This window comes from Streptomyces sp. NPDC111802 (assembly GCF_055634335.1).
Map to the genome: position 1 here is coordinate 1 of NZ_JBVKCZ010000007.1, position 56605 is coordinate 56605.

A 56605-nucleotide genomic window follows, 5' to 3' on the forward strand; every position below is an offset into this window, starting at 1 on the left:
GTTTGAGGAGCGGGGGTCCAGGGGGCGGAGCCCCCTGGCCGGGGTCGAAGGGGCGGAGCCCCTGGGGATGGGACGGGTAGGGGCGGCGGGGGCGAAAAACGCCCGTCAGCCGCCGGCCGCCGCCCGCACCAACCCCCGCATCACCCGCACATCCGCCCCCATCTCCGGATGCCACTGCACCCCCAACACCCACCCCCCGGACGGCAGTTCCACCGCCTCCACCGTGCCGTCCGCCGCGTACGCCGACGGGACCAGACCCTCGCCGAGCCGGTCCACGGCCTGGTGGTGATACGTCGGCACGGACGTCTCCTCCGGCACGAGACCGCCGTAAAGACTCCCCGGCACCGGCTTGACGGTGTGGCTGCCGAAGACGCCCACGACCTCCGCGTGACCGTCGAGGTGCTGGACGAGCGTCCCGCCGAGGGCGACGTTCAGCAGCTGCATACCCCGGCAGATGCCCAGCAGCGGGACGCCCGCCGTCACCGCCGCGTCGATCAGGGCCAGCTCCCACGCGTCCCGCTCGTGCGCGGGCGGCCCGGTGCGGGGCTCGCGCTGCGCGCCGTACCTGCCCGGTTCCACATCCGGCCCGCCCGCGATGACCAGCCCGTCCAGCCGGGCCACGGCGGCCGCCGCCTGCTCAGGGTCGTCCGGCGGGAGCATCGCCGCCAGGCCCCCCGCCCGCTGTACCAGCCGCGGATAGCCGACCGGCAGCAGTGCCGCCTCCAGCTCCCACACGCCCCAGCGCGCACCGGACTCCAGATAGGTGCTGACCCCGATCAGCGGCCTGGCCACAGCAACTCCTCGAACTCGAACATTCAGTCCCGTGCCAACTCTGCCTCGGCCGCCGCCAGCGCCGCGAACTCCTCCTCCGGAGCGGTCGCCACCAGACGCTTACGGCTGTACAGGCCGAAGTAACCGAGGGCCACGACGTACACCACCAGCGCGATCACCGCCGCTGTCACGTCCACCAGGAACGTCGCCACCAGCGCCGCGCACGCCAGCACCAGGGCGACCGACGACGTCAGCACCCCGCCGGGCGTGCGATACGGCCGTGCCAGCTCCGGCTCCCGGCGGCGCAGCACGATGTGCGACAGGGACATCAGCGCGTAGGAGATGGTCGCGCCGAAGACCGCGATGTTCAGCATCCGCGCGCCGTCGCCCGTCACCGCCGCCAGCAGGAAGCCGACCGTGCCGGGCACCAGCAGACCCAGGTACGGCGCCTTGCGGCGGCTGGTGAGGGACAGGAAGCGGGGGAGGTAGCCCGCGCGCGACAGGGCGAACAGCTGGCGCGAGCCCGCGTAGATCAGGGAGAAGAAGGACGCCACCAGGCCCGCGAGCCCGGCGTAGTTCACGATCCGGCTCAGGGTCGTGGCCTTCCCGTCCGGCTGGAGCGCTTCGACCAGCGGGTTGCCCGCCTCCTGGACCGCCGCCGAGCCGCGTGCGCCGGCCGCCGCGAAGAAGGTCACCACGGCCAGGACGACGAGGATGGCCATCGACCAGCGGATCGCCTTCGGCAGCGTACGGGCCGGGTCCTTGGTCTCCTCGGCGGCCAGCGGCACCCCCTCGACGCCCAGGAAGAACCACATGCCGAACGGGAACGCCGCCCAGATGCCGAGCAGGCCGAAGGGCAGCCAGGAGCTCGACCCCGCCGCCGAGGTGTCGACCGGGATGTCGTCGAGCGATCCGAGGGAGAAGTCCGGCAGCGCCGCCAGCGCGAACACGATCAGGGCCACCACCGCGATGCCGGTGACCACGAAGCTGAAGCGCAGGGCCTCGCCGACGCCCCACAGATGGATGCCGAGGAAGATCGCGAAGCAGACCAGGTACATCGGCCAGCCGGACTCCAGCCCGAACAGGCCCAGCGACTCGACGTAGTCGCCGATGAAGATGACGATGGCGGCGGGCGCGAGGACGTACTCGATGAGAATCGCCGTACCGGTCAGGAAGCCGCCCCAGGGGCCCAGGGCCCGGCGGGCGAAGCCGTAGCCGCCGCCGGCCGTCGGCAGGATCGAGGACAGTTCGGCGAGGGCGAAGACCATGCAGGCGTACATCGTGCCCATGAGCACCATGGCGATCGCCAGGCCGCCGAAGCCCCCCTCGGCCAGGCCGAAGTTCCAGCCGGAGTAGTCGCCGGAGACGACGTAGGCGACACCGAGTCCGGTCAGCAGCACCCAGCCGGCGCTGCCGCGGCGCAGGGCTCTGCGCTCCAGATAGTCGTCCGCCTCGGCGGCGGCGGGTGTGCTTGTGGATTCGAGGGACATGGACCAACTCCCCACGTGCGGTGGACACCGGGCATTTCCGGGCACGGTGGGGTCGACCGGGCTCCGGTTCAATGGAATGGATCCATACCTTTGCGGTGTCGGTCGCTCGAACGCAATACCCCTGCGTTAATCGGTGGTAAATCCACGCTCACGGGGGGCTGTGTGCCGCGCTCAGCCGAGGAAGCCCCGCAGCAGCGCCGCCGTGCCCCCGCAGTGCTCGCGCATGATCTCCCGCGCCTCCTCGGCGTCGCCCTCGATCACGGCCTCCACCAGGGCCGTGTGCTGGCGCTGGGAGTGCTCCAGGTTGCGGACCAGCAGCGGGATGCAGTCGAGCAGGTCGTTCACGTTGGCGCGTACGGCCGCGTACTGGGCGGTGAGCGTGGGGGAGCCGGACAGTTCGGCGAGGGTGAGGTGCAGCAGCGTGTCCAGGCGGCGGTACTCGGCCAGCGGGGCGTCATGCGTGTGCGCCAGGGCCTCGCGGAGGCGGTTCGTCTGCTCCTCGTCCAGCCCGTGCGCCGCGCACAGCCCGGCCGCGCCCACCTCCAGGACCTCGCGGAAGCGCAGCGTGTCCTCGACGTCGACGTGCTTCAGACGGCGGCGCAGCTCCTCCTCGCCGGGCGTCACGGGGCGCGGCAGCACGAACGTTCCGCCGTAGCGTCCGCGCCGCGACTCCACCAGGCCCTGGTCCTGGAGGACCTTCAGCACCTCGCGCAGCGTCACCCGGCTGATCCCCAGCCGGTCCGCCAACTCCCGCTCGGCGGGCAGCCGTTCGCCGCCCGGCACCAGACCGAGCCGGACCACCTGGAGGATCTGCTCCAGGGCCTCCTCGAAGCCGTTGCCGGCCCGCACCGGCCGCAGCACCGAGGTCAGCCGGTCGTCGGCTCCGGGCGCCCCGTGCTCCGTTTCCGCCTGCGACATATGGCCGGACCCCCTTCCCAATCAATGGTCCTGCGCAATACCTTATGGCTCCCGGCCGACCGAAGCAGCCGTATGGAGGCTCTCCCGTGGCAGACCGCACACCCCCGCTGAGCGTCGAGGAGCTGCACGCCCTCGTCGCGAGCGGTGAGATCGACACTGTCGTACTGGCCTTCCCCGATATGCAAGGGCGGCTCCAGGGCAAGCGGTTCGCCGCCCGCTTCTTCCTCGACGAGGTACTCCAGCACGGCACCGAGGGCTGCAACTACCTCCTCGCCGTCGACACCGAGATGAACACCGTCGACGGCTACGCCATGTCGTCCTGGGACCGCGGCTACGGCGACTTCGCCATGCACCCCGACCTGGCCACGCTGCGCCGCGTGCCCTGGAACGCGGGTACGGCCATGCTGATCGCCGACCTGGCCTGGAACGACGGCTCGCCCGTGGTCGCCGCGCCCCGCCAGATCCTGCGCCGCCAGCTGGAGCGCCTCGCCGAGCACGGGTACACCGCGAACGTCGGCACCGAGCTGGAGTTCATCGTCTTCAAGGACACCTACGAGCAGGCGTGGGACGCGAACTACCGTGGGCTCACCCCCGCCAACCAGTACAACATCGACTACTCGGTGCTCGGCACCGGGCGGATCGAACCGCTGCTGCGGCGCATCCGCAACGAGATGGCGGGCGCCGGGCTCACCGTCGAGTCCGCCAAGGGCGAGTGCAACCCCGGCCAGCACGAGATCGCCTTCAGGTACGACGACGCCCTGGTCACCTGCGACCAGCACGCGATCTACAAGACCGGCACCAAGGAGATCGCCGCCCAGGAGGGCGTCTCGATCACCTTCATGGCCAAGTACAACGAGCGCGAGGGCAACTCCTGCCACATCCACCTCTCGCTCGCGGACGCGGCCGGCGACAACGCCATGGCGGGGGACGGCGAAGGAGGCATGTCCGACGTCATGCGGCACTTCCTCGCCGGTCAGCTGGCCGCGCTGCGCGACTTCTCCCTCCTCTACGCCCCCAACATCAACTCCTACAAGCGGTTCCAGCCGGGCTCCTTCGCCCCGACCGCCGTCGCCTGGGGGTACGACAACCGCACCTGCGCCCTGCGCGTCGTCGGCCACGGCCGCTCGATGCGCTTCGAGAACCGCCTCCCCGGCGGCGACGTCAACCCGCACCTCGCGGTGGCAGGGCTGGTGGCCGCCGGTCTGTACGGCATCGAGCAGAAACTGGAGCTGCCCGAGCCCTGTCCCGGCAACGCCTACGCCGCCGACTTCGAGCACGTCCCCACGACCCTGCGCGAGGCCGCCGAGCTCTGGGAGAACAGCCCGATCGCCAAGGCCGCCTTCGGCGACGAGGTCGTCGCCCACTACCGCAACATGGCGCGCGTCGAGCTGGACGACTTCGACGCCGCGGTCACCGACTGGGAGCTGCGCCGCTCCTTCGAACGCATGTGAGGCCCTCCTTGTCCGACCAGCTCCAGGTACTCAATCCGGCCACCGAAGAGGTCGTCGCCACCGTCCCGGCCGCCACCGCGGCCGACGTGGACGCGGCGGTCGTACGGGCCACCAGGGCGCAGTCCGTGTGGTCCGCCCTCGCGCCCGGCGAACGCGCCCGGCTGCTGCGCCGGTTCGCCGCCGCCGTCGACGAACACGTGGAGGAACTCGCCCAGTTGGAGGTCCGCGAGGCCGGGCACACCGTCGGCAACGCCCGCTGGGAGGCGGGCAACGTCCGGGATCTGCTCGACTACGCGGCCGGGGGAGTGGAACGGCTCACCGGCCGTCAGATCCCGGTCCCCGGCGGCCTGGACGTGACGATCCTCGAACCGCTGGGTGTCGTCGGCGTCATCGCCCCCTGGAACTTCCCGATGCCGATCGCGGCCTGGGGCACCGCCCCGGCGCTCGCGGCGGGCAACGCCGTCATCCTCAAGCCCGCCGAGACGACCCCGCTGACGGCTCTGCGACTGGCGGAACTCGCCCTGGAAGCGGGACTTCCCGAGGGACTGTTCCAAGTCCTGCCCGGTCACGGCCCGGTCGCGGGCAACGCCCTCGTCGAGCACCCCGGCGTCGCGAAGATCGTCTTCACCGGGTCAACGACCGTGGGCAAACAGGTGTTGGCGAAGGGCTCGGCACTCCTCAAGCGCGTCACCCTCGAACTCGGCGGCAAGAGCCCCAACATCGTCTTCGCCGACGCCGACCTCGAAGCCGCCGCGGCCGCCACGCCCATGTCGTTCCTCGACAACTCCGGCCAGGACTGCTGCGCCCGCACCCGCATCCTCGTCCAGCGCTCCGCATACGACCGCTTCATGGAGCTGCTGAGCCCCGCGATCGAAGCCGTGACCGTCGGCGACCCGGCCGACGACGGGACCGACATGGGCCCGCTCATCTCCAAGGCCCAGCTGGACCGGGTCCGTTCGTACGTCACCGACGACCTCGACGGCATCCGCGGCAAGGCCCCCGAGGGCCCCGGCTTCTGGTTCCCGCCCACCGTCCTCACCGGCGTCGACCCGCACGCCCGCGTGGCCGTCGAGGAGGTCTTCGGCCCCGTCGCCGTCGTCCTCCCCTTCGAGGACGAGGCGGCGGCCGTCGCCCTCGCCAACGCCACCGACTACGGCCTCTCCGGCTCCATCTGGACCCGTGACGTCGGCCGCGCCCTGCGCGTCTCCCAGGCGGTCCGGGCCGGCAACCTGTCCGTCAACTCCCACTCCAGCGTGCGCTACTGGACCCCCTTCGGCGGCTTCAAGCAGTCCGGCATCGGCCGCGAGCTGGGCCCGGACGCCCTGACCGCCTTCACCGAAACCAAGAACGTCTTCATCAGCACGGAAGGCCCCGCACAGTGACCGAAGAAAACGTGTGCCGCCGACTGGTCGGCCGTACCGCCGTCATCACCGGCGCCGGCAGCGGCATCGGCCTCGCCACCGCCCGCCGGCTCGCCTCCGAGGGCGCCCACGTCGTCTGCGGCGACATCGACGAGCAGCGCGGCAAGGCGGCCGCCGAGGAGCTCGGCGGGATCTTCGTGAAGGTCGACGTCACCGACCCCGAGCAGGTCGAGGCGCTGTTCAAGGCGGCGTACGACACCTACGGCAGCGTCGACATCGCCTTCAACAACGCCGGCATCTCGCCGCCCGACGACGACTCCATCCTGGAGACCGGCCTGGAGGCCTGGAAGCGCGTCCAGGAGGTCAACCTCACCTCCGTCTACCTCTGCTGCAAGGCCGCCATCCCCTACATGCGGCAGCAGGGCAAGGGCTCCATCATCAACACGGCGTCCTTCGTGGCCCGGATGGGCGCGGCGACCTCGCAGATCTCGTACACGGCCTCCAAGGGCGGCGTCCTGGCGATGTCGCGCGAACTCGGTGTGCAGTTCGCCCGCGACGGCATCCGGGTCAACGCCCTGTGCCCGGGCCCGGTCAACACCCCGCTCCTCCAGGAGCTGTTCGCCAAGGACCCGGAGCGCGCCGCACGCCGGCTCGTGCACATCCCGGTCGGCCGTTTCGCCGAGGCCGAGGAGATCGCCGCCGCGGTCGCGTTCCTGGCCAGCGACGACTCCTCCTTCGTGAACGCCACCGACTTCCTGGTCGACGGCGGAATCTCGGGGGCGTACGTCACGCCGCTGTAGGCCGCCCTACAGTTGCCGGAATGAGCATCACGCCCCCGCCCGGCTGGTACCGCGACCCCTCCGCCCCGCATGTGGAGCGCTGGTGGGACGGAACGGCCTGGACCGAGCACCGGCGCGCCCCCGAGGCGACGGCACCGCCGTCCCCGACGCCGCCGGTGCCCGGTCCGCAGGGGTACGCGCCGCATACGACCGTGCCGATGACACCCGGGCGGCCCACCGCCGGCGGTGCCTCCGGGCGGGCACCCAAGGTCGTCGCCCTCGTCGCCGCGGGGGCCGTCCTGCTCACGGCGATCGTCACGGGCGTGATCGTCCTCGGCGAGGACGACGGGGACGCGAGCGTGGACACGGCGCCCACGCTCGGGACCTCGGCGCCGGTGGACCGCGAGCCGGCCTCCGACACCCCCACCCCGTCGGACTCCGCCTCCGAGCCCGCCGCCGACGAGGCGGCCGTGGTGACGGACCAGCTCAACGGGATCACCCTGCCGTTGCTCGCCGGCTGGGTCAGGCCCCGCAACCTCACCGAGGCGGACGTCCTGATGACCACGGACGGCACCTACGAGTGCCCCGCCGACTTCGGCTACTGCCGGCACGGCAAGGTCAGCTCGCGCACGGCGACCGCCGACGACGGGACCTCCCCGGAGGCCATCGCCAAGGCGGACATCCAGGACGCGGCCGGCGACGCCTATGACCGCGACTTCGTCGGCCGGCGCCCCTTCGGCGGCATCGAGTCCCACCAGGTGTTGGGATCCGGCCCGGTCACGGTGTCGGGGCGGGCCGGTTACTTCGTGCGCTGGCGGGTCACGACGGCCGAGGGACCGGGCGGCTACGTCCAGTCGCTGGCCTTCCCGTCCCGCGTCGGCACCGAGTCGCCGGTCGTCGTGCGCTATGTCTTCGACGCGGGCGAGGACGGGCCGCCGCTGGCCGACATGGACCGCTTCACCCAGGGCATCCGGTCCACGGCCAACTGAGCTACAGGAACGTGTGCCCCTCACCCCGGTAGGTCGGCACGGTCGCCGTCACCGCGTTGCCCTCGACGAGGTGCAGCGCGTCGAACCGCTCGCACATCTCACCGGCCTTGGCGTGCCGGAACCACACCTTGTCGCCGATCAGCAGATCGTCGGCGGGGGAGCCCAGCAGCGGTGTCTGCACCTCGCCGGGCCCCTCCTGGGGGTCGTAGCGCAGCCCTTCCGGCAGATAAGGCACCGGCAACCGGTCCTGCCCCGCCACGCCCGAGGCCGGATACCCGCCCCCGAGGACGGTCACCACGCCGACCCCCGGCCGGCGCACGACCGGCTGGGCGAACAGCGCGGCCGGACGACCGCTGAACGACGTGTAGTTGTCGAACAGCCTCGGTACGTACAGCCCCGACCCGGCACCGATCTCGGTCACGGCGTCCTCGGCGGCCGTGAACTGCACACTGCCGGTCCCGCCGCCGTTGACGAACTCGAGCCCCGGCACCACGGCCCGCACCGCCCGCACCACCTCGGCCCGGCGCTCGGCGAGCTCCCGGCGGGCGGCGGCCTGCATCAGCCGTACGGCACGCGACCTGAGCGGCCGCCCCGCCACGGAGTCACCGACGCCCGCGATGTGGCCCTCGTACGCCATGATCCCGACGACCTCGAACCCCGGGCGCCGCGAGACGGCCCGGGCCATGTCGGCGACCTGCGCGGGGGAGTGCAGCGGGGAGCGCCGGGCGCCGACCCGCACTCGTCCCCCCAGCAGCTTCAGCGAGGTGTCCAACTCCAGGCAGACCCGCACCACTTCGCGGCCGCCGTTGCGTGCCCCGTCGATCAGCCGCAGCTGTGCCGGGTCGTCGATCATCACGGTGACGGCGGACGCGAGCTTGGGATCGCTCGTCAGCTCGGCGAAACCGGCGCGGTCGGCCGACGGGTAGGCGAGCAGGACGTCGTCGAACCCGGAGCGCGCGAGCCACAGGGACTCGGCGAGGGTGAAGGACATCAGGCCCGCGAAGCCGTCCTTCGCGAGCACGCGTTCCAGCAGGGCCCGGCAGCGTACGGACTTGCTGGCGACGCGGATCGGCTTTCCGCCGGCCCGGCGGCGCATGTCGTCCGCGTTGGCGTCGAAGGCGTCCAGGTCCACGATCGCGAGTGGGGCTTCGAGATGGGCGGTGGCCCGTTCGTAACGGGCCCGGTCAGCGGCGCGCGCAGTCATGAACGCAGCCTGCCAGACGGGATTACCGCAGGGTAGGGGGACGTTCCGGGCAGATGTGCACGGGGTCGTGGACTGGTTCCCGTTCGCGCAGGTTCAACCCGTAGAGTGACGCGCACGCACGTGGGAACGTCCCCGGCCGCACGTCCGCGCCGGGATGACGCTCCCTCGGTGCGGGTATGCGTGCCTGGTCGGAGGAGTCCGTGCCGGGTGGGGCAGACGGAACAACGCAGCGGCGGCCCGCGCACGAGGGCGGGCCCGGGTACGAGGAAACGGGGGGTGCATGAGCACGGAAGCGCGTCGCGCCTCCATCCCCCCACGCCCGGCTACACCGCCCCCGCCCGCCGTCCCGCCCCGCCCTGCGGCCCCGCCCAGACCCGCGGACCCGCCGAGGGCCGGCGACCAGCGGGACGAGAAGACGGACGAACCGGGCACGGCGACCCCACGACCGACCGGCGAGGGCGCGCGAACGGAGGGATCGGTGCCAGGCGGTGTCGGCGTGCGGCGGGACTCTCCCGGCGACCCTTCGGACGGACCTGACAGACGTACGGCAGGCGTGAGACGGGATGCTCCCGGCGGTGCGCCGGCCGGATTCACGGCCGCGACGGGCGGCCCGTCGAGTTCCCGCACACCGACGGCGCCCACGTCCGGAAACGGCCCGGGCATGCCCGCCCCACGCCGTCACACCGGCGGAGCCGCGACGTCCGGTGCGCAGCCTCAGCCGTCCCCGCGCATCCCGGCCCCCGGCCCCGGCACCCCCACGGCCCCGCCCCCGCCCCGGGCCTCGGCCCGCTTCCCGGACGCCCCGCCGACGACCGCCCACACGGACCCCGGTGACCCACCACGCGCCGAGGCCCCGGGCCAGCCGGCACCCGGAGCCACGTCGCCGCGCCCTGCTTCGCCGAGTCAGGAAGGCGCTGGCCGGTCGGTGCCGGGGGCTGTTCCGCCCCGTTCCGCTTCGCCGCGCTCTGAAAGCACTGGGCAGTCGGCGTCGCGAGCCATGCCGCCCCGCTCCGACTCGCCGCGCCCCGAAGGCACCGGTCAGTCGGCGCCCCGAGCCCCTCAGCCGCGTGCCGCCGAGCGGCCCTCGGCGCCACGCCGCGCCGGCGCCCCCGCCGAGACGGCGGCGGAGACCACGTTCCGCCTTCGCCCGATCCCGGCGGATCCGTCACGCGGCTCCGGCAACCGGCCCGCCACCGACCGCAATTCCGGCGCGCGCGGCGCCGCTGCCGGGCGGGGTTCCGCCGGAGCGCCTTCCCGGCCGGGCTCCGCCCCCGGCGTATCCGCCCCTCTGCCTCCGATGCGCCCCGCGCACGAGCCCCCTTCCGGCGGTGCGGCCGGGTCCGGTTACGCGGGCTCGGCGCCTGCCGGCCCTCCCCGGGACATGCCGCCCTCCGCCGCCTTCTCGCCCGACCCCTCCCACTCCTGGAGTGCCCCGATGTCGCCGGGTTCCGGGCGGCCCTTCGTGTCGTTCGGGGAGCCCGAGGGGTACGACCAGCAGGCTCGGCCTCGATCCCTCGGGGTGCGCATCCGGCCCCGGATCGCGGCGGCCGCCGCCTGTGTCGTGCTCGGCGTAGGGCTCATCGGCGGTGCCCTGACCGGCAGTTGGCTGGTCGGGGACAGCGGTGACGACGGTGCGCAGGACACCTTCGCCGAGGCCGGGAGCCTCTGGCACAGCGTCCCCGTGAACCAGCTGTTCCCGCCCACCGTGAGCGGCAAGGGCGCCGGTCCCGGCGGCGCCGACCGCACCTGGACGCGGATCGCCGTCGCACCGGACACCGGCTGCGCGGACGCCTTCGACCCGCTGCTGCGCAAGGCTCTCGCCCCCGTCGGCTGCGAACGCCTCCTGCGGGCCACCTACATCGACGCCACCCAGAGCTACGTCACCACCGTCGGTCTGCTCTTCACCACGGCCGACGCCACCGCGATGCGCTCGCTCGACTCCCGCTTCACCAAGGAGGGCCTCGACCGCCGTACGGACCTGATGCCCCGCCCGTACGCCGCCAAGGGCACCCCGGCCGCCGGATTCGGCGACGAGCAGCGCGCCTCCTGGACCGTCTCGGTACTCACCGACGCCCCCGTCGTCGTGTTCGCCGTCTCCGGCTGGGCCGACGACCGCACCGTCGACGACCCCCAGCCCGCCGAGGAGGCCATGGAGTCCGGCGCCACCACGGCCATCGCCCAGGCAGGCCTCGGCCATGAGGCGCGGGGCCTCGCCGACCGCGTCGAACGCGCCCTGCGCAAGAACGTCGGCCCGTCCACGGAGCAGTCGTCATGACCACCGGCCCGAACACCGGCACGAACACCGGCATGAACAGCGCGGCGGCCGACGCCGTGACTCGTGCTGTGAAGAACCTCGTGACCCGCCGCACCGGCCCCCTCGCCGTCCTCCTCGGCGCCGGCCTCGCCCTGCTGCCGCCCACCGCGGCGCACGCCGACTCCATACGCGCCCAGCAGTGGGCCCTGGAGGCCATGCACACCCAGGAGGCCTGGCAGACCACCAAGGGCGAGGGCGTCACCGTGGCCGTCCTCGACACCGGCGTGGAGGCCGACCACCCCGACCTCGCCGGCAACATCCTCCAGGGCAAGGACATGGTCGGCTTCGGAGCCGAGCGTGGCGACCGCGCCTGGGCCCGGCACGGCACCGCGATGGCCGGCATCATCGCCGGCCACGGACACGGCGCCGGGAACGGCGACGGTGTCCTCGGCATCGCCCCCGAGGCCAAGATCCTCCCCGTCCGCGTCATCCTCGAGGACGGCGACCCCGCCCGCGCCAAGGCCCGCAGCACCCGCGGCAACGCCCTCGCCGAGGGCATCCGCTGGGCCGCCGACCACGGCGCCGACGTCATCAACCTCTCCCTCGGCGACGACTCCAGGTCCGCCCACCCCGAGGCCGGTGAGGACGAGGCCGTCCAGTACGCCCTGAAGAAGGGCGCCGTCGTCGTCGCCTCGGCCGGCAACGGCGGGGAGAAGGGCGACCACATCTCCTACCCGGCCGCCTACCCGGGCGTGATCGCCGCGACCGCCGTCGACCGCTACGGCACCCGCGCCTCCTTCTCCACCCGCCGCTGGTACGCCACGGTCAGCGCCCCCGGCGTCAACGTCGTCATCGCGGACCCCGACCGCAAGTACTACGAGGGCTGGGGCACGAGCGCCGCGGCCGCCTTCGTCTCCGGCGCGGTGGCCCTGGTCAAGGCAGCCCACCCCGGCCTGACCCCGGCCCAGATCAAGAAGCTCCTGGAGGACACGGCCCGCAACGCCCCCGCCGACGGCCGCGACGACTCCCGCGGCTACGGCTTCATCGATCCGGCCGCCGCCATCAAGAAGGCCGCCGGCCTGAAGCCGGGAAGCCTGAAGCCGGCGGCGTACGGCGAGCAGTACTTCGGCTCGGGCCCCGACGCCGCCTCCTCGGACGAGGACGCGACGAGCTGGACCGCCTGGCTCGCGGGCGGCGTCGGCGGGACGCTCCTGGTGTCGGCGGTCGTCGTGTGGCGGGGCCGCCGCGGACGCTTCGGTTCCTAGAAGGCGGCTCGGAGCTACGACGAGGCCGTGGCGGACACCGGCGGCGCGGAAGCCGACGCGTCCTGATCGGCGAACACCGACACCGCCGCCACCGCCGCCGTCTCGACCAGCGAAATCCCTTTCGCCTGTGTCGTGTTGCCGTTCGACAGCGCGGCCACCAGACAGTCACGGCCGTCGACCGTCACCCGCCCGATGCTGTTGATGTCCCACAGCCCGGTCGCCGTACGCGGCAGCCAGCCGTTCTTCAGCGCCCACGCGGAACCGTCGGCCGCCGCCGACACCCCCCACCGCTGATCCGCGGCGATCTGCCCCATCAGGCCGCGCAGATACCTCCGCGAGGCCTCGCTCAGCTCCGAGTCCTCCCCGAACACCTGCCGCAGCAGCCGGAGTTGATCGGCGGCGGTGGTCTGGGTCAGCCCCCACAGCATCCCGTCGCCGCCCTCGGTCCCGGTGAGCCCGAAGCGCTCGTTCGCGGCGTCGAGTCCCTCGGCCTCGCCGATCGTGCGCCACAGCTGCGACGCGGAGGCGTTGTCGCTGTTCTCGATCATCGCGGTCGCGTACGACTTCTCCGCCGCCGTCAGCTGCCGCCCCGCGTCCTGCGCCTGGAGCAGCAGCGCGGCCAGGATGTCGACCTTGACGATGCTCGCGGTGTCGAAGCTGCCGTCTCCGTACGTGGCACTCGCACCGGACTCCAGGTCCAGCACCGCCACCGTCACCTCGGCGCCGTCCTCGACGGTCACCGACTCCATGGCCTCGGCCAGCAGTGCGTCGTGGTCCACGGTCGGCTCCGCCACCGGCTCCACAGATTCCTCCCCACCCGCCCGGACCGACACCGACGCCGAGGGCGTCGCCGCCGACGATACGGCGCTCCCGCCCGAGTGCGCCTGAGCCTTCACATACACGGTCCCCACGGTGGCACCGCTGACGACGAGGACGAAGGCGAGCGCGGTGTAGGGCAGGGGCCGGTGACGCGGGCGGACTCTGGAGGACTCCATCCCGCGATCGTCGGGGCGGCGGCTGTGCGGGCCGTTAGACGGACGTTAGATGTGTGTCAGGGAAATCTGAGATTCCGGTGAGGGTGTCACCGCCAGGTTTCCGGGGCCGCACAAGCCCAGCAGTATCCCCCCGATAGGGTCGGTGACCGTGGCGAACAAGAACATTCCCGACTCCCTCTTCTCCGACGACGACGGCTCCGCCGACCCCCGGCTGAGCGCCGCGCTCGCGGCCTGGGCCGAGGACCGCACCGCCGAGGGCCCGGTCCTGGAGGCGCTCAAGAGCGCCCGGCTGCTCGTGCCGGTCGTCGCGGTGCTCGGCGAGGTCGAGGAGGACGAGAACGGACTGCGCCGCGAGAAGACCAGCGACATGGCGGTGCCCACCCTGAAGGCCGGCGGCCGCACCGCCCTGCCCGCCTTCACCTCCACCGAGTCCCTCGCCCGCTGGGACCCGGCCGCGCGCCCCGTCGCCGTACCCCTGCACCAGGCCCTGCAGGCCGCGGCGCACGAGAAGGCGGACACGATCGTCCTCGACATGGCCGGGCCGGTGCCCTACGAGCTGACGGGGCGCGCGCTGCTCGCACTCGCCGAGGGGCGTACGACCACGGATCCGCTGGCCGACCCCGCCGTGCGGGCGGCGGTGCGGGCCGCGGTGGCCGCCGAGCCGGCCGTGCGGCGCGCCCATCTCGGCCCCGGCCAGGCCGACGGCACGCTCGCGCTCGTGCTGGACCCCTCCGCCCCGCCCGCCGAGGCCGCCCGTGCGGTCGCGGAGCGGCTCGCCGCCGACGAAACGCTGAGGGCCCGCCTGGTGCGCGGTCTCGACCTGGCACTGCTGCCGGCCGGGACGACGCCTCCGGGCGAGCCCCTGTACGTACGCGGGTGAACTAGGCCGTGTCCGCAAAGTCCCGCCTGCCCCGTGACGCCTGGCACGCTCCCCCACTGCCTTAAGGGCGTGGGAGGTGCCCCCACTCGCCGCACCGGGCGAAGCCCCGAGTACATCCAGTACAAGGGGCTCCGCCCGGCACGCCGAGAGCACGCACCATACGCCGCGGGGCCCGCCCTCCGGGCGGACGACGGGACTTTGCGGACACGACCTAGCCGTAGATCGGGCCGGTGTACTTCTCGCCCGGCCCCTGTCCCGGCTCGTCCGGGACGATCGACGCCTCGCGGAAGGCCAGCTGCAGCGACTTCAGGCCGTCGCGCAGCGGCGCCGCGTGGAACGAGCTGATCTCGGTCGCGCTCGCGTCCAGCAGCCCGGCGAGGGCGTGCACCAGCTTGCGGGCCTCGTCCAGGTCCTTGTACTTGTCGCCCTCCTCGGTCAGACCGAGCTTCACGGCGGCCGCGCTCATCAGGTTGACGGCGACCGTCACGATCACCTCGACGGCGGGGACCTCGGCGATGTCGCGGGTCATCTCGTCGAAGTGGGGGGAATCGGGGGACTCAGGAGGGGTGTCACTCATGTCCCACACGATAGGGCCCGATGCCCGCCGGTTCGCACCACCCCCGGGTAGCTGCTAACCTTGTGTGACGACCGGCTGGATACTCGAGTGTCCGGCCCACAAGTGGAGGCTCCGATCTCCCACCTGACCGTCCCACGGGGCGGCGGGTCACCCCGGTCAGGCGGCCACCATCGTTCCGTACGGACGATGGAGTCGCCCGAAAGCGCGCCCCGCGATCATCGCGGCGGTGCTCCGGTAGTGCTTTGGAGCCCCGCCTGTGATCGTCCGGGGCATTTTTTGTGCTTCGGCGCGGTTAGGTCTGTCGAAAAGAGACAAAACGCGGCCGTCCGCCAGACTGCCGTGTGGTGCTAACCGAGGAGGATCCATCAGCGCCGAGCCCCGCATCAACGACCGGATTCGCGTTCCCGAGGTGCGACTTGTCGGTCCCAGTGGCGAGCAGGTGGGCATTGTCCCGCTGGCCAAGGCACTGGAGCTTGCGCAGGAGTACGACCTGGACCTGGTCGAGGTCGCGGCGAACGCCCGTCCGCCCGTGTGCAAGCTCATGGACTACGGGAAGTTCAAGTACGAGTCGGCCATGAAGGCCCGTGAGGCGCGCAAGAACCAGGCGCACACGGTCATCAAGGAGATGAAGCTCCGGCCGAAGATCGACCCGCACGACTATGACACCAAGAAGGGTCACGTCGTCCGGTTCCTCAAGCAGGGCGACAAGGTCAAGATCACGATCATGTTCCGTGGTCGCGAGCAGTCCCGGCCCGAGCTGGGCTACCGACTGCTGCAGCGTCTCGCGGAGGACGTGGCCGACCTCGGGTTCGTGGAGTCGAACCCGAAGCAGGACGGCCGCAACATGATCATGGTTCTCGGTCCGCACAAGAAGAAGACCGAGGCGATGGCCGAGGCCCGCCAGGCGCAGGAAGCCCGCAAGGCTGAAGCGAAGGCCAACCCCGGCAAGTCGCAGAACGCCGCGGACGGCGAGATCGCCGAGGCCCCTGCCGAGGCCGAGGCCCCTGCCGAGGCTTCCGCCGAGGCGTGATCCCGGGGGACGACAGTCCCCAGGACGTAACCGATACAAGAGCGACGCTCCACCGTGCCCGGTTTCACGACCGGGCACCGGAGCGCCACCGACGAGGAGAGAACGGCGCTATGCCGAAGAACAAGTCGCACAGCGGTGCCAGCAAGCGCTTCAAGATCACCGGCTCCGGCAAGGTGCTCCGTGAGCGCGCCGGCAAGCGCCACCTGCTCGAGCACAAGTCGTCGACGCGGACGCGTCGCCTCACCGGCAACGCCGAGATGGCCCCGGGCGACGCCAAGAAGATCAAGAAGCTTCTCGGCAAGTGACGTACGCGGCGCTTTTGCTTGAGCGCCGAACGTCTGGACCGGGACCCAATCGATACCGGGCCGTGTGAGTCCAACCGCGGCCCCGCTACAAGGAGTAAAAAGTGGCACGCGTCAAGCGGGCAGTGAACGCCCACAAGAAGCGCCGGGCGATCCTCGAGCAGGCCTCCGGCTACCGCGGTCAGCGTTCGCGCCTGTACCGCAAGGCCAAGGAGCAGGTCACCCACTCGCTGGTCTACAACTACAACGACCGCAAGAAGCGCAAGGGTGACTTCCGGCAGCTGTGGATCCAGCGCATCAACGCCGCTGCCCGCGCCAACGGCATCACGTACAACCGCTTCATCCAGGGCCTGAAGGCCGCCAACGTCGAGGTCGACCGCAAGATCCTCGCCGAGCTGGCCGTCAACGACGCGAACGCGTTCGCCGCGCTCGTCGAGGTCGCGCAGAAGGCGCTGCCGAGCGACGTCAACGCCCCCAAGGCGGCGTGAAGCTCCGGCTGCCCCAGGCAGACGTGACTTGAGGGACCCGCAGGCCGAGGAGGTCTGCGGGTCCCGCTGTGTCCGTGAACCTCAGAACTCCAAGGTGAACCCATGCCTCCCGCCAGCCCCGAGCTGATCTCCCCCCGTTCCCCCCGTGTCTCCGCCGCCCGGCGGCTGGCCAAGCGGAACTTCCGGGGCAAGGAGCGGCTGTTTCTCGCGGAGGGGCCGCAGGCCGTGCGGGAGGCGGCGGCCTACGGGTCCACCCTCGTGGAGTTGTTCACGACCGTCGACGCCGCCGAGCGGTACGCCGACATCATCGGTGAGGCCCGTGCCGCCGGCGCCCGTGTGCATCTCGCCGAAGAGCAGGTGATCGCCGACATCTCCACCACCGTGACGCCGCAGGGGCTCGTCGGGATCTGCCGGTTCGTCGACACCCCGTTCGAGGAGATCCTCGCCGCCCGGCCGAAGCTCGTCGCTGTACTCGCCCATGTGCGGGACCCCGGGAACGCCGGGACCGTGCTGCGGTGTGCCGATGCCGCCGGGGCCGAGGCCGTCGTCCTCACCGACGCCTCGGTGGACCTGTACAACCCCAAGGCCGTACGGGCCTCCGTGGGCTCCCTGTTCCACCTGCCCGTCGCCGTGGGCGTGCCCGTCGAGCGGGCCGTGGCCGGGCTCAAGGACGCCGGGGTGCGGATCCTCGCCGCCGACGGCGCCGGTGACCGGGACCTCGACGACGAACTCGACAAGGGGAGCATGGGCGGGCCGACCGCCTGGGTGTTCGGCAACGAGGCATGGGGGCTCCCGGAGGAGACCCGCGCGCTGGCCGACGCCGTCGTGCGCGTCCCGATCCACGGGAAGGCCGAGAGCCTGAACCTCGCCACCGCCGCCGCCGTATGTCTCTATGCGTCGGCCCGTGCACAGCGCGCCTCCGGAGGGTGCCGCACCGTCACCGAGAGCTAAGTCCCTGCCGCCGGATTCCCGCCCGCCCTTCGGGCGGACGCCGGGAATCCGGCGGCAGGGCCTAGTAGGGTGACCAGCTCGGGGGCCCCTCAGCCGTCGTGAGAGGTGGGGTACGGGGATGACTGTCGGCACGAGCAGCGCACCGGGGGCACCGGAGGTGCGGCGGCGGTCCGCGTCCCGGTCCGGTGATCCCGACGAGCTCGCATTCGACCCCGACGACCTTCCCGACGGTCTCGTCGTCGCCGACGAGCAAGGGCACGTCATCTGCTTCAACGCCGCCGCCGAGCGCATCACCGCCGTCCGCGCCGCCGACGCCCTCGGGCAGCGCCTGGAGAAGGCCCTGCCGTTAGAGGACCTGGAGGGGCGGCGCTGGTGGCAGCTGACCGATCCCTACGGCGGGCTGGCCATCAGGCGCAGGCAGCCCGAGCGCAACCTCCTGCTGCCCGGCGGGCGGGAGGTACTCGTCTCGGCGCGCTATGCCCGCACCGAGCCGACCGGGCCCGTCCGCCGTGTGATCGTCTCCCTGCGGGACACCGAGGCCCGCCGCCGCACCGAGCGCAGTCACGCCGAGCTGATCGCGACCGTGGCCCATGAGCTGCGTTCCCCGCTCACCTCGGTCAAAGGCTTCACGGCCACGCTCCTCGCCAAGTGGGAACGCTTCACCGACGACCAGAAGCGGCTCATGCTGGAGACCGTCGACGCCGACGCCGACCGCGTCACCCGGCTCATCGCCGAGCTGCTCGACATCTCGCGGATCGACAGCGGGCGCCTCGAGGTGCGCCGCCAGCCCGTCGACATGGGCGCGGCCGTGGGGCGGCACATCCAGGCCTACGTCGCCGCCGGCCAGCCCGCCGACCGGTTCCTGCTGCGCATGGAGCAGCCGCTGCCCGACCTGTGGGCCGACCCCGACAAGATCGACCAGGTGCTCAGCAACCTGATCGAAAATGCGGTGCGGCACGGCGACGGAACGGTCACCATTGACATCACGGCCACGGCGTCCCCGCGCGACGGGGAGGACGCCGGCACGTCGGTCATCGTGAGCGACGAGGGGCCCGGCATCCCGGAGGAGTCCATGAACCGCGTCTTCACCCGCTTCTGGCGGGGCAGCAAGCGCGGCGGCACGGGCCTCGGCCTCTACATCGTCAAGGGCATCGTCGAGGCGCACGGCGGCGCCATCGAGGTCGGCCGCGCCCCCGGCGGCGGCGCGCAGTTCCGATTTACGTTGCCCGTGGCGGCACCGGCGTATCTCACCTGAGATCCGGACCGGGCCCCACGGGCGCATTCGCTTACCTCAACCCCGTTAGACTCGGCCTTTGGCACCTTTGTGTCCCAAGAACCAGGACGCTGTGTCCCAAAAACGACGACGCACTGTCCACGAGTCGGTACGGGGACCATCCGCCAGCCAATCGGAAGCACGGGAAGAGATGTCGGCACCGAATAAGTCGTACGACCCTGTAGAGGTCGAGGCCTTGAAACCGGAAGAGATCGAGCGCATGCGGGACGAGGCGCTCGCCGCCTTCGCCGCCGCGGACTCCCTCGACGCGCTCCAGGAGGCCAAGGTCGCCCACACCGGCGGCACCTCCCCGCTGGCCCTCGCCAACCGCGAGATCGGCGCCCTGCCCCCGCACGCCAAGGCCGAGGCCGGCAAGCGTGTGGGCCAGGCCAGGGGCGCCGTCAACAAGGGCCTCGCCGCCCGCCAGGCGGAGCTGGAGGCCGAGCGCGACCAGCGGGTGCTGGTCGAGGAGGCCGTGGACGTCACGCTGCCGTACGACCGCGTACCGGCCGGCGCCCGCCACCCGCTGACCACGCTCTCGGAGCGCATCGAGGACGTCTTCGTGGCCATGGGCTACGAGGTCGCCGAGGGCCCGCAGGTCGAGGCCGAGTGGTTCAACTTCGACGCCCTCAACATCGGCCCGGACCACCCCGCGCGCGGCGAGGCCGACACCTTCTTCGTGCAGGGCCCGGACGGCAGCGGTGACTCCGGTGTCGTCCTGCGCACCCACACCTCGCCCGTGCAGATCCGCTCCCTGCTCGACCGCGAGCTGCCGGTCTATGTGATCTGCCCCGGCCGCGTGTACCGCACCGACGAGCTGGACGCCACCCACACCCCGGTCTTCCACCAGGTCGAGCTGCTCGCCGTCGACGAGGGCCTCACCATGGCCGACCTCAAGGGCACCCTGGACCACATGGTCCAGTCGCTGTTCGGCGAGGGCATGAAGACCCGGCTGCGCCCGAACTTCTTCCCGTTCACCGAGCCGTCCGCCGAGATGGACATGGTGTGCTACGTCTGCCGCGGCGAGTCCGTCGGCAACCCCGACCGGCCCTGCCGTACCTGCTCCTCCGAGGGCTGGATCGAGCTGGGCGGCTGCGGGATGGTCAACCCCAAGGTGCTGACCGCCTGCGGCGTCGACCCGGAGAAGTACAGCGGATTCGCCTTCGGGTTCGGCATCGAGCGGATGCTGATGTTCCGCCACAACGTCGAAGACATGCGAGACATGGTCGAGGGTGACGTCCGGTTCACCCGGCCGTTCGGGATGGAGATCTGATGCGGGTCCCGCTTTCTTGGCTGCGGGAGTACGTCGACCTGCCGGCGACGGAGACCGGGCGCGACGTCCAGGCCAAGCTCATTTCCGCCGGTCTGGAGGTCGAGACCGTCGAGCAGCTCGGCGAGGGCCTCAAGGGCCCGCTCGTCGTCGGCCAGGTGCTGACCATCGAGGAGCTGACGGAGTTCAAGAAGCCGATCCGCTTCTGCACCGTCGACGTCGGCCAGGCCAACGGCACCGGCGAGCCCCAGGAACTCATCTGCGGCGCCCGCAACTTCCAGGTCGGCGACAAGGTCGTCGTCGTGCTCCCCGGCGCCGTGCTGCCCGGCGGCTTCGAGATCGCCGCGCGCAAGACCTACGGCCGCGTCTCGCACGGCATGATCTGCTCCACCAGCGAGCTGGGCATGGGCGACGACGGCACCCACGGCATCATCGTGCTGCCGCCGGAGACCGAGGTCGGCAAGGACGCCATCGAGCTCCTGGAACTGGTCGACGAGGTCCTGGACATCGCCGTCACCGCCAACCGCGGCGACTGTCTGTCCATCCGCGGCGTCGCCCGCGAGACCGCCATCGCCTACGGCCGCCCGCTGCGCGACCCGGCGCTGCTCGACGTGCCCGGCCCGAACGCCTTCGGCTACCCGGTGCAGGTCTCGGACCCGATCGGCTGCGACCGCTTCACCGCCCGCACGGTGACCGGCCTCAGCCCCGAGGCCCGCTCCCCGATCTGGCTGCAGCGCCGTCTGCAGAAGGTCGGCATGCGCCCGATCTCGCTCGCCGTCGACGTCACCAACTACGTGATGATGGAGCTCGGCCAGCCGCTGCACGCCTACGACCGCAAGCTGGTCCAGGGCACCATCGGCGTGCGCCGGGCCGAGGAGGGCGAGAAGCTCGTCACCCTCGACGGCGTCGAGCGGGGGCTGCACTCCGAAGACCTCGTCATCACCGACGAGCGCGGGCCGATCGGCCTCGCGGGCGTCATGGGCGGCGCCAACACGGAGATCGCCGACCACGACGACACGGAGAACGCCTCGACCGACGTCGTCATCGAGGCCGCCCACTTCGACCAGGTCTCCATCGCGCGCACGGCCCGCCGCCACAAGCTGTCCTCCGAGGCGTCCCGCCGCTTCGAGCGCGGCGTCGACCCGGCCGCGGCCGCCGCGGCCGCCCAGCGGACGGTGGACCTCCTGGTGCTCCTGGCGGGCGGTACCGCCGAGGCAGGTGTCACCGAGGTCGTCACGCCTTCCGGACCGCACACCATCACCACCCCGGCCGACCACCCGGACAAGGTGGCGGGTGTCGAGTACGGCCGCGAGACCGTCGTACGGCGGCTGCAGCAGATCGGCTGCGATGTGTACGGGCAGGACGAGCTGATCGTCACCGTCCCGTCCTGGCGGCCCGACCTCGTCGAGCCCAACGACCTGGCCGAAGAGGTCATCCGCCTGGAGGGCTACGAGAACCTGCCCTCCACGCTGCCCAAGCTGCCCTCCGGCCGTGGCCTGACCCATCGTCAGCGACTGCACCGCCGGGTCGGCCGCGCGCTGGCCGGTGCCGGTTATGTCGAGGCGCCGAACTACCCCTTCGTCGGCGAGCAGGTCTTCGACCAGCTCGGCCTGGCGGCCGACGACCCGGCCCGCCGGGTCGTCAAGCTGGTCAACCCGCTCAACGACGAGGAGCCCGCGCTGCGCACATCGCTGCTGCCCGGTCTGCTCGGCGCGCTGCGCCGCAATGACGGGCGGGGCTCGCACGACCTGGCGCTGTTCGAGACCGGGCTGGTCTTCCACCCGCGCGAGGAGCAGGGTGCCGCCGGTCATCTGCCGGTCGACCGCCGCCCGACCGACGAGGAGATCGCCGCGCTGAACTCCGTGCTGCCCGAGCAGCCGCGACACGTGGCCGTCGTCCTCGCCGGTGCGCGTGAGCAGGCCGGCTGGTGGGGCGGTGGCCGTCCGGCCGGGTGGGCCGACGCGGTCGAGGCGGCGCGTACCGTGGCGAGGGAAGCCGGGGCCGAGCTGATCGTTCGGGTCGGGCAGTACGGGCCTTGGCACCCGGGGCGGTGCGCCGAGCTGGCGATCACCGTCGATGGTGCGGAGCGGGTTGTCGGTCATGCCGGTGAGCTGCACCCGAGGGTGCTCAAGGCGCTGGGCCTTCCTGGGCGTACCTGCGCGATGGAGCTGGACCTGGACGCCTTGGAGCAGGCCGGTGACGGTGCGCCTCAGGCGCCGAGCATCTCGACGTTCCCGGTGGCCACGCAGGATGTCGCCCTCGTGGTGGACAAGCCGGTGCCGGCCGCGGAGGTCGAGGCCGCGTTGCGTGACGGGGCGGGTGAACTCCTCGAAGCCATCCGGCTGTTCGACGTGTACGTCAATGACGAGCAGCTCGGTGACGGGAAGAAGTCGCTGGCGTACGCGCTGCGGTTCCGTGCCCGCGACCGGACGCTGACCGTCGATGAGGCTTCCGCTGCCAGGGACGCGGCGGTTGCCCTCGCCGGCGAGCGTACGGGAGCTGTTCTGAGGGGCTGATCGCGCAGTTCCCGCGCCCCTGAAGGGGCGCGTTGCGGTCACCTCACTCAATAGGGTGACTTCTCGGGGTGATCTGGTACTTCCGGACCATCTGCCGACAGAATCGGACCGGCCTTTCGGGGTCGGTCCGTCTGCGTTGTCAGGGCCTATTGGGGGGCCATCGGCATGTTCCGCATCAAGGCTCGGGTTCCCCGCAAGGTGCTGGCGTTGGGGCTGCCCATCGTCTGGGGCGCGATGGCGATCACGTACAAGCTGGCCTGCCCGCTGGCCCAGGAGGACAGCTTCGGGGCTCGCGTGGTCACCAGTGTGGTCTTCTTCGCCGTGGGTACGGCGCTGATCGTGCACGTCCGACGGGCGTTGCTGCGTGAGCTTCGGCAGGTCCGCAAGGTCGCCGGCGCCGCGCAGAGCGCGCTGCTGCGGCCGTTGCCCGCGCGCATCGACGGGCTGAACGTCGCCGCCGCCCAGCTCTCCGCGGATCGCGGCGCCCTTGTGGGCGGCGACCTGTACGAGGTCATCGCCACCGAGCACGGCGTGCGGGCGGTCATGGGCGACGTACGCGGCCACGGCATCGCCGCCCTCGGCACGGTCGCCGCCGTCCTCGGCAGCTTCCGCGAGGCCGTCCACGACGAACCCGATCTGGGCCTGGTGCTGCGCAGACTGGACCGGGCCCTGGCGCGGCACCTGCGCGAGCGGGCCCGCGACGAACATCCCTCCACGGGCCGGGAACCCGACACCCCGGTCGCCGAGGAGTTCGTTACCGTCCTGTTGCTGGAGATCGGGCGGGACGGCGAGACCACCGCCCTCAACTGCGGTCATCCCTGGCCGTATCTGCTGAGCGGCACAGGCGTCGAACCCCTGGCGCGCGCCGACCCGCTGCCGCCCCTCGGTCCGTTCCCGCTCCCCGCCGAACTGACCCCCTTGCCCTGCGGCTCCCTGCTGCCCGGCGACTCCCTGGTCCTGTACACGGACGGCGTCGAGGACGCGAGGGACGCGAGAGGCCGGTTCTTTTCGCTGCAGACGGCGCTCATCGGCGTCGTACGCGACGCCCCGATCACTCCCCAGGCGATCCTGCGCACCCTCTTCACGGCCCTCCTCCGCCACACAAGAGGACGGCCCGCGGACGACATGGCGCTACTGGTCCTACGGAACGACCGAACTCCGGTCCAGTGCACGCCCTCAGGGGCGCGGGGAACTGCGCGACCAGCCACAACGAACCCGTAGCCGACCAACCACCTTTAGTGCAACGGCGATCAGTCGCCCGGCGTAGCCGGCGCAGCGTCGGCGCGGCGACGCCGTCCGCCCCGCCACGGAGTGTCGGGCAGGCAGCTGGGCGGACGGCGGATGCGGGCCGCCGCACTGTACGAGGGGGAGCCGGCGGCCCGGCCGGCCTCTTGCGAGGCATTTCAGTCAACCGGTTGGAAACTCTCCGCAACAGCGCGCGCACCCTACGGATTCGGACACTCCGTTCACACCCCGTGTGAACCGGTTCGCACTACTCTGACGGCACCGAGCCACCCGGGGGGCATACATGCAGCCCAACACTCTGCTCGACGCGATCCTGGACGAGGCCGGGATCTCGCACGCGGGGCTGGCAGCACACGTGAACCAGGCGGGGCGGGCGCGTGGCCTCGCGCTGAGATACGAACACACCGCCGTCGCACGGTGGTTGAAGGGACAGCGGCCACGCGGCCAGGTGCCCGACCTGATCTGCGAGGTGCTCGCCGCCCGGCTGCACCGTACGGTCACGCTCGACGACATCGGCCTCGGCGTACCCGGTGAACCGGCCTCCGTGCACACCACCTCGCTGTCCGGCTTCGTGGAGCGGGCCACCGCCCTGTGGCGCTCCGACGAGCAGCAGCGGCCCCACATCCTGGGCGCACCCGCGGTCACGGGCACGCCCGCCGTGATGCCGGTGTGGGAGTGGGAGAACCCGCCCGAGGACGTCGACGTCTCACGCGGGGGCCGGCACCGGGTCACCCCCGCCGACCTCGAGATGCTGCGCGCCGCCCGCAGCCACTACGAGCAGATGTACCGCAAGGCGGGCGGCATAGCGACCCGTACCCGGATAGTCGGTTTCCTCAACGCCGAGGCGGCCCCGCTGCTGCGCGGCAGCTACACCGACGCCACCGGGCGTCAACTGCACCGGGCCACGGGCGGGTTGGTGGCCATCGCCGGGATCTGCGCGTACGACTCCGACGCGCACGGGCTCGCGCAGCGGTACTTCCATCAGGCGCTGCGGCTGGCGAAGGCCAGCGGGGACCGTGGGCTGGGTGCGTATGTGATCGCCCTGCTCGTCAACCAGGCGCTGTTCATGCGGGAGTTCCGGCAGGCCGTCGCCTTCGCGGAGGCCGCGCTGCGGGCGGCCGGCAAGCACATCACCCCCGCGCTCGCCTCCGACCTGTACGCGATGCAGGCGAAGGCGTACGCCCACCTCGGCGACGGCACGAGCGCGCTGTCCTGCATTCGGCGTGCCGAGCAGGCCGCCGATCGTATCCACCGCGGATATGAACCCGACGAAACGGGCTATGTCCAGCCCGGACTTGTCAACGTCCAGGTGGCGGAGGCGCTGCTGAGTCTCGGGGAGCTGGCGGCCGCGGGGGAGCATGCCGCTGCCGCCGTCGACAATCCCGCCCATGACCGGGGCCGGGTGCACCGGTTGGCCATGCTCAGCACGATCGAGCTGCGTCAGGGCAACGCCGACAAGGCGGTGGCCACGGCGGTGCAGATGGCCGAGCAGGCGCGGGGAATGGAGTCCCAGCGCCTGCGCGACAGACTCCGTGCGGTGCGCGAACACCTGGTGCGCAGCGGCAGCGCGGGCACCTCCGCGGCCGCCGAACTCATCGACGGAGCGCTGCGCGTGCCGCTGTAGTCCGGTGCAGGCGGGTACGCGAACACCGACACCTCATAGTCCCTGCTGCGATATTGCCACTTACTCGACGGAAGGTGGCAGAACCGTGCAGTGGACGAAACAGAACGAACAAACTGTGTATGAAAACCGCTGGTTCACCGTCAACCTGGCAGATGTGGAGCTGCCCGACGGCCGGCACCTGGATCACTTCCTCATCCGGCTGCGGCCGGTCGCCGTGGCCACGGTGGTCAACGAGGCCAACGAAGTCCTCCTCCTGTGGCGCCACCGCTTCATCACTGACAGCTGGGGGTGGGAGCTCGCGGCGGGCGTCGTCGAGGACGGCGAGGACATCGCCCGCGCGGCCGCCAGGGAACTCGAGGAGGAGACCGGCTGGCGGCCGGGACCCCTGCACCACCTGATGAGCGTGGAGCCCTCCAACGGGCTCACCGACGCCCGGCACCACATCTACTGGTCCGACGAGGGCGAGTACATCGGTCACCCCGTGGACGACTTCGAGTCGGACCGCCGGGAATGGGTCCCGCTCAAGCTCGTCCCCGACATGGTCGCCCGTGGGGAGGTCCCGGCCGCCAACATGGCGGCCGCGTTACTGATGCTGCACCATCTGAGGCTCTAGTGCCCGACCGCCTGCCAGATCGCCACGACGAGAGCACCCACGGCGGTGATGGCGGCGACCGCGGGCAGCGGCCAGCGCGCGTGTTCCAGTGTGTTGATCCGGGTGTTCAGCTCGTCGAGTTCCTTGGCGCTCTCCTCGGTGCGGTGGCTGAGCAGAGCCAGCCCGCCCTCCACGCGGGCGTAGGCGACGTCGAGGCGACGTCGTAACTCTGCGAGTTCCCCTTGTACGACGGGATGCTCGGGATCGGCGGTCACTTGTCCGCTCCTTTCCGTAGTCGTCTCACATCCCTTGCATGCGCAGGGAAAGTGAACTCGCCTGGTGGGCGCGTGGGGAGCGTGTGCGAGGGGCATATGCGGGCCCGGGGCGCACACGGTGTGTGAATGACACGGGCCCGGCACCATCTCGGTGCCGGGCCCGTGTACTTGGCCGGAATCTGACCGACGGTAATCAGCCGTGGAGGTGATCGGCCCTGGAGTGATCAGCCGTAGGTGTAGAAGCCGGAGCCGGTCTTACGGCCCAGCCGGCCCGCGTCCACCATGCGCTGGAGCAGCGGGGGAGCGGCGTACAGCGGCTCCTTGAACTCGTCGTACATGCTCTGCGCCACCGAGGCGACCGTGTCCAGGCCGATGAGGTCGGAGAGCTTCAGCGGGCCCATCGGGTGGGCGCAGCCGAGCTCCATGCCGTTGTCGATGTCCTCGCGGCTGGCGATACCCGTCTCGAACATCCGGATCGCGGAGAGGAGGTAGGGGATCAGCAGCGCGTTCACGACGAACCCGGAGCGGTCCTGGGCGCGGATGGCGTGCTTGCCCAGCAGCTTCTCGGCGAAGCCCTCGGCGCGGGCGATCGTGCCCTCGGAGGTGGTGAGGGCCGGGATCAGCTCGACCAGCTTCTGCACCGGGGCCGGGTTGAAGAAGTGGATGCCGATGACCTGGTCGGGGCGCGAGGTGGCGACCGCCAGCTTCACCAGCGGGATCGAGGAGGTGTTGGAGGCCAGGATCGCGTCCGGCCGGGTCACGACCTGGTCGAGCACCTGGAAGATCTCGGTCTTCACCTGCTCGTTCTCGACGACGGCCTCGATCACCAGGTCACGGTCGGCGAACTCGCCGAGATCGGTGGTGAACGACAGCCGTGCCAGCGTGGCGTCCCGCTCCTTCTCGCTGATCTTGCCGCGCTCGGCGGCCTTGGCCAGGGAGTTGTACAGCCGGGTGCGGCCGATCTCCAGGGCCTCGCCGGTGGTCTCGGCGACCTTCACGTCCAGCCCGGCGCGGGCGCACACCTCGGCGATGCCCGCTCCCATCTGGCCGCAGCCCACCACACCGACGCGTGCAATATCTCCGGAGATGCCGGTCACATCGACCCCTTCGCTGATCCACGAATGCGGCAGGTCCGCCGTTGTTCGGCGCCTGCTCCAAACCTGCACGTTACCTTCGGCGAAGCTTGATCGATCGTTCGGGTGCCGCATGAAAGGCTGACGCCGGGTCAGTCCGGTACGCACGGATCTGTCCCACGGTGGGGGCCCTTGACCACGGCACACGGAGGTACGAAGACGATGCTGCACCGGAAGTCACGGATGTCACGACGAGCGTTCTCGCTGACCGCCCTGTCGGCGGTCGTGGCGGCGAGCGGGGCGATGGCGGCCGGTGCCGCCACGGCGGGCGCGACGAGCAGGAACCGTCGGTACGGGGACCGCGAGATGCGCGGCGTGTGGGTGGCGACCGTGGCGAACCGGGACTGGCCCGCCAAGCAGGGGCTGCCCCCGGACGAGCAGCGCGCCCAGCTGATCTCCCACCTGGACACGGCCGTGCGATGCGGGCTGAACACGGTGGTCCTCCAGGTACGGCCCACCGCCGACGCGCTGTGGCCCTCGCCGTACGAGCCGTGGTCGCAGGTCCTCACCGGTACCCAGGGCAAGCACCCCGGCTGGGACCCGCTCGGCACGGCCGTCGCCGAGGCCCACGACCGTGGTCTTCAGCTGCACGCCTGGTTCAACCCGTACCGCATCGCCAACCACACGGACCTCGACCGGCTGGCCGACACCCACCCGGCCCGTGAGCACCCGGGCTGGGTGGTGACGTACGGGGGCAAGCTCTACTACAACCCGGGGCTGCCCGAGGTCCGTGCCTTCGTGCAGCGGGCCATGCTCGACGCGGTGGAGAAGTACCCGGTCGACGCCGTTCACTTCGACGACTACTTCTACCCCTACCCGGTGGCGGGCCAGAGCTTCGACGACGACGAGGCCTACGACACCCACGGCGGCGGCTTCGCGGTCCGGGCCGACTGGCGGCGCGACAACATCGACAAGCTGATCCTGGAGATGGCGGCCGGTATCAGGCGGATCAGGCCCTCCACCCAGTTCGGCATCAGCCCGTTCGGCGTGTGGCGCAACGCGGCCACCGACCCGCTCGGCTCCGACACCCGGGGTGGCGTCGAGACGTACGACGACCTGTACGCGGACACCCGTAAATGGGTCCGCGAGGGCTGGATCGACTACATCTGCCCGCAGCTGTACTGGAACATCGGCTTCGCCGCCGCCGACTACGCCAAGCTCCTGCCGTGGTGGGCCGAGGTCGCGCGGGGCACCAGGACCCACCTCTACCTCGGCGAGGCCCTCTACAAGGCCGGCGATTCAGCGCAGCCCGCCGCCTGGCAGGACCCGGCCGAGCTGTCCCGGCATCTCACGCTCGCCGAGGACCACCCGGAAGCGCGCGGGCACGTCTACTTCGCCGCGAAGGACATGGCCGCCGACCGGATCGGGGCCATGGCGCGGGTGGTCGCCGACCACTACGGGCAGCCGGCGATTCCCCCGCGCTGATCCGCGTTGATCCGGGCTGATCCGGGTTGATTCGCGTTGGTCCGCCGGACTACCTCGTGGTATTCCTGTGACGGATCTCGGTGTCGGGGCCGGGGGAGCACAGACCCTCGTGCCCGTCCTCGAAGCGGACGCGGTACGGGGGGTTGCCCTCCTGACCCAGGATCTCGACGATCTCGCCGACCTTGTCGTGTTGTCCGACCACCCTGCCGTGCTGGACAAGCTGGTCGCCCACGGTTGCACGCATCTGTTGGGCCTCCTCACCAGGTGCGGGAGCAGCGGTCCGTGGCCTTGAGTCTACGGCGTGGAGCGGTGGTTGGAAGTGGGTCGTAAGGGCCCGCTCAGCCACGCGCCCGCTGGGTCACGGCGATACACACGAGCACCGCCGCGGCCGTCAGCGGGGCGGCCACTGTCAGGTGCTCGCCCAGCAGCAGCACCGACCACACCAGTGTGAGCAGGGGCTGGGACAACTGCAACTGGCTGGCCTTCGGGATGCCGATGGCCGCCATGCCCCGGTACCAGACGACCAGGCCGAGGAACTGCGAGCCCGCCGCGACCCACAGCAGTCCGGTCACACCGTGCCAGGTCGGATGGACGGGTTCGTACGACAGCGAGACCGCGGCGGCCGGGAGGGTGAGCGGCAGACACAGCACCAGTGCCCAGCCGATCACCTGCCAGCCCGGCATGACCCGGGCCAGCCGGCCGCCCTCGGTGTAGCCGGCCGCGCACACCAGCAGGGCCGCGAAGAGATACAGGTCGGCGGTGGTCAGGGCGCCGCCGCTCTGCTGCACGGTGAAGGCGCCCACCGCGGTGGCGCCCGCGAGCGCCGCCGTCCAGAAGGTGCGGGAGGGGCGGGTGCCGACGCGCAGGGCGGAGAACAGGGCGGTCGTCAGCGGGAGCAGACCGACCACGACGGCCGCGTGGGCGGTGGTGGACGTCTGGAGCGCCAGCGTGGTGAGGAGAGGGAAGCCGACGACCACTCCGGCACCGACCACCGCGAGGCCCGTCCAGTGCCGGCGGGCGGGTACCGGCACTCTCCCCACGGCGAGCAGACAGCCGCCCGCGATCAGCGCGGCCAGCACGCTGCGCACGGCGACCAGGGACCAGGGGCCGAAGCTCTCCAGACCCCAGGCGGTGGCGGGGAAGGTGAGCGAGAAGGCCGCGACACCGAGGGCGGCCTGAAGCGTGCCGAACGAGTTCCCGGGCCGACCGCTGACCGCTATCCCGGTCGGTGCGATAGCGCTACTCTGTGTTCTCATGCAAGAGCGTAGCAGCGTGGTTGACCTGGCGGAACAGTTGCGAAGGGAGCTCGACCGCTACTCTCCCGGTGGAAAGCTCCCATCGAGCCGGGCGCTCGTCGAGCGGTTCCGGGTGAGTCCGGTGACCGTCTCGCGTGCCCTCGCCCAGCTGGCCGCCGAGGGCCTGGTCGTGACCCGGCCGGGCGCCGGCGCCTTCCGCGCCCGGCCGCGCACCGAGGTCGTGGCGGCGGGGGACACCTCCTGGCAGGAGGTCGCCCTCAGCGCGGACGGTGCCGCCGATGTCGTACCGCGCACCGTGGACGCCTCCGGCGTCACCGTCTGTCTCGCCACGCCGCCGCCCGGAGTGATCGAATTCAACGGCGGCTATCCCCACCCCTCGCTCCAGCCCGAGAAGGCCATGGCTGCGGCGCTGTCCCGGGCCGGCCGCCGCCCCGGTGCCTGGGACCGGCCACCGCTGGACGGCCTGCCCGAACTGCGTGCGTGGTTCGCACGCGAGATCGGCGGCACCGTCACCGCCGCCGAGGTGCTGATCGCGGCCGGTGGCCAGTCCGCGCTGACCACCGCCCTGCGCGCGCTCGCCCCGCCCGGCGCGCCGGTGCTGGTCGAATCGCCCACCTACCCCGGCATGCTGGCCATCGCCCGCGCCGCCGGACTGCGTCCGGTGCCGGTGCCGGTGGACCCGGACGGAGTGAAACCGGCCCTGCTCGCCGACGCGTTCCGCGCCACCGGTGCCCGTGTCTTCGTGTGCCAGCCGCTCTTCCAGAACCCCACCGGCGCGGTCCTCGCCCCCGAGCGCCGCCCGGAGGTGCTGCGCATCGCGCGGGAGGCCGGTGCCTTCGTGGTGGAGGACGACTACGTACGACGGCTGGTGCACGAGGACGCGGGTCCGCTGCCGCGTCCGCTCGCCGCCGACGACTCCGACGGCGTCGTCGTCCATGTCTCCTCGCTCACCAAGGCGACCTCGCCCAGCTTCCGGGTCGGCGCACTCGCCGCGCGCGGACCGGTGCTGGAACGGCTGCGCGCCATCCAGATCGTCGACACCTTCTTCGTGCCCCGCCCGCTCCAGGAGGCGGCCCTGGAACTCGTCGGCTCGCCCGCCTGGCCGCGCCATCTGCGGGCCCTGTCGGCCGAGCTCAAGGTCCGCCGGGACGCCATGACCGCGGGCCTGCGGCTGCATCTGCCCGAACTCGCCCTCCCCGACATCCCCTCCGGCGGCTACCACCTGTGGCTCCGCCTGCCCGACGGCACCGACGAGCACGCCCTGACCTCGGCCGCCCTGCGCACGGGCGTCGCACTCACCCCCGGCCGCCCGTACTTCAGCGCGGAGCCCCCGGCCGGGCACCTGCGGCTGAGCTTCGCGGCCGTGGCGGGGGTGGGGGAGATCGCGGAGGGGGTACGACGGTTGCGGGCGGCCTGTGACGAGGTGCTCCAGTCCGGGGCAGCCGTCGCCCGCACCCACCCCTGACGCCCCCGCCCACGGGAAATCCGCTCGACGTCGGCGCCGTAGCCCTGCGAGCCTCGCCGTATGACCGACACCCCTCCCCTCGCCGAGGGTTACGAGAGCTCCGCCGACACCGACCGTATCGACCGCGAGCGCGTGCACCGGTGGCTGTCCACCGACGCGTACTGGGCGCTCGGGAGGGCGCGTGAGCGGCAGGACCGGGCGATCGAGGGGTCGCTGAACTTCGGCGTGTACGAGTCGGTTTCCGGGGAGCAGGTGGCGTACGCCCGGGTCATCACCGACCGGGCCACCTTCGCATGGCTGTGTGACGTGTACGTCGATCCGTCGGTGCGCGGCAAGGGGATCGGGACGGCGCTCGTCGCGGCCGTACGGGACCACCTGCGGTCGTACGGAGTGAAGCGGGTGCTGCTCGCCACGCACGATGCGCACGGGGTGTACGAGAAGCTCGGGTTCGCGCCGTTGGAGAAGCCGGACCAGTGGATGGCGCTCTACCTCTGAGTCGTGGTGCTTGAAACTTCCAACTGCTCGATTTCGGCGACTTGTCCGCCTGATCCTGACCCTGGGGTAAGGAATCGCCAACCCTCGGTGACACCTGCACAACGCCTCTTGACCTGCGCACTTTCGCGACACACCATCGCCGCATGTCACTTCGGGTCACGTTCGTCGCCGCCGCGCGCAGCTCCTCGCTGCTCGCGGAGCGCTTCGAGGACGACCGGCCGCTGGACCAGGCCGGCTGGGACGAGGTGCAGCGCGTCGCTCGCGACCTGCTGCCGCTGGCCGCGGCCGAACTGCGCTACTGCTCGCCGACCCCGCGCAGCCGCGCGACCGGTGACGCCCTCGGCTATGCGCCGCTGGTGCAACTGGCCCTGCGCGACTGTGGCATGGGCCGCTGGCGGGGGCTCACGCTCGGTGAGGCGATGGCCCGTGAGCCGGAGGCGGTGGACGCCTGGCTGGCGGACCCGCGCGGCACACCGCACGGCGGCGAGTCGCTGATCGCGTTCATCTCCCGGGTCGGCGGCTGGCTGGACACCCGGCCCGTGGACGACGGCGGCCGTATCGTCGCCGTGGCCGAACCGTCCGTGATCCGCGCCGCGCTCGTGTACGCGCTCAAGGCGCCGCCGTCGACGTACTGGAACATCGACGTACGTCCCCTGTCGACGACCACCGTCACCGGTCGCGCGGGCCGCTGGAACCTCCGCCTCGACGGGGTGCCGGCTCAGCCCTCGCGGGCGTAGTCGGTGGTCAGGAGCAGATCCTTGGCCGGGCCGCGCACCCGCCACACGCTCCGCCAGTGGCCGTTGTCGAGGACGGTGAACTCGCCCCGGTAGAGGTCGGCCGCGCAGGGATGGTCGGCGACATGGTGGCCGGACGTCAGATCCAGGTCATGGAACGGCCGGCCGTCCGAGAAGCGCACATCAGCCGTTCCCGGTGAGCTCCCGGGCAGGAAGCGCAGCGTCCGCTCGGCGGGGCGCGGGACGCCCTGCCAGACGAACACGCCGGACTCGTGATGCAGCAGCCCGCCGCCCTCCAGCGGGTCGAAGGCCGTCGTGCCGGTGAACTCGCCCGTCTCCTCGTTCGCGAGATCCCGCACGGACCGCTCGGCCCGCCAGCTCCCGGCCAGATACCCCAGCGCATCCGGTACTGGCCAGAACTCGCCCATCCGTTCCACCGTTCCGACCCTTTCGAAGCCGCGCGACCCGTTGACGCTCCGGAATCCCCTCCCTATCTTGCCGTTCGAAGTGCTGATCATCGTCTGATATTTCGAACATCGAGCCGCGGAGTATCCATGTCACGCACGCGCTGGAGATGCGGCACAGCCGCCGTCGCCTTCCTGATGGCAGCAGGCCTCGTCCCCACCACCGCACATGCCGAGGACGTCACCGACTACTCGATCACCGTCGACCCGGCAGCCAGGGGCGCGAAGATCGACGACACGATGTACGGCGTCTTCTTCGAGGACATCAACCGGGCCGCGGACGGCGGGCTGTACGCCGAACTCGTGCAGAACCGGTCCTTCGAGTACTCCACCGCCGACAACGGCTCCTACACACCGCTCACCTCCTGGACGGTCGACGGCACCGCGCAGGTCGTGAACGACTCCGGCCGCCTCAACGAGCGCAACCGCAACTACCTCTCCCTCGGCGCCGGTTCGTCAGTCGTGAACGCCGGCTACAACACCGGCGTCCGCGTCGAGCAGGGCAAGCGCTACGACTTCTCGGTATGGGCCCGCGCCGAGGGCGGCACCACGCTGAGCGTCACCCTCAAGGACGCCGGCGGCTCGCTGGCGACCGCCCGCCAGGTGGCCGTGAAGGGCGGCTGGGCCCAGTACAAGGCCACGTTGACCGCGACCCGCACCAGCAACCGCGGGCGTCTCGCCGTCGCCGCCGGGGACGCGGCGGCCCTCGACATGGTGTCGCTGTTCCCGCGCGACACCTACCGGAACCAGCCGAACGGCCTGCGCAAAGACCTCGCCGAGAAGATCGCCGCCCTGCACCCGGGCTTTGTGCGCTTCCCCGGCGGCTGCCTCGTCAACACCGGCTCCATGGACGACTACAGCGAGGCCTCGGGCTGGCAGCGCAAGCGCTCCTACCAGTGGAAGGACACCGTCGGCCCGGTCGAGCAGCGTGCGACAAATGCCAATGTCTGGGGCTACAACCAGTCGTACGGACTCGGCTACTACGAGTACTTCCGCTTCTCCGAGGACATCGGCGCCATGCCGTTGCCCGTCGTCCCGGCCCTGGTGACCGGCTGCGGCCAGAACAGGGCCGTCGACGACGAGGCGCTGCTGAAGCGGCACGTCCAGGACACCCTCGACCTCATCGAGTTCGCGAACGGCCCGGCGACCTCCAAGTGGGGCAAGGTGCGCGCCGGGATGGGCCACCCGAGGCCCTTCCACCTCACGCACATCGAGGTCGGCAACGAGGAGAACCTCCCGAACGAGTTCTTCACCCGCTTCCAGCAGTTCCGCGCCGCCGTCGAGGCCGAGTACCCGGACATCACGGTCGTCTCCAACTCCGGCCCGGACGACAGCGGCACGACCTTCGACACCGCCTGGAAGCTGAACCGCGAGGCGAACGTCGACATGGTCGACGAGCACTACTACAACACCCCCGACTGGTTCCTCCAGAACAACGACCGCTACGACTCCTACGACCGCGGCGGCCCCAAGGTCTTCCTCGGCGAGTACGCCTCCCAAGGCAACGCCTGGAAGAACGGCCTCTCCGAAGCCGCGTTCATGACCGGCCTGGAGCGCAACGCCGACGTCGTCAAGCTCGCCTCGTACGCCCCACTGCTCGCCAACGAGGACTACGTCCAGTGGCGGCCGGACCTGATCTGGTTCAACAACCGGGCCTCCTGGAACTCGGCCAACTACGAGGTCCAGAAGCTGTTCATGAACAACGTCGGCGACCGGGTCGTCCCGTCGAAGGCCACGACCACGCCGGACGTCAGCGGCCCGATCACCGGTGCGGTCGGCCTGTCGACATGGGCGACCAGTGCCGCGTACGACGACGTGAAGGTCACCTCGGCGGACGGCTCGACGCTGCTGAGCGACGACTTCTCCGGTGACGCCTCGAAGTGGACGCACTCGGGCGGTGGCAGCTGGAGCGTCCAGGACGGCCAGTACGTCCAGACCGACGACGCCGCCGAGAACACCATGGTCCAGGCCGGCGACCCGTCCTGGCACGACTACGACCTGCATGTGAAGGCCACCAAGAAGTCCGGCAAGGAGGGCTTCCTCGTCGCCTTCGGCGTCAAGGACACCGGCAACTACTACTGGTGGAACCTGGGCGGCTGGAACAACACCCAGTCCGCCGTCGAGCAGGCCGTGGACGGCGGCAAGGGCACGCTGATCACCAAGGCCGGGTCGATCGAGACGGGCCGCGCCTACGACATCGACATCAAGGTCCGCGGCCGCCAGGTCACCCTGTACCTGGACGGCAAGGAGTGGGGCGGCTTCACCGACGACAAGCCGGCCGAGCCGTTCCGTCAGGTCGTCACGCGCGATGCCGCGAGCGGTGACCTGATCGTCAAGGTCGTCAACGCCCAGGCCACGGCCGCCCGTACCGCCATCGACCTGGGCGGCACCAAAGTCGCCTCCAGGGCCGGGGTCACCACCCTGGCCGCCGACCAGGACGCGGTGAACACCGAGACGGACGCGCCGGTCACCCCGGCGACGTCGACCTTCTCGGGGGTGGCCGACAAGTTCACGTACACCTTCCCGGCGAACTCCGTGACCTTCCTGCGGATCAAGCAGAGGTAGGTCCCGGGCGGTTCCGGCGGTGGGCCGCCGCCTCCTCGGCGGCGGCCCAACCTGTCGGTGGCCGGCCGGTGCTCACCTCCCGGGGCGGTCGTCGGTGTCCGGCTGCTCCAGATGGGACGCCAGGACGGCGGCCTGGACGCGGCGCTGGACGCCGAGTTTTGCCAGCAGCCGGGAGATGTGGTTCTTGATGGTCTTCTCCGAGAGATACAGCTTCTTGCCGATCTCGCGGTTGGTCAGGCCCTCGCCGATCAGGGCGAGGATGTCCCGTTCACGGGGCGACAGGCTCGCCAGCTCGGGAGCGATGGTCGGCGTCTCGGCGGGGTCGGCGCGCAGCGAGCGCATCAGACGGGCCGTGGTCGCGGGGTCGAGCATGGACTGGCCCGAGGCGACCGTGCGGACCGCGGAGACCAGGTCGGAGCCCCTGATCTGCTTGAGGACGTAGCCGGAGGCCCCGGCCATGATGGCGTCGAGCAGGGCGTCCTCGTCGTCGAAGGACGTCAGCATCAGACAGGCCAGCTCCGGCATCTGATTGCGCAGCTCGCGACAGACCGTGATGCCGTCGCCGTCCGGGAGGCGTACGTCGAGCACGGCGACGTGCGGGCGCAGCGCCGGGCCGCGGACGAGGGCGTGCTCTGCGGTGCCCGCGTCGCCGACCACGGAGATGTCCGGCTCGGCGTCGAGCAGGTCGGTCAGGCCCCGTCGTACGACCTCGTGGTCGTCCAGCAGGAACACCCGGATCGGATGCTGCTCCGTGAAGCGGCCTGTCTCGGTCATGACGACCCCCATGTTTCCGGTGGCTCACGGTCCGCGGACCACGGACTGCTCGGCATTCCGATCATTGCCCGCCGGGCCCGGATGCACCAGGGCCGATCGGCCCTAGGCGTCCAGAGGCGACGCCACCGGCCCGATCGGCACGTCCAGCGCGAAGTCGACGTCCACCGTTCTCACGTCCACCGTCGGGTTTCAGACGAGGCTGCCCGCGCCGTACGGGGCGTACAGGTCCAGCAGCCTGGTCCGGGCGGAGCGCAGGCGGTGGGCGAGCACGTCACCGACCCACACGGACACGGCCTGTCCCAGGGCCGGGTCGTCCTGGCACATCGACCGGACCGCGGTGGCGTCGAACTCGTACGCCCGCACCGGGGTCGTCGCCGCGGCGCCCAGGTGCCAGGCGTGCGGGGTGAACAGCCAGGACCAGCCGACGAGTTCGTTGTGCCGGATGATCTCGATGACGGCCGCCCGCCGGCCCGGCACGCGCATGTCGAGCTCGACGGTGCCGGTCCGGATGATCCAGAACCGGTCGGCCTTGCCGCCTTCCTCGAACAGGCGCGTCCCTTCCGCGAAGGACACCTCGCGGGCGACGCGCATGAGCCGCTGCCGGTGCTCGGTGGGCAGGGCGCGCAGCATGCTGGGCGTGGGTGTGGTGATCACGGCGTGCCTCCCGACGGGGTGCGGTCACTTCCACGGCCAGCGTCCGCCCGCGGCCGGCGACGGCCCATGGGCCACTCGGTCCTTCGTCCCGGGCCACTCGGCTCCGGCGAGGAGACGTCCGGCACCCTGCGCCGGCACCACGGCCGGTGCAGGCCCGTGCGGCCGAGCAGGGCCCCCGAACGGGCCCCGTGGACAGGGCCGTTCAGCCCTATGGTCGCGGACCTTCGGCACCCGGCCATCACCCCCGGATGCGGCCAGAGTGAGCATCGGCGGACACCGACCGGGACCGTCGCCCCTCGTTGCAGGGACCACCGATTCTGGAGGTCGAACCATGATCCGCACCATCACCCTCTGCGTCACCGCAGGCCTCGACGGCTCGCCGGAGAGCCGCGCGGCGGCCGAGTGGGCGGCCCGCGAAGCGCAGTTGCTCGGGCTGCCGCTGAAGTTGGTCCACGTCTGGGAGCCCGTACCGGCACCCATGGCGCAGGCACCGCTGCTCGGCGCTGAGCCCCAGCAGTACTGGAGCGAGCGGGTCCCCCGTGAGGCGGCGGAGGGCATCCGCCTGCGCCACCCAGGCCTGGACGTGACCACCGAGCAGCTGCCGGGCCGGCCCGCCGAAGCGCTGGCCGACGAGGCGAAGGACGCCGAACTGCTGGTCCTCGGCTCCCGTGGGCTGAGCGGGATCGGCGGTTTCATGGTCGGCTCGGTCGGACTCTCGGTCGTGGCGCACTCCGAGCGGCCGGTCGTCCTGGTCCGGGCCGGCGAGCAGGCCGCCGACGAGCACGAGACGGACCCCGCCGGCATCCCGTCCGCCGCGACCGCCTACCGGCCCGTCGTCCTGGGCCTGGACATCGAGAACCCGGACGACGAGCTGATCGACTTCGCGTTCGCCGCCGCCACCCGCCGCCGCACCTCCCTGCGGGTGGTGCACGGCTGGAACGTGCCCCTGTACTACGCGTACGGCCTGTCCGTGGACCTGGAGCTCCACGAATCCCTGGCACGGGCCCAAACCGCCGCCCTGACCGAGGTCCTGAGCCCGTGGCGCAAGAAGTACCCGGACGTCGAGGTCACGGCCGAGTCCCACTACGGCACCCCCGGCAGCCACCTCGTCGACGCCTCCCGCGAGGCCTCGCTGGTGGTCGTCGGCCGCCGGGTCCGCCGCGGCCCGGTCGGCGCGCACATCGGCCCCGTCACCCACGCCGTCCTCCATCACTCCACCGCCCCGGTCGCCGTCGTCCCACACGACTGACGGAGCCCACCCGGATGCATGAGCGGCAGGCGGCGGAGGTACTGGAAGGGGCGCCGTACTACGCCTCCGCCGAACGGCGCCGTGCGGGTGGCACCCGGAATGCGCTGGTGGACGCCTCGCGTGACGCCGACCGCATGGTCGCCTGGGCCAGGCGCCGGCAGGGCACCTCGGGCTCCTGCCGACGCGGCTGCCGGCCCGCCCGGTCGCCGTAGTGCCCGACCGGCGGTAAGCGTGTGAGCAGCGACGCCCCGCGCGGCAGCGCCGCCGCGTTGTCGCCGGTCAGCCCAGTTCCACCGTCCGATGACCTGAATCGACGACTTCCGGAGTCTCCCCATGTCCAAGGTCGAACACCGCGACGCCACCGTTCTCCACGACGACGAACTGCGCACCCTGGACGCCCACTGGCGGGCCGCCAACTACCTGGCCGCCGGACAGATCTATCTGATGGCGAACCCGCTGCTGACCGAGCCGCTCAAGCCCGAGCACATCAAGCCGCGGCTGCTCGGCCACTGGGGCACCTCACCGGGGCTGAACCTCGTCTACACCCACCTCAACCGGGTCATCAAGGCGCGCGGGCTCGACGCGCTGTGCGTATGGGGCCCGGGGCACGGCGGGCCGTCGGTGCTCGCCGGTTCGTGGCTGGACGGCAGCTACAGCGAGACCTACCCGGACGTGTCCCGCGATGGGCAGGGGATGGAGCGGCTGTTCCGGCAGTTCTCCTTCCCGGGCGGGGTGCCGAGCCATGTGGCGCCGGAGGTGCCGGGGTCCATCCATGAAGGCGGCGAGCTCGGCTACTCGCTCGCTCACGCCTACGGCGCCGCCCTCGACAACCCGGACCTGCTGGTCGCCTGCGTGATCGGCGACGGCGAGGCGGAGACCGGTCCGCTGGCCGCCTCCTGGCACTCCAACAAGTTCCTCGACCCGGTCCACGACGGCGCCGTCCTGCCCATCCTGCACCTCAACGGCTACAAGATCGCCAACCCGGCCGTGCTCGCCCGTCTGCCCGAGGCCGAACTCGACCAGCTGCTGCGGGGATACGGCCACGAGCCGATCCACGTCACCGGCGACGACCCCGCAGCCGTCCACCGGGCGATGGCCCAGGCCTTCGACGAGGCGCTGAACTGCATCGCCCTGATGCAACGCTCCGCCCGCGAGGGCGGCGTGGCCGAGCGCGTGCACTGGCCGATGATCGTGCTGCGCACGCCGAAGGGCTGGACCGGCCCGGCCGAGGTCGACGGCCTGCCGGTGGAGGGCACCTGGCGTGCCCATCAGGTCCCGCTGGCCGGCGTACGGGAGAACCCGGAGCATCTGCGGCAGCTGGAGGCATGGCTGCGCTCGTACCGGCCCGAGGAGCTGTTCCACCCGGACGGCCGGCCCGTCGCCGACGTGCTCGCCTGCGTTCCCGACGGTGCCCGGCGCCTGGGCGCGACCCCGTACGCCAATGGCGGTCTGCTGGTGCGCGACCTGCCCATCCGGTCCCTGGACTCCTTCGCCGTACCCGTCGAGAAGCCGGGCACCACCCTGCACGAGCCGACCCGGATCCTCGGAGACCTCCTCGAACAGGTCATGAAGGACACCGGTGCCCGCCGGGACTTCCGTCTCGTCGGCCCGGACGAGACCGCCTCCAACCGGCTTCAGGCCGTCTTCGACGCCAGCGGCAAGGCCTGGCAGGCGGGGACCCTTCCGGTCGACGAGCACCTCGACCGGCACGGCCGGGTGATGGAGATCCTCTCCGAACACCTCTGCCAGGGCTGGCTGGAGGGCTATCTCCTCACCGGCCGGCACGGGCTGTTCTCCTGCTACGAGGCGTTCGTGCACATCGTCGACTCGATGGTCAACCAGCACATCAAGTGGCTGAAGACCTCCAGGCGACTGCCGTGGCGCGCCCCGATCGCCTCCCTGAACTACCTGCTGACCTCGCATGTGTGGCGGCAGGACCACAACGGCTTCTCCCACCAGGACCCCGGGTTCGTCGACCACGTACTCAACAAGAGCCCCGAGGTCGTACGGGTCTATCTGCCGCCGGACGCCAACACGCTGCTGTCCGTCGCCGACCACGCCCTGCGCAGCCGCGACTACGTCAATGTGATCGTGGCCGGCAAGCAGCCCTGCTTCGACTGGCTGTCCATGGACGCCGCCCGCGCCCACTGCGCCCGCGGCGCCGGCATCTGGGACTGGGCCGGCACGGAGAACGGCGCCGAACCGGACGTCGTCCTCGCCTGCGCCGGCGACGTACCCACCCAGGAGATCCTGGCCGCCGCCCAGCTGCTGCGCCGCCACCTTCCCGACCTGGCCGTGCGCGTGGTCAACGTCGTCGACATGACCCGGCTGCTGCCGCGCGAGGAGCACCCGCACGGCATGGCGGAATTCGAGTACGACGGCCTGTTCACCAAGGACAAGCCGGTGATCTTCGCCTACCACGGCTACCCGTGGCTGATCCACCGCCTCGCCTACCGCCGCACCGGCCACCCGAACCTGCACGTGCGCGGCTACAAGGAGTCCGGCACCACGACCACGCCCTTCGACATGGTCGTCCGCAACGACCTCGACCGCTACCGCCTGGTCATGGACGTCATCGACCGCGTCCCCGGCCTCGCGGTGCGCGCCGCCGCCGTACGGCAGTCGATGGCCGACGCCCGCACCCGCCACCAGGCATGGATCCGCGAACACGGCACGGACCTCCCCGAGGTCGCCGACTGGACCTGGAACGCCTGAACACCTGCGGGGGCGAGTCGCCTGCCGCCGCTGTCGTCTTCGGCCGCCCTGGCGTGGTTCAGACCTCGCCCGGGCGGCCGCCCGCTGTGAGCAGGATGCCCGTGACCAGGTCGGGCCGGATACGGATCGCCTGGTCCATGGCCTGCTCCACCCAGGGCTCCACCAACGTCCGGCAATGGGCCAGGTCGTCGGGATCGGTCACCAGCCGGGCGTATCCGGTCACCACCACACTCCAGCCGAGACGCGTCCGCGGGTCGATCGCGTCGGCCTCGTAGGCGACGACCACACCCGGGTCGCCGGTCCGCTGGGTGCGCGAGGTCAGGGCGGCGCCCTCATGGGTGCGGATCACGATGTCCCCGCCGTCCAGGGCGTGGTTGACCGGGCGCACGGTCGGCAGGGCGTGCCGGGTGAAGACGATTCTTCCCAGCGAGACGCTGCCCAGCAGCCGCAGCGCCGTGGTGCCGTCGAGCTCGATGCGGCGGCGGGGTTCCGCGGGGGTCGGCCGGCTGTCGTCGTGGACCATGAGGGGCTTCCGTCGTGGGTGCGTCGCTCATCGGCGGGTCTGCGTATGAGCGGAGCGACACCGCGGGGGATCGGTGCCGCTCCTGTCTCCACTGTCTCCCTGTCCACGCACCGTGCCAAGGGCCGATGGGCCCCGATGCGGGTCAGGACGGTCAGGACTGTCAGGACGGCCCGGACGCCCCGTACGGCCTGGGTACGCCGAGGGTTCAGCGGCTTTCGCGACCGCGCCGTCACTCCAGCGTCGAACGCGGGACGATGTTCCGGCAGGTGCCGTCCGTCCTCCAGGCAGGGCCGAACGGCCCGACCTCCGCATCGGCGGGTCGGCGCCTCGGCGGGTCCGATTCCGTACCGTCGGGTGTGACGGGCCGGTAGCGTGACCCATGTCCGGAGCGGCCGGTGCGAGACCGCCCACGGGACCGGAGGAGACGCAGGTGGGAAGCGCCGAGGAGCCTCGGGAAGCCCGGGTACGGCTGCCGCAGCTGAGGCTGGACGAGCTGCTGGAGGAGCTCCAGGCCCGGCTGGACGCGGCACGCGGCACGCGCGACCGGGTGCACAGCCTGCTGGAGGCCGTGCTTTCGGTCGGCCGGGAGCTGGACCTGGAACAGGCACTGCGCAGCATTGTCGAGGCCGCCGCGGTGCTGGTCGACGCCGAGTACGCGGCCCTGGGAGTGATCGGGCCCGACGGCAAGCGCCTGTCCGCCTTCCACACCGTCGGGGTCAGCGAGGACCAGATCGCCAGGATCGGCCACTATCCGGAGGGCCACGGCATCCTCGGCGAACTCATCCGCCACCCCGAGCCGCTGCGCCTGGCGAAGATCTCCGAGCACCCGGCCTCGTACGGCTTCCCGCCGAACCATCCGCCGATGAACACCTTCCTCGGCGTTCCCATCCGGGTGCGCGATCAGGTCTTCGGCAATCTGTATCTGACGGAGATGCGGGGCGGGGCGCAGTTCGACGAGGAGGACGAGTCCGTCCTGTCGACCCTGGCGGTGGCGGCGGGCGTCGCCATCGACAACGCCCGCCTCTACGAGGAGTCCCGGCTGCGGGAGCGCTGGCTGCGGGCGAACGCGGAGATCACCCACACCCTGATGTCCGGCGGCGACCGCGGTGAGGTGCTCGCACTGATCGCCGAGCGCGCCCGGGAGATCACGGGCGCGGGGCTCGCCGTGGTCGCGATGCCGATGCAGGACACCGACTCGCTCAGCGTGGAGCTGGCCATCGGGCCGCAGGCGCAGACGCTGCGCGGACTGGTGCTGCCCGTCGACGGAAGCCTGATCGGCGAGGCCTTCTCCACGGTCACTCCCGTCACCAGCGCGGACGTCTCCCACGATGAACGCGTCCAGGCAGGGCCCCCGCGCTTCACCGGGCTCGGCCCCGCGGTCGCCGTCCCCGTCGGAACGGCAGAGGGGGGCGTACGCGGTGTCGTCCTGCTGATCCGCGGGGCGGGGCAGACGGTGTTCACCGGCAAGGAGATCGAACCGCTGCTGGGCTTCGCGGCGCAGGCCGCCGTCGCGATGGAGCTCGCGGAACGCAGGCAGGACGCCGAGGAGGTCGCCGTGCTCAAGGACCGCGACCGCATCGCCCGCGACCTGCACGACCTCGCGATCCAGCGGCTGTTCGCCACCGGCATGACCCTGCAGAGCGCGGGCCGCTTCATCGAGCACCCCGAGGCCTCCGAGCGCGTGGTGCGGGCGGTGGACGACCTGGACGAGACCATCAAGATCATCAGGTCCACGATCTTCGGCCTGCGCTCACGCGAGGGCACCGGCGGGTCCGGGCTGAGGGCGCGTGTGGTGCGGATCGCGGGGGAGGCGGCGCCGGTGCTGGGCTTCGCGCCCAGCGTGCGCATGGAGGGCCTGGTGGACACCCAGGTGCCGCGCGAGATCGCCGACCATGTGGTCGCCGTACTCTCCGAGGCCCTCACCAACATCGCCCGCCACGCCCACGCCGACCGCGCCGACATCGCCCTCACGGCCGACGCCCACCAGATCCGCCTCACGGTCACCGACAACGGGGTCGGCATCCCGGCCGACGGCCGCCGCAGCGGGCTGCGCAACATGGCGGAGCGGGCCCGGCAGTCGGGCGGCGAGCTGGAGCTGAACAGTCCGGCCGAGGGCGGCACCAGCTTGGTGTGGTGGGTGCCGACGCCGGCCGAGTAGCGCCCGGGCCGGGCAGGGCCGACCGGACGCAGCGCGGAAGGCTTGGGCCGACCGGACCGAATGCGGAGGGTATCGGCTGAATGGGGTGAATGGGCTGGATACCGAAGCCATGGGCCGGTCGGCCCCATCACCGGCCCATTCGCCTCTCGCGATCGTCCCCCGACGGGTGCGACCGTGAGATCGGAGCCCTGGTTGTCCGACAGGGCAGCCCGACAGAAGGCGGTGAGGGCGATGACACTCCCCCTGATCGTGGGCGTCGACGGATCGGACGCGAGCCTGGTGGCCGTCGACTGGGCGGTGGACGAGGCCGCCCGCGGCGGTCTCCCGCTGCGGCTGGTGTACGCCTCCCTGTGGGAGCGCTACGAGGGGGCCGTAGCGACCACAGCACAGGAACGTCCCGCCGAGCGCGTACTCGCCGAGGACATCGTCGCCTCGGCGGCCGACCGCGCCGCACGGCGGAACCCCGGTGTGAAGGTGACCACCGCCGTGCTCCCCGAGGACCCGGTCGAGGCCCTGCTGCACGAGGGCCACAACGCCTTCGCCCTGGTGACGGGGGAGCGAGGCCGCGGTGAGCTGAAGGGACTGCTGCTCGGATCGGTGAGCCTGGGCGTGGCCGCCCGCGCGCACCGCCCGGTGATCGTGGTCCGGGGGGACGACGCCGACCTGGTCGGCATGCACGAGCGGATCCTGTTCGGGGCCGGAGATCCGGGCACCGGTGGCCGGGCGGTGCGCTTCGCCTTCCGCGAGGCCGAGGCACGCGGATGCGAGCTCGACGCCGTACGCGCCTGGCGCTGGTCCGCACACGACGGCGTGGACCATCCCGCGCAGGAGCAGGAGGCGCGGGCGGCAGCTCGGCTCGACGAACTGCTGCGCGAGGCCGGGACCGAATACCCGGGCGTCCGGGTGCGCCGTATGACCGTCGAGGGCCCGCCCCGCCGCATCCTCGTGGACCGCTCGGCCGCCGCCGACCTCGTGATCATCGGGGCACGCCGACGGCACGGCCACTTCGGCCTCCAACTCGGGTCCGTGGGCCACACGCTGCTGCATCACGCGCACTGCCCGGTCGCGGTGGTGCCGGAGCTGGCGTGAAGCGTCGCTCTGGCACACCATCGATCCTTGGTCCAGTTCACTGAGAGGAGAGGGGGTGTTGAACCGGCTGGGGCCGCGTCGGCTTGGCGGTCACCGCCCCGGTTGAGACGGCGTCGTTGGGTCTTGCCGGAGGATGCCTCGACGGGGCTGGTGCCGCACAGGGCGGCGGCTCGGTCGATGTCGTACTCCGAGAACCGAACGAATTGTCGCGCCCTTCACAGACTGCATCTCCCGGCGGCGAGTGCCGTGATCGCGCACTCCGCGGCGTGCCGTGCCGCGAGCGCGGAGGGGAAGGGCCCGCAGCCGTGGGAGGCACGGCCGGCCGGTCCGTTCGTGATCCGCCACTGCCAGGCGGTGCTCGCGGCAGGGGCCGAAGGGTGGTGCCAGACGGGCTGTGCGGCGGAGGGTGCGTTCTCCGCCTGCTGGACCACCACGTCGTGGACCACTCCGCCGATCAGGGCCGAGGCGCGCCTTGCGTCGTCGTCGGTGGTCCAGTGGAGGGGGGTCGGGGTGGACTCCGACACTTCCAGGAGGACGTCGGTGAGCTCGGCCAGAGTCCGGTACAGCGCGGCACGAACCGCGTCGGTGTGCTGACGGCCCCACCGGCAGGGGGTCCGTTCGGCGAGTTCGTCCACGATGGCCTGCGCGGCGAGTTCGTCGAGAGGGTCGGGCTGTGCGAGGCGTTCCCGCGCCAGGGTTGCGGTAGCGCCCCATGCGAGGTCGTCGCGGGTCATGCCGGTGGCGCGGGCCAGCGTCCAGAGGCCCGCTGGGCCCAGGTCGTCGACCGTGTGCTGGATGCAGCGGGCGCTCGCGTCGGCCGCGGGCGGTACGTCGGCGTTCAGGAGGCCGGCGCGTACCTCGGTGGCCGCGCTCACGTCGCCCGGTTGCAGCGCGCCCGGCGGCAGCGCGGCCGCTGTGTGGAGCACGCGCTCGTGGACGCGCCGTGCCGGATGAGCGCCTGGGGGCGGCGAGGGGCGTCCTGACAGGGAGCACAGGGCGTCCAGCAGGTCCGTCGGCACAACTCTCAGGTTGATGCACGCCTTCGACAGACGGCCGTCCATCCTGTCCTCCCCCTTTCCGCTCTCCGGGATGGCCGGCTGTTCCGGCGCGGTTCCCCTTGAACCGCGCCGGAACAGCCTTGTTCTGTGGCTGTGTCAGTCGTCCAGCACGGCCAGGGCGTCGATCTCCACGAGGAGTCCCGGCGGGAGCTGCATGTAGACGGTGGTGCGGGCGGGGAAGGGCTCGGCGACGGACGCGGCATACGCCTCGTTCAGCTCGGGCAGGTGGGCGGGGTCGGTGAGGTAGACGCGGAGCATGACGACGTCCTCCAGGCCCGCGCCGGCCGCCTTGAGCACGGCGGTGACATTGCGCAGGACCTGTGCGGTCTGCTCGGCGACGGTGGTGCCGACGACCGCGCCGGTGTCGGGGTCGAAGGGGAGCTGTCCGGAGACCTGCAGGACGGGGCCCTTGCGGATGCCCTGGGAGAGCGGGGCCGGGAGAGAGGGGGCGTTCTCGGTGGTGATGACGGTTCTGGTCACGGTGTTCCTTGAAGCGGTGGTGATCCCTGAAGGGGGTGAGCAGGCAAAACACATACGGGCGTCAGTTCCAGGCCTGGCGTTCCCGGCTGCGGGGGTCGTCGATCTGGGTCCACTCGGCGTCGATGTGCATCGTGGCCCTGCGCTCGGTGTCGTAGGGGTCCCAGCCGGGGTCGCCGGTGGCGGCGAACCGGATCCAGGTCTCGTGCATGCGGTCCGCAAGATCCGCGGGGGGCTTGTCGGGGCCGAGCAGGGCGCTGGGGCCGTTCAGCTCGGGCCGGTCTGCGAGGTCGAAGACGAAGGGCAGCTCGACCGCGTGGGTGGCGCCGAGCTCTCCGTCCAGGGCCTGGGAGCGCCAGGCGAACTCGTACGCGTAGGTGGCGGACGCCGGATGGGCGGCATGGGCGCCGGCCAGAGCGCGGCTGCCCGCACCGAACAGGGCGTCGGCCATGATGGCGGACCGCAGTTCCGCGTAGGAGGCCTCGGGGCGGGACTTACGGTAGGTCTCGACGAGCCGCGCCGGATCCGGGTGCGAGCGCGCCGCCGCCTCGTCGACGTCGGCTGCGGTCGAGGTGGCGTACTTGCCCACCGGGACCAGGTAGAGGTTGCCCTCCTCGGTGTTGGTGCCGACGAGCAGGTCGACGTCGGCGGCGAGGCCGGCGGCGACGGATGCGGCGGGCTGAGTGTCGAGGACGAGGCTGAAGGGGCTGAGGCCGATCAGCGGGTCGCCGTGGGTCTCGGTCTGCAGGTCGATGCCCGCTAGCTGGGAGGCGGCCTCGACCAGGCGCTCGTCGGAGATGTCCGCGAAGGCGTCGACGTGGGGTTCGATGCCCAGGGCCGCGGCGGCCGCGGCGGTGACGCGGGCGGCCTGCTCAGTGCTGAACGCGCCCAGGCCGCTGCCGCTCTGCACGATCGCCCTGCGGAACAGACCCGTGGCCTCCGCGGTGGCGAGGACGCCGCCGACGATGGTGGCCCCGGCCGACTGGCCGAAGAGCGTGGCGTTGTCCGGGTCACCGCCGAACCCGGCGATGTTCTCCCGCACCCAGCGCAGCGCGGCGACGACGTCGAGCAGACCGCGGTTGGCGGGGGCCCCGGGCAGGTCCAGGAACCCGGCGATGCCGAGCCGGTAGTTGAGCGTGACGAGGACGACGCCGTCGCGGGCGAAGGCGGAACCGTCGTACATCGCGGACCGTGTCGATCCGGCGACGAATCCGCCGCCGTGCACGAACACCATGACGGGCAGGTCGCTCTGCGCGACGGCGGGCGTCCACACGTTGACGGTGAGGTAGTCCTCGCCCCGGCTCCAGCCGGTGCCGAAGTAGGGGGCCATGTCGATGCTGCCGAGCTTGCGCTCGGACTGCGGCGCGTTGGGTCCGGGGACAGTGGCGTCCCGTACGCCGCCCCACGGCTCATGCGGCTCGGGCGGCGCGAAGCGGCCGGCGCCCAGGGGCGGGGCGGCATAGGGGATGTTCAGGAAGGCAGCGGTGCCGTCCTCCTGGCGCAGACCGCGCACGGCTCCCTGCGCGGTGGTCACGACGGGTTCGGGGTGGTGGTTCATCTCTGGTGCCTTTCCGCGGGCTTCAGCCCTGCTCGGTGTACGGGGTGAAGGGCGCCCAGCCCTTGATGGCGAAGGTGCTTCCCTCGCGTACGACTTCGGTGGCGCCGTGCCCGCCCAGGTGCGCGGGGATCACGAGGGCGTTGTTGTCGGCGGCCCAGCCCAGCACCTTGCGGCGGGTGGCGCGGGCGCCGGCGGGGTCCTCGCAGAAGCAGCTGTTGGCGTCCGGGTCCAGGATCTGCACCGGGTTGTGCAGCATGTCGCCTACGAACACCGCGCGGTCCGCGCCGGAGGTGAGAGTCAGCACGGAGGAGCCGGGCGTGTGCCCGGGAGCCGTGTCCAGGCGCAGGTTCGCGTCGATCTGGTGGCTGTTCTCCCACAGCTGCGTCAGGCCGGCCTGGTGCACCGGGGCCACGCTGTCCTCGAAGACGTTCTGGTTGCCGCGGCCGAGCAGCGGCTGGTGGCCGTTCTCGGGGTTCCAGAAGTCGAAGTCGTCCTTCGGCATCAGGTAGGTGGCGTTGGGGAAGGTGGGCACCCAGCTCCGGCCGTCCAGGTAGGTGTTCCAGCCGACGTGATCGATGTGGAGATGCGTGTTGATCACGATGTCCACGTCCTCCGGTTGGACACCGGCCCGGGCGAGGTTGGCCAGGAAGTCCGTTTCGAGGTGGCTCCAGACCGGGGCGTAGGGACGCTCCTTGTGGTTGCCCACGCCGGTGTCGACCAGGATCGTCTTGCCCTCGCTGCGCAGCAGCCAGGTCTGGATCGCGGAATTGACGATGTTGGTCTCGGAATCCAGGAAATGCGGGGTCAGCCAGTCGGTACCGCCCTCCCAGATTTCCTTCGAGCTTTCCGGGAAGAAGGTGTCGGGCGTCATTTCGACGGAACCGTAGTATTCCCATACCCGGGTGATGGAGACATTGCCGAGGGTGATCTGTTCCATGGGATTTCCTTGGAATTCGGGGGATTTACTCAACCGTACGAGCGACCCCGGTGGGCACGGTATCCGTCACGTGACTGCACCTGTATGAACAGCTCTGAGAACGGGTCTTCCCCTTACAGGCCGGCGAAAGGCGGCTCTCGTTCCGGGTTCCATATTCACCGACTACGACGTGCTGATCCTCGCCCGGGCCTGCCGGTGATGACGGGCAACGAGGTGTGCAGCAGGCAGCAGACTCAACGAGCGGACGGACCCGCCACGCATTCTCATGCTGGCGGCGGCCGGGGACATCAGGGACAAGGTCTACGGCCTGGAACAGCTCGGCACCGACGACTACCTGGCCAAACCCTTCGGCTTCGCCGAACTCGTCACCCGGGCCCGAGCGTTGAGCCACCGCGCCCCGAAACCGCCACCGGTCGTCCTGCAGTTGGGCGGCATCGTCCTTGAAGGCGTTCGCCGTACTGGAGATGCTGATGAAGGCACGCGGCGACGCGGTGACCCACCGGGAGCTCGTACGCGCCGTCTGGGACGAGAATCTCAACCCCCCGCACCAGCGCGGTCCGTGCCACCGTCAGCCGACTGCGCGCCAAGCCCGGCAACCCGGACGCCATCACCACGGACACCGGTGAGGGTTACGTCGGCGTGGCACTGCTCGCCTTCGTCGTGGTCCTGGCCCGGTACGGGACGGCGCAGCGGGTCCGGAGCATAGAAGTGGTCGCATCCGTCTGCGACCGGGCGGCCACGGAAGACGTGTGCCCCCGCGTTCCGATGGCCCCTACGTCTGTTACGGCTACGAGTTCGTCCCCGCTGCGACTACCGGCCGACGCCATCGGCCTCCGGCTGACCGACCGCACCGTGCGCGTGGTGCAGGACACGGTTCTCCAGCAGTTGCTGCTCTGGTCCGGGATCGGGCTGGTGGCTCGCCGGCCGGGCACTCGCACCGGTCCCTGCCATGACGGACATCGCCCGCCGGATCAGCGAACAGCACCCCGCACGAACGCCTCGCGCTCACCGGCCCCGACGACGAACTGCACAGGCTCGCCAGCACCTTCGACAGCATGCTCGACCGGCTGGAGAAGTCCTTCGAGAGCCAGCGTCGCTTCGTCGCCATTGGGCGAGACCGAAGAGAGCGATCTCAGGGACGCCGCACATCAGGCGGTCGGGAAACTGCTGCCCCAGGCCGAGGAGAAGAAGGTCTCCCTCGAACTGGCAGCCGAGGGACCGATGCCGGTCATCGGAGACCCGGTGCTGCTGCGCCATCCGGTGACGGACCTGGTGGACAACGCCGCGCGGTACAACCGGCCCGGCGGAACGGAATGAGTCCGGCTCACCGCATCGATCGCACAGGCGCACGCGGCCCGCGTCACCGCCCGCCCGAGACAGGGCGGCGGACTCACCGTCTCGGTCACGTTCACCGGCACCTGACCACCACTTGGTCTATCCGGCTCGGGCGCGTTCGCACCGGTCGCTGAGGACGGCGCAGCTCACTGCGGCAGCCTGGGCCGGGCCGTGCGGCAACGGGATGTTCACTCTCTCGGAGGGGACCACGGTGGTGCGGTCGGGGTCCGAGGCGAGTGGGTCCAAGGCTCGTACGAGCGCGGTCAGGGTCGCGTCGAGGCGATCGATGTGCAGCAGCAGGCGGTGCTCCGGCGACGGCCAGTTGCGGCTCAAGGGTTGCTCCTCCGAAAGCCGGGACAGCGCCCTGCTAGCCGTGGGGCGTGCCATGTGGGAGGCGTTGCCCGGTCCATGACCGGCAACGCGGATCAGGTGGGTCACGGTCTCGTGCGCGCGTTCGGCCGCGGCGGTGAGGCTGGTGGCGCACTCCGGGACGTGGCCCGCCGGCAGACGTTCGGCCGTGGCGGCCAGGCTCCGTGCGTGGTACGCGCCGGCTTCAAGAAGTTCCAGCAGGTGGCGGACGTGGTGACGGCGGCGGCGCTGCGGAGTGAGCGGATGGGTGAGGGGCAGGCAGGCCTTGCGGAAGGATTCCAGTGCCTGGTCGAGGTCGTGTGCCGCGCGGACCCATCTCGTCGGGGCTTCCGTGTTCGTGCTTCCCGCCGCGACGGTCCGAAGGAGGCGGTCGAGGACGCGCAGGAAGCCGACCAGTTCCTCGTCACTGGCCCGGCGGACCGTGGTGGGAAGCACGAGGACGGCCGCAAGGATCCCGCAGGACACTCCCAGCGCGGTCTCCTGGACACGCAGGAGCAGCACGTGCGTCGAGAAGGTGTCCATCAGCGCGAGCAGCATGCCGAGCGTGCCGGTGATGAAGAACGTCACGGCCCAGTAGGCGTGCGACGGGGTGCAGAACATCCCGAACATGCACAGCAGGAGCAGGACCAGGAGGACGGGGCCGTCTCCGCCGACCAGGGAGGCAAGGCCGTAGCCGAACACCACGCCGAGGACCGTGCCCGCCAGCCGCCGGAGGCTCTGCAGCAGTACCTCGCCGGTGCTCTCGTTCTTGATGAACACGACCCATGCGGCCGCGACGGCCCAGTACCACAGGTGCGGCGACAGGAGATGGCCGCCCGCGATGGCGAGGGCCGAGGCAGCCGTCACCTGAAACGCCTGGCGGGTGGCTCCCCGCTTCAGGCTTTCGGTGTCCGTGCCCCTGTGCGGCAGCGCCCCGAAGGGGGGTGAGGCGTGCTTGCGTGGAGGTGTCCGGCGTCCTGCCGGGCGGTCGCGTGGGCCGAGAACCCGCAGGGCTTCGGCGAGTTCGTCGACCGCGGGGAAGCAGTCCAGCACGAGTACGGGACCGGTCGGCCGGTTCGCCGGGCCGCCTTCGTACCCGTCTGCGCACCGCTCGGCTGCGCAAGTAGTTCCCACGGTGGGCTGGTGCCGGAGAGCCCGGATCCGCTGGGCGAGCCGCTGTCGCGCCGTCCGTTCCGCCAGATCGTTGCGTGCCGCCGGCGTGCGCATCGCACGGACCGCCAGTACGGCCAGGCGCTGCGCGGCCACCTCCACCCGGCTGAGGTGCGGCAGCAGGGCCTCGGTGTCCTCGTCGGCGGCGCGCTCGTCGACGAAGTCCTCGATCAGCAGCACAGACGCGTGCAGTGTGTCGAGGCGGTCCTGCAACGATCGGCTCCGGGTGTCGATGTCCTGCCCGGTGGCGACCGTCGCAGCCGTGTCCCGCAGGACGTCGTGCAGACGCACGTCGAATGTGTGCCGCAGCCGCCTCAGGGCTTCGGACGCCGTGATGGGGCCGACGCAGTACCAGACGGCCGTGACGGCCGCGAACGCCACGAGTACCGATGCCCCGAGCTGCGGAAGGCGGTCTGCCCGGGCCTGGGTGAACTGAGACAGCAGGAAGGCCATGAAACCGAAGATCCCCAGGCCCAGCCCGCGCGGGCCGAACCGGCGGGCCTGAACGGCGAGGTGGATCACCACCAGGAAGATCAGCCCGGCTGCTGTCGGGTACGGCGTCAGCGCGGCTCCGGCGGACAGAGACGCGAGGGAGAGCGGAACGCCGAGTCCGAGGGTGATGAGCTGGTTGCGCGGGTGCAGGTCGCTGATGGCCAGTGACGTCGTCATCGCGGTGAAGCCGCCGACCACCAGCGCCGTCTCTGGCGCTCGCAGCGCTGTCAGCACGGCAAGGGTCGCTGCGGTGCCGAGTACGGCGCGCATCGCGGAGGCCAGACGCATGAGCCCGGGGTCGAAGGCGGCGAAGCGGTCCCACAGCGATGTCGTTGTCCTTGCCGCCATGGGGATCTCCGGAGGTCCTTTCGCGTGTGCACGGCCGTGCGGGAGCCTTCGGGTTCTGACCGGCCACCGCCCGCGTCACCAGTCTCGGCATGCGGGGGTTCCGTCCGGTATGCGTCAGGTGACTGCTTCCGGTGGTTCTGCAGCACGTGGGCGTCCATTGCCGGCGTCGGCGACCGCGCAGCGCTTACAGGCCTGCACCCGTCGACGATGGCTTACGGGTTCAAGGTGCTAAGCAGGGCACGGACTTGGGACGGACAGCCGCCAGGCGCCCACGATTCTGTGGCCGGACGAACAGCCGGGGGTATGCGTCACGTGACTGCATCGGTGCTGGTCGGCCAGGAGGTGGGGCGTTTGCGCCTGCCGGCCGGTTGTCCCGCCGTGGCGATCCCGAGGCCGATGGTGCGGAGACCTACGGCTCGAGGCGTGCGGAGGTCTGCAGTCGCCTCGGCACGATGTCCGCGCGGCGCGCGACTCCGCGGGCGAAACCAGCCTCTGGGAGAACTCCACTGCCGCGGTTCTGCCACGCTACTATCTGGGGTATCTCAATTCCCTGGAGCATCCGTGGAAAACGATGGAAAGGCTCGTGGGGACCAGCGCTCGACGCGGAATTCCGGTCCGGCACTGGTCGGCCGGGAAACCGAGACCGCAGAAATAGTCCGGCGGGTCGGCGCCGATCGGTCGCACAGCGACGTGTTGATCCTCACGGGTGACCCCGGTGCCGGAAAGAGCACACTCCTCGGCATCGCGGCCGATAGCGCACGGAGCGCGGGTGGCCGAGTGCTGCGAGCGGTGGGGAGCGAATCCGAGGCCCACCTTGGATTCGCGGGTCTTCATCAGATGCTGCGCCCGGTACTCGGTGAGGCGGAGGGTCTGCCGTCGCGGCAGCGCGCCGCGCTCCGCGCGGTCCTGGGGCTCGACGAGTGCGCGGAGACTCCCGACGCGATGGTCGTGGGTCTGGCGGTTCTGACCTTGTTGTCGGACCTGGCGGAGACCGCCCCGCTGCTGGTGGTGGTCGACGACGCGCAGTGGATCGACCGCGGATCCCTGGACGCTCTCTCCTTCGTGGCGCGGCGCATGGACAGCGAGCCCGTCACGCTGCTGCTCGGAGTCCGCACCGCGGCCACGCTGCCGGGTTTCGACAAGGGGTACGAGCGCCTCGAACTCGGCCCGCTGAACAGCGCGGCGGCGAACCGACTGCTCGACCGGCAGCCCACGCCGCCCACCGGCCGAACCCGGGTGCGGATCCTCGAGGAAGCGGCAGGCAACCCGCTGGCCCTGGTGGAACTCGCCCACGCCACCGCGGTCCGCAACCCCGAGGGCAGCAGTGTGGAGGGACCGCTGCCGGTCACCGACCGACTGGAGCGGATCTTCGCAGGGCACGCGGCCGACCTGCCGGAACCGACCCGCCGCTTCCTGCTGCTGCTCGCGGCCGCCGACGCGGCGGACGCGCAGGCAGCCGCCATGGGGCTGGCCGAGGCGGACGACAAGGCATGGGACCCCGCGGACCGGGCCGGTCTCGTACGCCAGGACGGATCCGGGATCGTTTTCCGTCACCCGCTCGTCCGCTCCGCCGTCTACCATGCCGCGCCTTTCGAGGAACGCCGCCAAGCGCACCTGGCTCTCGCGGAACTGCTGCGCGAAGAGCCCGACCGCCGCGCCTGGCATCTGGCCGCCGCGACCGTACGCCCCGACCCGGACGTATCGGCCGCCTTGCAGCAGACGGCCGACCGAGCCCGGCGCCGGGGCGGCTTCGCGGCCGCCGCCGCGGCCCAGGAGCGCGCCGCGGAACTCAGCCCGCACCGCGAGGACCGGGCGCGCCTGCTGGCCGAAGCCGCTGCCAGCGCCGTCTTCACCGGTCAGCTCGGCTGGGTGGAGCACCTGGCCGCCGCAGTCCGCGAGTGCACCGACGACCCGGCACTGCTGGGCAAAGCCGCCCTGGCCACCGGCCGGCTCATGTCTCTAGGCCCCCGTCACACGGCAGCCTTCGCGCTGCTCATGCGCGTCGCCGACGAGGCGGCGAACGCCCGGTCACCCCTCGTACTCGACGCGCTGGCCGCAGCAGCGGTGGTCCGCTACTACTCGGGCGCGGAGTCCCAGCAGCGACAGATCCAGAGCCTGCTCTCCGGCATGCCCGACGATGCCGCCGGAGCGGCGCTGCACGCATGGGTCATGGCCGTCTCCGACCCCAGCGGCGCAGGAGCGTCCCTCGCGCCGGTGCTGCCCGAGCTCATCGCCGAGGCCAAGAGCGACGCCCAGCGCCTGACCGCGCTGGCCATCGTCGCCTGGCTGCTCGACCAGACCACCCTCGCCGCCAGGACCTTCGACGAGGCGTTCGACCAGTGGCAGGCCCACGGCCCGCTCCCGGACGGACTGGGATGCGCGGCCGGCTGGACCCGCCTGGAGCAGGGCCGATGGGCCGAGGCCCGCTCGGTGGCTGCCGACATCGCAGCCATGGCATCGGCCGCCGGACTCGACCACGCCGAGGCGTGTGCTCAGGCACTCGACGCCACAGTGGTCGCCCTGCTCGGCGACCCGGCCGCCGCACGCCGGCTCGCCGAGCGAGCCCTGTCTCTCGTCGACCCGCTGGAGAGCCGCTCCGTCGCGGTCTTCGCCCGCCGGGCGCTGGGAATGGCGGCCGTGGCCGAGGGCGACTACGACACCGCATACACACAGTTCCGCTCCGCGTTCACCGACGACGGTGATCCGGTCCACTACCACGTCTCCTACACCGTCCTGGCCGAACTCGCGGCTGCGGCCGTCCGCCGAGGACGGCAGGAGCACGCCGCACAGCTACTGGAACGCTCGGCACGGCACCTCGGTACGGGCATGTCCGCACGGGTGGCCACGCTGATCGACCGTGGCCGCGCCCTGCTGGCGGATCCCGAACACGCGGAGCCGTTCTTCCAGGCCGCGCTCGCGCAGCCCGCGGGTGAGCAGTGGCCGTTCGAACGGGCGCAGACCCGGCTCGACTACGGGGAATGGCTCCGGCGCCGGCGCCGTATCGCCGAGGCCCGTCCGCTGCTGAGCGCCGCCCTGGAAACCTTCCAGCGCCTCGGCGCGCGGCCGTGGGTCGAGCGGGCACAGGCAGAACTGCGCGCCGCCGGCATCGAGGCGACCGACGTCGTGCCCAGTGCCTTCACCGAACTCAGCCCCCAGCAGCAGCAGATCGTCCAACTGGCCGCCCGCGGCCTGACGAACCGCGAGATCGGGGAAAAACTGTTCCTCTCACCGCGCACGGTCGGCTCCCACCTCTACCGGGTCTTCCCCAAGCTGGGCATCACCGCCCGCTCGCAACTCCGCGACGTACTCGAAGGCACCCTGTCAGATACCGGCGTCCAGAGCTGACAGCCGATTCCGCCGCGGATCGAGGCGACCGGTGCGGTGTAGCTGGTCGCCTTCTGGGGCAGGCGGATCCGTCGGTTGCCGCCCGCGCTGGCAGCCATGCTCGCCGGTGTGACCGTGCTGGTCCGTACGGTCGGCCGATCGGCGTGTGCGGTGGCGGTCGGAATTGGTGCGGCGTGGCTGCTCGTCGACGGGGTGGACTCGTTGTGGCTGTTCACCGGCGGGCCGTTCGCGCACTCGCCGGCCTCCGCCGTCCTGATCGGGCTGTGTGCGCAGGCACCGCAGACGTTTGTCGCCAAGATCTTTGCCTGCCGGATGCTGCGGTGGTTGGGGCTGATCTC

The 56605-nt window shown here is 71.4% G+C and carries 48 protein-coding genes and 3 pseudogenes (1 of these 51 cut by a window edge); 31 read left to right on the forward strand and 20 right to left on the reverse strand.

The features are described 5' to 3' along the window. Positions 1-105 precede the first annotated feature (105 nt). The 3 genes from ACZ7NC_RS09130 to ACZ7NC_RS09140 form a co-directional block, all read right to left on the reverse strand. Positions 106-780 (reverse strand): gamma-glutamyl-gamma-aminobutyrate hydrolase family protein, encoded by a 675-nt coding sequence (locus ACZ7NC_RS09130; protein ID WP_471486706.1) that lies wholly within the window; start codon positions 778-780, stop codon positions 106-108. A 35-nt stretch (positions 781-815) separates the two neighbouring features. Beyond that, positions 816-2261, reverse strand: a complete 1446-nt coding sequence (gene eat, locus ACZ7NC_RS09135; protein ID WP_471486296.1) for an ethanolamine permease — start codon at positions 2259-2261, stop codon at positions 816-818. 171 nt (positions 2262-2432) lie between these two features. Further along, positions 2433-3179 carry a FadR/GntR family transcriptional regulator gene (locus tag ACZ7NC_RS09140; RefSeq protein WP_471486298.1) on the reverse strand — a complete coding sequence of 249 codons (747 nt, stop codon included), beginning with the start codon at positions 3177-3179 and terminating at the stop codon, positions 2433-2435. Positions 3180-3265: 86 nt separating this feature from the next. Between ACZ7NC_RS09140 and ACZ7NC_RS09145 the strand changes: the two genes are divergently transcribed. From ACZ7NC_RS09145 to ACZ7NC_RS09160, 4 genes are read left to right on the forward strand one after another with little or no spacing between them, the layout of a single operon-like run. Further along, positions 3266-4630, forward strand: a complete 1365-nt coding sequence (locus tag ACZ7NC_RS09145; RefSeq protein ID WP_471486300.1) for a glutamine synthetase family protein — start codon at positions 3266-3268, stop codon at positions 4628-4630. Between the two features lie 8 nt (positions 4631-4638). Continuing rightward, entirely contained in the window at positions 4639-6012 is a 1374-nt protein-coding gene (locus ACZ7NC_RS09150) for an aldehyde dehydrogenase family protein (RefSeq protein WP_471486302.1), read from the forward strand. Beyond that, on the forward strand, positions 6009-6791 hold the full coding sequence (locus ACZ7NC_RS09155; RefSeq protein WP_471486304.1) for a 3-oxoacyl-ACP reductase: 783 nt from the start codon (positions 6009-6011) through the stop codon (positions 6789-6791). The genes ACZ7NC_RS09150 and ACZ7NC_RS09155 overlap by 4 nt, the downstream gene beginning before the upstream one ends. A 20-nt stretch (positions 6792-6811) precedes the next feature. Next, complete coding sequence (locus ACZ7NC_RS09160) at positions 6812-7759, forward strand: DUF2510 domain-containing protein (protein WP_471486306.1); 948 nt, start codon at positions 6812-6814, stop codon at positions 7757-7759. A 1-nt stretch (position 7760) separates the two neighbouring features. Here the strand turns inward: ACZ7NC_RS09160 and ACZ7NC_RS09165 are convergent, their stop codons facing one another. Continuing rightward, the gene (locus ACZ7NC_RS09165) at positions 7761-8963 is read right to left on the reverse strand and encodes an amino acid deaminase/aldolase (protein WP_471486308.1); all 1203 of its coding nucleotides are present in this window, start codon (positions 8961-8963) and stop codon (positions 7761-7763) included. Between the two features lie 997 nt (positions 8964-9960). On the opposite strand from ACZ7NC_RS09165, the gene ACZ7NC_RS09170 reads away from it, so the two are divergent. Both ACZ7NC_RS09170 and mycP read left to right on the forward strand, forming a co-directional pair. After that, entirely contained in the window at positions 9961-11238 is a 1278-nt protein-coding gene (locus ACZ7NC_RS09170; RefSeq protein WP_471486309.1) for a hypothetical protein, read from the forward strand. Positions 11239-11270: 32 nt separating this feature from the next. Then, complete coding sequence (mycP, locus tag ACZ7NC_RS09175; RefSeq protein ID WP_471486708.1) at positions 11271-12482, forward strand: type VII secretion-associated serine protease mycosin; 1212 nt, start codon at positions 11271-11273, stop codon at positions 12480-12482. Between the two features lie 14 nt (positions 12483-12496). On the opposite strand, the gene ACZ7NC_RS09180 is transcribed toward mycP, so the two are convergent. Beyond that, entirely contained in the window at positions 12497-13477 is a 981-nt protein-coding gene (locus ACZ7NC_RS09180) for a serine hydrolase (protein WP_471486310.1), read from the reverse strand. Between the two features lie 148 nt (positions 13478-13625). On the opposite strand from ACZ7NC_RS09180, the gene ACZ7NC_RS09185 reads away from it, so the two are divergent. Further along, on the forward strand, positions 13626-14357 hold the full coding sequence (locus ACZ7NC_RS09185) for an SseB family protein (protein ID WP_471486311.1): 732 nt from the start codon (positions 13626-13628) through the stop codon (positions 14355-14357). A 211-nt stretch (positions 14358-14568) separates the two neighbouring features. On the opposite strand, the gene ACZ7NC_RS09190 is transcribed toward ACZ7NC_RS09185, so the two are convergent. After that, positions 14569-14934, reverse strand: a complete 366-nt coding sequence (locus tag ACZ7NC_RS09190; protein WP_471486313.1) for a DUF1844 domain-containing protein — start codon at positions 14932-14934, stop codon at positions 14569-14571. Between the two features lie 339 nt (positions 14935-15273). On the opposite strand from ACZ7NC_RS09190, the pseudogene infC reads away from it, so the two are divergent. The 10 genes and pseudogenes from infC to ACZ7NC_RS09240 all read left to right on the forward strand — a co-directional run bounded on the left by infC (position 15274) and on the right by ACZ7NC_RS09240 (position 26246). Continuing rightward, positions 15274-15964: pseudogene (infC, locus tag ACZ7NC_RS09195) on the forward strand (translation initiation factor IF-3). Between the two features lie 110 nt (positions 15965-16074). Continuing rightward, entirely contained in the window at positions 16075-16269 is a 195-nt protein-coding gene (gene rpmI, locus ACZ7NC_RS09200) for a 50S ribosomal protein L35 (protein WP_471486315.1), read from the forward strand. A 101-nt stretch (positions 16270-16370) separates the two neighbouring features. After that, complete coding sequence (gene rplT / locus ACZ7NC_RS09205) at positions 16371-16754, forward strand: 50S ribosomal protein L20 (RefSeq protein WP_006141703.1); 384 nt, start codon at positions 16371-16373, stop codon at positions 16752-16754. Between the two features lie 102 nt (positions 16755-16856). Next, complete coding sequence (locus tag ACZ7NC_RS09210; protein ID WP_471486317.1) at positions 16857-17705, forward strand: TrmH family RNA methyltransferase; 849 nt, start codon at positions 16857-16859, stop codon at positions 17703-17705. 118 nt (positions 17706-17823) lie between these two features. Beyond that, positions 17824-18960: a sensor histidine kinase gene (locus ACZ7NC_RS09215; RefSeq protein ID WP_471486318.1), complete on the forward strand. Its 1137-nt coding sequence runs from the start codon at positions 17824-17826 to the stop codon at positions 18958-18960. Positions 18961-19129: 169 nt separating this feature from the next. After that, entirely contained in the window at positions 19130-20251 is a 1122-nt protein-coding gene (pheS, locus tag ACZ7NC_RS09220; protein ID WP_471486319.1) for a phenylalanine--tRNA ligase subunit alpha, read from the forward strand. Then, positions 20251-22764 (forward strand): phenylalanine--tRNA ligase subunit beta, encoded by a 2514-nt coding sequence (pheT, locus tag ACZ7NC_RS09225; RefSeq protein WP_471486320.1) that lies wholly within the window; start codon positions 20251-20253, stop codon positions 22762-22764. Before pheS ends, pheT begins: the two co-directional genes overlap by 1 nt. Before the next feature lie 165 nt (positions 22765-22929). Next, complete coding sequence (locus tag ACZ7NC_RS09230) at positions 22930-23985, forward strand: PP2C family protein-serine/threonine phosphatase (protein WP_471486322.1); 1056 nt, start codon at positions 22930-22932, stop codon at positions 23983-23985. 307 nt (positions 23986-24292) lie between these two features. After that, on the forward strand, positions 24293-25633 hold the full coding sequence (locus ACZ7NC_RS09235) for a transcriptional regulator (RefSeq protein ID WP_471486324.1): 1341 nt from the start codon (positions 24293-24295) through the stop codon (positions 25631-25633). Positions 25634-25718: 85 nt separating this feature from the next. Next, on the forward strand, positions 25719-26246 hold the full coding sequence (locus ACZ7NC_RS09240; protein ID WP_471486326.1) for an NUDIX hydrolase: 528 nt from the start codon (positions 25719-25721) through the stop codon (positions 26244-26246). Here ACZ7NC_RS09240 and ACZ7NC_RS09245 read toward each other — a convergent pair. Together ACZ7NC_RS09245 and ACZ7NC_RS09250 are read right to left on the reverse strand one after the other, a co-directional pair. Continuing rightward, positions 26243-26500 (reverse strand): hypothetical protein, encoded by a 258-nt coding sequence (locus tag ACZ7NC_RS09245; protein ID WP_471486328.1) that lies wholly within the window; start codon positions 26498-26500, stop codon positions 26243-26245. The genes ACZ7NC_RS09240 and ACZ7NC_RS09245 overlap by 4 nt on opposite strands. Positions 26501-26724: 224 nt before the next feature. After that, positions 26725-27597: a 3-hydroxybutyryl-CoA dehydrogenase gene (locus tag ACZ7NC_RS09250; RefSeq protein WP_471486330.1), complete on the reverse strand. Its 873-nt coding sequence runs from the start codon at positions 27595-27597 to the stop codon at positions 26725-26727. 219 nt (positions 27598-27816) lie between these two features. Between ACZ7NC_RS09250 and ACZ7NC_RS09255 the strand changes: the two genes are divergently transcribed. Then, on the forward strand, positions 27817-29058 hold the full coding sequence (locus ACZ7NC_RS09255; RefSeq protein WP_471486332.1) for a glycoside hydrolase family 10-like protein: 1242 nt from the start codon (positions 27817-27819) through the stop codon (positions 29056-29058). A gap of 49 nt (positions 29059-29107) precedes the next feature. Here ACZ7NC_RS09255 and ACZ7NC_RS09260 read toward each other — a convergent pair whose 3' ends face one another. Both ACZ7NC_RS09260 and ACZ7NC_RS09265 read right to left on the reverse strand, forming a co-directional pair. After that, a complete protein-coding gene (locus ACZ7NC_RS09260; protein WP_471486333.1) occupies positions 29108-29302 on the reverse strand; it encodes a DUF1918 domain-containing protein in 195 nt (64 codons plus the stop codon). A 94-nt stretch (positions 29303-29396) separates the two neighbouring features. Continuing rightward, entirely contained in the window at positions 29397-30314 is a 918-nt protein-coding gene (locus tag ACZ7NC_RS09265) for a DMT family transporter (protein ID WP_471486335.1), read from the reverse strand. On the opposite strand from ACZ7NC_RS09265, the gene ACZ7NC_RS09270 reads away from it, so the two are divergent. From ACZ7NC_RS09270 to ACZ7NC_RS09280, 3 genes are all read left to right on the forward strand, one after another. Further along, positions 30313-31779 carry an aminotransferase-like domain-containing protein gene (locus ACZ7NC_RS09270; RefSeq protein ID WP_471486337.1) on the forward strand — a complete coding sequence of 489 codons (1467 nt, stop codon included), beginning with the start codon at positions 30313-30315 and terminating at the stop codon, positions 31777-31779. The genes ACZ7NC_RS09265 and ACZ7NC_RS09270 overlap by 2 nt on opposite strands. 60 nt (positions 31780-31839) lie before the next feature. Next, positions 31840-32274 carry a GNAT family N-acetyltransferase gene (locus ACZ7NC_RS09275; protein ID WP_471486338.1) on the forward strand — a complete coding sequence of 145 codons (435 nt, stop codon included), beginning with the start codon at positions 31840-31842 and terminating at the stop codon, positions 32272-32274. 143 nt (positions 32275-32417) lie between these two features. Next, positions 32418-33011 carry a histidine phosphatase family protein gene (locus ACZ7NC_RS09280; RefSeq protein ID WP_471486340.1) on the forward strand — a complete coding sequence of 198 codons (594 nt, stop codon included), beginning with the start codon at positions 32418-32420 and terminating at the stop codon, positions 33009-33011. Here the strand turns inward: ACZ7NC_RS09280 and ACZ7NC_RS09285 are convergent. Continuing rightward, the gene (locus ACZ7NC_RS09285; protein ID WP_471486341.1) at positions 32993-33436 is read right to left on the reverse strand and encodes a DUF6314 family protein; all 444 of its coding nucleotides are present in this window, start codon (positions 33434-33436) and stop codon (positions 32993-32995) included. The genes ACZ7NC_RS09280 and ACZ7NC_RS09285 overlap by 19 nt on opposite strands. Before the next feature lie 126 nt (positions 33437-33562). Between ACZ7NC_RS09285 and ACZ7NC_RS09290 the strand changes: the two genes are divergently transcribed. Continuing rightward, positions 33563-36037, forward strand: coding sequence for an alpha-L-arabinofuranosidase C-terminal domain-containing protein (locus ACZ7NC_RS09290; RefSeq protein WP_471486342.1), 2475 nt, complete (start codon positions 33563-33565; stop codon positions 36035-36037). Between the two features lie 72 nt (positions 36038-36109). Here the strand turns inward: ACZ7NC_RS09290 and ACZ7NC_RS09295 are convergent, their stop codons facing one another. Together ACZ7NC_RS09295 and ACZ7NC_RS09300 are read right to left on the reverse strand one after the other, a co-directional pair. Next, positions 36110-36811, reverse strand: a complete 702-nt coding sequence (locus tag ACZ7NC_RS09295) for a response regulator (protein ID WP_471486344.1) — start codon at positions 36809-36811, stop codon at positions 36110-36112. 189 nt (positions 36812-37000) lie between these two features. Then, entirely contained in the window at positions 37001-37465 is a 465-nt protein-coding gene (locus ACZ7NC_RS09300; protein WP_471486346.1) for a cyclic nucleotide-binding domain-containing protein, read from the reverse strand. 331 nt (positions 37466-37796) lie between these two features. On the opposite strand from ACZ7NC_RS09300, the gene ACZ7NC_RS09305 reads away from it, so the two are divergent. From ACZ7NC_RS09305 to ACZ7NC_RS09315, 3 genes are all read left to right on the forward strand, one after another. Beyond that, positions 37797-38714, forward strand: a complete 918-nt coding sequence (locus tag ACZ7NC_RS09305) for a universal stress protein (RefSeq protein ID WP_471486347.1) — start codon at positions 37797-37799, stop codon at positions 38712-38714. A 14-nt stretch (positions 38715-38728) separates the two neighbouring features. Then, a complete protein-coding gene (locus tag ACZ7NC_RS09310) occupies positions 38729-38926 on the forward strand; it encodes a hypothetical protein (protein ID WP_471486349.1) in 198 nt (65 codons plus the stop codon). Between the two features lie 121 nt (positions 38927-39047). Further along, a complete protein-coding gene (locus tag ACZ7NC_RS09315; protein ID WP_471486351.1) occupies positions 39048-41429 on the forward strand; it encodes a phosphoketolase family protein in 2382 nt (793 codons plus the stop codon). Positions 41430-41487: 58 nt separating this feature from the next. On the opposite strand, the gene ACZ7NC_RS09320 is transcribed toward ACZ7NC_RS09315, so the two are convergent. After that, on the reverse strand, positions 41488-41952 hold the full coding sequence (locus ACZ7NC_RS09320) for a pyridoxamine 5'-phosphate oxidase family protein (RefSeq protein WP_471486353.1): 465 nt from the start codon (positions 41950-41952) through the stop codon (positions 41488-41490). A gap of 430 nt (positions 41953-42382) precedes the next feature. Here ACZ7NC_RS09320 and ACZ7NC_RS09325 point away from each other — a divergent pair, with 430 nt between their 5' ends. Together ACZ7NC_RS09325 and ACZ7NC_RS09330 are read left to right on the forward strand one after the other, a co-directional pair. After that, positions 42383-44110 (forward strand): sensor histidine kinase, encoded by a 1728-nt coding sequence (locus ACZ7NC_RS09325; RefSeq protein WP_471486355.1) that lies wholly within the window; start codon positions 42383-42385, stop codon positions 44108-44110. Between the two features lie 231 nt (positions 44111-44341). Beyond that, entirely contained in the window at positions 44342-45199 is an 858-nt protein-coding gene (locus tag ACZ7NC_RS09330; RefSeq protein WP_471486357.1) for a universal stress protein, read from the forward strand. Between the two features lie 71 nt (positions 45200-45270). Here the strand turns inward: ACZ7NC_RS09330 and ACZ7NC_RS09335 are convergent. The 5 genes and pseudogenes from ACZ7NC_RS09335 to ACZ7NC_RS09355 all read right to left on the reverse strand — a co-directional run. Continuing rightward, a pseudogene (locus tag ACZ7NC_RS09335) lies at positions 45271-45366 on the reverse strand (transposase); the annotation flags it as partial. A 48-nt stretch (positions 45367-45414) separates the two neighbouring features. Then, positions 45415-46260 carry a hypothetical protein gene (locus tag ACZ7NC_RS09340; protein WP_471486359.1) on the reverse strand — a complete coding sequence of 282 codons (846 nt, stop codon included), beginning with the start codon at positions 46258-46260 and terminating at the stop codon, positions 45415-45417. A 93-nt stretch (positions 46261-46353) separates the two neighbouring features. Continuing rightward, positions 46354-46737, reverse strand: a complete 384-nt coding sequence (locus tag ACZ7NC_RS09345) for a RidA family protein (RefSeq protein ID WP_471486361.1) — start codon at positions 46735-46737, stop codon at positions 46354-46356. 61 nt (positions 46738-46798) lie between these two features. Continuing rightward, a complete protein-coding gene (locus ACZ7NC_RS09350; RefSeq protein ID WP_471486363.1) occupies positions 46799-48292 on the reverse strand; it encodes a carboxylesterase/lipase family protein in 1494 nt (497 codons plus the stop codon). A 22-nt stretch (positions 48293-48314) separates the two neighbouring features. Continuing rightward, positions 48315-49229, reverse strand: a complete 915-nt coding sequence (locus ACZ7NC_RS09355; RefSeq protein WP_471486365.1) for an MBL fold metallo-hydrolase — start codon at positions 49227-49229, stop codon at positions 48315-48317. A gap of 151 nt (positions 49230-49380) precedes the next feature. Between ACZ7NC_RS09355 and ACZ7NC_RS09360 the strand changes: the two are divergent. Together ACZ7NC_RS09360 and ACZ7NC_RS09365 are read left to right on the forward strand one after the other, a co-directional pair. Next, positions 49381-49862 (forward strand): annotated as a pseudogene (locus ACZ7NC_RS09360) (winged helix-turn-helix domain-containing protein); the annotation flags it as partial. Between the two features lie 474 nt (positions 49863-50336). Then, on the forward strand, positions 50337-50546 hold the full coding sequence (locus ACZ7NC_RS09365) for a hypothetical protein (protein ID WP_471486731.1): 210 nt from the start codon (positions 50337-50339) through the stop codon (positions 50544-50546). 117 nt (positions 50547-50663) lie between these two features. On the opposite strand, the gene ACZ7NC_RS09370 is transcribed toward ACZ7NC_RS09365, so the two are convergent. Then, complete coding sequence (locus tag ACZ7NC_RS09370; protein WP_471486367.1) at positions 50664-52922, reverse strand: FUSC family protein; 2259 nt, start codon at positions 52920-52922, stop codon at positions 50664-50666. Between the two features lie 561 nt (positions 52923-53483). On the opposite strand from ACZ7NC_RS09370, the gene ACZ7NC_RS09375 reads away from it, so the two are divergent. Next, entirely contained in the window at positions 53484-56267 is a 2784-nt protein-coding gene (locus tag ACZ7NC_RS09375) for a helix-turn-helix transcriptional regulator (RefSeq protein ID WP_471486369.1), read from the forward strand. Between the two features lie 96 nt (positions 56268-56363). Continuing rightward, positions 56364-56605, forward strand: partial view of an acyltransferase family protein gene (locus ACZ7NC_RS09380; RefSeq protein WP_471486733.1) — the 5' end (the start) only. 283 nt of this gene lie beyond the right edge of the window; 242 of the gene's 525 nt are visible here — the first part of the coding sequence; the start codon lies at positions 56364-56366; its stop codon lies beyond the right edge, outside the window.

Bases quoted from the DNA above. Each gene is read 5' to 3' on its own strand.
- ACZ7NC_RS09305 (WP_471486347.1), top strand. From the start codon at position 37,797: ATGATCCGCACCATCACCCTCTGCGTCACCGCAGGCCTCGACGGCTCG.
- pheS (WP_471486319.1), top strand. From the start codon at position 19,130: ATGTCGGCACCGAATAAGTCGTACGACCCTGTAGAGGTCGAGGCCTTG.
- ACZ7NC_RS09180 (WP_471486310.1), bottom strand. From the start codon at position 13,477: ATGGAGTCCTCCAGAGTCCGCCCGCGTCACCGGCCCCTGCCCTACACC.
- ACZ7NC_RS09260 (WP_471486333.1), bottom strand. From the start codon at position 29,302: ATGCGTGCAACCGTGGGCGACCAGCTTGTCCAGCACGGCAGGGTGGTC.
- ACZ7NC_RS09315 (WP_471486351.1), top strand. From the start codon at position 39,048: ATGTCCAAGGTCGAACACCGCGACGCCACCGTTCTCCACGACGACGAA.
- ACZ7NC_RS09270 (WP_471486337.1), top strand. From the start codon at position 30,313: ATGCAAGAGCGTAGCAGCGTGGTTGACCTGGCGGAACAGTTGCGAAGG.
- ACZ7NC_RS09355 (WP_471486365.1), bottom strand. From the start codon at position 49,229: ATGGAACAGATCACCCTCGGCAATGTCTCCATCACCCGGGTATGGGAA.
- ACZ7NC_RS09215 (WP_471486318.1), top strand. From the start codon at position 17,824: ATGACTGTCGGCACGAGCAGCGCACCGGGGGCACCGGAGGTGCGGCGG.
- mycP (WP_471486708.1), top strand. From the start codon at position 11,271: ATGAACAGCGCGGCGGCCGACGCCGTGACTCGTGCTGTGAAGAACCTC.
- ACZ7NC_RS09165 (WP_471486308.1), bottom strand. From the start codon at position 8,963: ATGACTGCGCGCGCCGCTGACCGGGCCCGTTACGAACGGGCCACCGCC.
- ACZ7NC_RS09140 (WP_471486298.1), bottom strand. From the start codon at position 3,179: ATGTCGCAGGCGGAAACGGAGCACGGGGCGCCCGGAGCCGACGACCGG.
- ACZ7NC_RS09330 (WP_471486357.1), top strand. From the start codon at position 44,342: ATGACACTCCCCCTGATCGTGGGCGTCGACGGATCGGACGCGAGCCTG.
- ACZ7NC_RS09370 (WP_471486367.1), bottom strand. From the start codon at position 52,922: ATGGCGGCAAGGACAACGACATCGCTGTGGGACCGCTTCGCCGCCTTC.
- eat (WP_471486296.1), bottom strand. From the start codon at position 2,261: ATGTCCCTCGAATCCACAAGCACACCCGCCGCCGCCGAGGCGGACGAC.
- ACZ7NC_RS09290 (WP_471486342.1), top strand. From the start codon at position 33,563: ATGTCACGCACGCGCTGGAGATGCGGCACAGCCGCCGTCGCCTTCCTG.
- ACZ7NC_RS09275 (WP_471486338.1), top strand. From the start codon at position 31,840: ATGACCGACACCCCTCCCCTCGCCGAGGGTTACGAGAGCTCCGCCGAC.
- ACZ7NC_RS09280 (WP_471486340.1), top strand. From the start codon at position 32,418: ATGTCACTTCGGGTCACGTTCGTCGCCGCCGCGCGCAGCTCCTCGCTG.
- ACZ7NC_RS09350 (WP_471486363.1), bottom strand. From the start codon at position 48,292: ATGAACCACCACCCCGAACCCGTCGTGACCACCGCGCAGGGAGCCGTG.
- ACZ7NC_RS09210 (WP_471486317.1), top strand. From the start codon at position 16,857: ATGCCTCCCGCCAGCCCCGAGCTGATCTCCCCCCGTTCCCCCCGTGTC.
- ACZ7NC_RS09235 (WP_471486324.1), top strand. From the start codon at position 24,293: ATGCAGCCCAACACTCTGCTCGACGCGATCCTGGACGAGGCCGGGATC.
- ACZ7NC_RS09190 (WP_471486313.1), bottom strand. From the start codon at position 14,934: ATGAGTGACACCCCTCCTGAGTCCCCCGATTCCCCCCACTTCGACGAG.
- ACZ7NC_RS09265 (WP_471486335.1), bottom strand. From the start codon at position 30,314: ATGAGAACACAGAGTAGCGCTATCGCACCGACCGGGATAGCGGTCAGC.
- ACZ7NC_RS09310 (WP_471486349.1), top strand. From the start codon at position 38,729: ATGCATGAGCGGCAGGCGGCGGAGGTACTGGAAGGGGCGCCGTACTAC.
- pheT (WP_471486320.1), top strand. From the start codon at position 20,251: ATGCGGGTCCCGCTTTCTTGGCTGCGGGAGTACGTCGACCTGCCGGCG.
- ACZ7NC_RS09255 (WP_471486332.1), top strand. From the start codon at position 27,817: ATGTCACGACGAGCGTTCTCGCTGACCGCCCTGTCGGCGGTCGTGGCG.
- ACZ7NC_RS09230 (WP_471486322.1), top strand. From the start codon at position 22,930: ATGTTCCGCATCAAGGCTCGGGTTCCCCGCAAGGTGCTGGCGTTGGGG.
- ACZ7NC_RS09160 (WP_471486306.1), top strand. From the start codon at position 6,812: ATGAGCATCACGCCCCCGCCCGGCTGGTACCGCGACCCCTCCGCCCCG.
- ACZ7NC_RS09170 (WP_471486309.1), top strand. From the start codon at position 9,961: ATGCCGCCCCGCTCCGACTCGCCGCGCCCCGAAGGCACCGGTCAGTCG.
- ACZ7NC_RS09295 (WP_471486344.1), bottom strand. From the start codon at position 36,811: ATGACCGAGACAGGCCGCTTCACGGAGCAGCATCCGATCCGGGTGTTC.
- ACZ7NC_RS09320 (WP_471486353.1), bottom strand. From the start codon at position 41,952: ATGGTCCACGACGACAGCCGGCCGACCCCCGCGGAACCCCGCCGCCGC.
- ACZ7NC_RS09340 (WP_471486359.1), bottom strand. From the start codon at position 46,260: ATGGACGGCCGTCTGTCGAAGGCGTGCATCAACCTGAGAGTTGTGCCG.
- ACZ7NC_RS09285 (WP_471486341.1), bottom strand. From the start codon at position 33,436: ATGGGCGAGTTCTGGCCAGTACCGGATGCGCTGGGGTATCTGGCCGGG.
- rpmI (WP_471486315.1), top strand. From the start codon at position 16,075: ATGCCGAAGAACAAGTCGCACAGCGGTGCCAGCAAGCGCTTCAAGATC.